Below are 57,671 nucleotides of genomic sequence, written 5' to 3'. Positions count from 1 at the left end.
ACCGGAAACCTGGACTCCCGGGCGGGCGCCGAGGTCCTCGGCTTCCTGCGCCGTTCGGTGGACGAGCTCGGCCAGACCATCGTCATGGTCACCCACGACCCGGTCGCCGCCTCCTACGCGGACCGCGTCATCTTCCTCGCCGACGGCCGGATCGTCGACGAGATGTACGGGCCCTCCGCGGACCAGGTCCTGGACCGGATGAAGGACTTCGACGCGCGCGGGCGGACGTCATGAGCAACACCGTCCTGAAGACCTCGCGGCGCAACTTCGTCGCGCACAAGGGGCGGATGGCGCTGTCCGCCGTCGCGGTCCTGCTCTCCGTCGCCTTCGTCTGCGGCACCCTGGTGTTCACCGACACCATGAACACCACCTTCGAGAAGCTGTTCGCGATCACCAGCGCCGATGTGACGGTCAGCGCGAAGCAGGCGAAGGACGGCGAGGAGATCTCGGAGCGCGGCCGGCCCGAGATGGTGGCAGGCTCGGCCGTCGAGCAGGTGCGCAAGGCCGAGGGCGTCAAGAGCGCCGAAGGCGGCGTCGTCTCGATGTCCGTCACGGTGGTCAACTCCAAGAACGAGAACATGGGCTCGACCACCGGCGCCCCGACCATCGCGGGCAACTGGAGCGACAACGAGCTCAAGTCCATGAAGATCACCTCGGGTCACGCGCCGCGCGGCCCCACCGAGGTGATGGTCGACGCCGACACCGCGGACAAGCACCACCTGAAGCTCGGCGACGAACTGCGCACCATCGCCATCACCGGCGACATCCGCGCCAAGATCAGCGGTATCGCCACCTTCACCGTGACCAACCCCGGGGCGGCCGTCGTCTACTTCGACACCGCCACCTCGCAGCAGGCCCTGCTCGGTGCCCCCGGTTCCTTCACCCACGTCAACGTCACCGCCCAGGACGGGGTGAGCGACGAGCAGCTCAAGCGGAACATCGCCACCGCCGTCGGTACGGACACGTACAAGCTGCAGACGGCCAAGGAAGCCTCTGACGCCAACCGCAAGGACGTCGGCTCCTTCCTGAACGTCATGAAGTACGTGATGCTCGGCTTCGCCGGCATCGCCTTCCTCGTCGGCATCTTCCTGATCTTCAACACCTTCTCGATGCTGGTCGCCCAGCGCACCCGCGAGATCGGCCTGATGCGCGCCATCGGCGCCGACAGCGGACAGGTTCTGAAGTCCGTGGTCGTCGAGGCCTTCCTGCTCGGTGTCGTGGGCTCGGTGCTGGGCGTCGGCGCGGGTGTGGGCCTGGCCGTCGGACTCATGGAGCTCATGGGCCAGATGGGCATGCACCTGTCGACGGACGATCTGACGGTCGCCTGGACCACCCCGGTCATCGGCGTCTTCCTCGGTGTCGTCGTCACCGTCGTCGCCGCGTTCGTCCCGGCCCGCCGGGCCGGCAAGGTCTCCCCGATGGCCGCCCTGCGCGAGAGCGGCACCCCCGGCGACAGGAAGGCCGGCGTCGTGCGCGCCGTCCTCGGCCTGGTCCTCACCGGCATCGGCGGCGCGGGGCTCTTCCTCGCCGCCGCCGCAGAGAAGGCCGGACCCGGATCGATGTGGCTGGGCCTGGGCGTCGTCTTCACCCTCATCGGCTTCATCGTGATCGGCCCGCTGCTCGCGGCGGGCGTGGTGCGGGTGCTCTCCGGTGTGGTGCTGCGGCCCTTCGGGTCGGTGGGCCGCCTCGCCGAGCGCAACGCCCTGCGCAACCCCCGCCGGACCGGCGCCACCGCCGCCGCGCTGATGATCGGCCTCGCGCTGGTCGCCTGCCTGTCGGTGGTCGGCTCCTCGATGGTGGCCTCCGCGACCGAGGAGCTCGACAAGTCGGTCGGCGCGGACTACATCGTCAACTCCCAGACCGGGCAGCCCGTGCTGCCGCAGGCCGAGCAGGCCCTGCGCGCCGCCGGGGGACTCGACCACGTCACCGCCTACCGCGAGGTGGAGGCCAAGATCACCACGCCCGGCGGCGTCACCGAAGAGGACGGCCTCGGCGCCACCGACCCGACGTACGCCAAGGACATCCGGCGCAAGATGGTGGCCGGCGAGCACGCGGCGGCCTACGGGGCGAACACCATGTCGGTCGGTTCCGCATACGCCACCCGGCACGGCGTCAAGCTCGGCGACGAGCTGACGGTCGCCTTCACCGGTGGCAGCACCGTCAAGCTGAAGGTCGCGGCGATCACCAGCGACGAGGGCAACCTCGACAAGGGCATGAAGTACATCAGCACCGCCGTCGCCCGGGCGAACGTCCCGGCCGACCGGCTGCCGCTCCCCTTCATGCTGCTGGCCAGCGCGAAGGACGGGCAGTCCGACGCCGCCGCGTACGCGTCGGTCAAGGCGGCGATGGCGGAGTACCCGCAGTACATGGTGCGCAACCAGACCGACTACAAGCAGTCCCTGAAGGACCAGGTGGGCCAGCTGCTGAACATGGTCTACGGGCTCCTGGGCCTCGCCATCATCGTCGCGGTCCTGGGCGTCGTGAACACCCTGGCCCTGTCGGTGGTCGAGCGGACCCGCGAGATCGGCCTGATGCGCGCCATCGGCCTCTCCCGCCGTCAGCTGCGCCGCATGATCCGCCTGGAGTCGGTGGTCATCGCCCTCTTCGGCGCCCTGCTGGGCCTCGGCCTGGGCATCGGCTGGGGGGCCGCCGCGCAGCAGCTGCTGGCGCTCGAGGGCCTGAAGGTGCTGGAGATCCCGTGGCCGACGATCCTCGGGGTGTTCGCCGCCTCGGCCTTCGTGGGCCTGTTCGCCGCGCTGGTCCCGGCCTTCCGGGCGGGGCGGATGAACGTCCTGAACGCGATCGCGAGCGAGTAGGCCGGCCCGCGGTCACACGGGGGAGGGCGCCGGTCCGGGACCTTGGGGTTCCGGGCCGGCGTCGTGTCATCCCCGCTGCATGAGGACGACGCCCCCGGCCTCGCCCACCACGGTGAACTGCTCGCCGGGGTGGAGCTGGCGGGCGTAGCCCGTGGGGTCCTCGCCGGCCCAGCGGGAGGAGTTGTCGATGGTGATCCAGTCGGGGACCACGCCCTTGCTGCCGCCGATCCACAGCACGCGGCAGCGGGAGGTCAGCCGGGTCAGCGGCGTGGTGTCGGCCTCCACGGTGGCGCCGTCGGGGATCCGGTCGAGGAGCCGTTCGACGGCGGTGACGCGCTCGGGCTTCTCGTACGTGCGCGCTTCCGCGAGCTTGGCTGTCGGCATGCTGGTCGCGGCCAGGGCGAGGGCGGCGGCGAGTACGGCGGTGGGCAGCTGGAGGGCGTACGCGCGCAGCCGGGGCCGTTCGCCGCGCCGGACGGTGTCGATGGCGTCGACGAGGGCGAGGAACACGACGGGCATGAGGACGGCGCTGTAGTGCCAGTCGGTGGACCAGTAGTGGTCGTCCCCGGACAGGAAGCGCCAGCCCAGGGTGGGGACGGCCACCAGCAGCAGCGGCGAGCGCAGGGCGAGCAGCCCGGAGGTGGGGATCAGCACCCAGCCCAGGGTGGTGAGCTTGGTGGCGAGGCCGCCGAGCGGGCCGTCGCCGTCGATCTTGTCCCAGTAGCCGTAGCCGGCGGTGGCGAAGGCCGGTACGACGACGGTGAAGACGAGGACGGCGAAGACGCAGGCCGCGGCGGCGGCGCCGAGCGCGGTCCAGGCGATCCGCCGGTCGGTGGGCCTGGCCCGCCAGGCCACCACCACGGCCAGGGCGGCGAGCGTGAAGCCGAGGTCCTCCTTGACCAGGATCAGCGGCAGCCCCCACAGGAGGGCGGCCCGCCAGCGGCGGGCGAGCACCGCCTCCAGGGAGAAGGCCAGCAGGGGCACGGCGAAGGCGATCTCGTGGAAGTCAAACTCGACGGCCCGCTGGATGCCCCAGGACAGCCCGTACGCGACGCCGACGGCCAGCCCGCGGGCCCGTCCGAGGAGCCGGCCGGCCGCCCGGGTGACGGGGACGGCCGACAGCGCGAACAGCGCGGCCTGCACGACCAGCAGGGTGACGGGCCCCGGGAAGACCCGGTAGACGGGGGCGACGAGCGCGATGATCGGGCTGAAGTGGTCGCCGAGGATGTTGGCGCCCGGACCCTTCAGGTCGGCGACGGGCACCTGCAGGTGCGCGTACGCGCGGATCGCCTGCTCGAAGATCCCCAGGTCCCAGGAGGCCCAGTCCATCCGCCGGAACCGTCCGACGGACAGCACGAGGTAGACCGGGAGCAGCCCGGCGGCCACCGCCCAGGGCCCCGCCCACCGGCCGGGGCGCGGCGTGGCCGGCGCCGGCGCCACCGGCGCCGGGCGCGCTATCGCATCGCTCGTCACGGACTCGTGCTCCTCGGCCGGTAGACGTCTCCCCGGCGGAAGACGACGCGGCGAGCTCGGACAGTCAGAACAGGAACATCGTAGAGCGGGGGGCGGGCTCGGGTGTGACGGCTGCGCCGTGACCCGGCGGGTGACCCGAAATCCCCCGCGCGCGGGGGAGCGCGCGGGGGAGGGGGGAGAACGGGGGCGGCGCGCAGCGTCTGCGTGAGGGGCGGCGGTCGGGAGACGGGCGGGCGTAGGGTGGAATCCCCGGCCCGTGCGACGTGTCGGGTCCTTCGCGTTGCCCTCACCCTTTGACCTTCACCGGACGGAAAGCCTCTTCATGAGCCTGCACGGACTGCTCGACGCCGTCACCCGGGACGCCGCCCTCGCCGAGGCGGTCACCGCGGCCGGGGACGGCAACCGCATGCACGTGGACCTGGTCGGCCCCGCCGCCGCGCGGCCCTTCGCGATCGCCGCGCTGGCGCGGCAGACCGAGCGGACCGTGCTGGCGGTCACCGCCACCGGGCGCGAGGCCGAGGATCTGGCCGCCGCGCTGCGCTCCCTGCTGCCGCCTGACGAGGTGGTCGACTACCCGTCCTGGGAGACGCTCCCGCACGAGCGGCTCAGCCCGCGCAGCGACACCATGGGCCGCCGGCTCGCCGTCCTGCGCCGGCTCGTGCACCCGAGCAAGGACGACCCGGCCGCGGGCCCGGTGAGCGTGATCGTCGCGCCCATCCGGTCCGTGCTCCAGCCGCAGGTCAAGGGGCTCGGGGACCTGGTCCCGGTCAGCCTGCGGCAGGGCGTCGGCGCCGACCTCGGCGAGGTGACCGCGGCACTGGCCGCCGCCGCGTACGCGCGCGTCGAGCTCGTCGAGAAGCGCGGGGAGTTCGCCGTGCGCGGCGGGATCCTCGACGTGTTCCCGCCGACTGAGGAACACCCGCTGCGCATCGAGTTCTGGGGCGACGAGGTCGAGGAGATCCGCTACTTCAAGGTCGCCGACCAGCGGTCCCTGGAGGTCGCCGAGCACGGACTGTGGGCCCCGCCCTGCCGCGAGCTGCTGCTGACCGATGAGGTACGTGAGCGCGCCGCGGCCCTCGCCGAGGCCCACCCCGAGCTCGGCGAGCTGCTGAACAAGATCGCCGAGGGGATCGCCGTCGAGGGCATGGAGTCCCTGGCGCCGGTCCTGGTGGACGACATGGAGCTGCTGATCGACGTGCTGCCGGCCGGGTCGATGGCCGTGGTGTGCGATCCCGAGCGGGTCCGGACCCGGGCCGCCGACCTCGTGGCGACGAGCCAGGAGTTCCTGATGGCGTCGTGGGCGGCCACGGCGGGCGGCGGCGAGGCCCCCATCGACGTCGGCGCGGCCTCGCTGCGCGGCATCGCCGACGTCCGCGACCGGGCCCGCGAGCTGAACATGATGTGGTGGTCGGTCTCCCCCTTCGCCGCCGACGAGACGGTGGGCGGCGACACCCTGAAACTCGGCATGCACGCCCCGGAGGCCTACCGCGGCGACACCGCCCGGGCGCTGGCCGACACCAAGGGCTGGATCGCCGACGGCTGGCACATCGTCTACCTCACCGAGGGCCACGGCCCCGCCGCCCGTACCGTCGAGGTGCTCGGCGGCGAGGGCATCGCGGCCCGGCTGGAGCCGGACCTGCGCACCCTGGAGCCGAGCCTGGTCCACGTCGCATGCGGTTCGGTCGACAACGGCTTCGTCGACCCGGTGCTGCGGCTGGCCGTCCTCACCGAGACCGACCTGACGGGCCAGCGCACCGCCACCAAGGACCTGGGGCGGATGCCGACACGGCGCCGCAAGACGATCGACCCGCTGACCCTGGAGGCCGGCGACTACATCGTCCACGAGCAGCACGGCGTGGGCCGCTACGTCGAGATGGTCCAGCGCACGGTGCAGGGCGCCACCCGCGAATACCTGCTGGTGGAGTACGCCCCGGCCAAGCGGGGGCAGCCCGGCGACCGGCTCTACATCCCCACGGACCAGCTGGAGCAGGTCACCAAGTACGTCGGCGGCGAGGCCCCGACCCTGCACCGGCTCGGCGGCGCCGACTGGACGAAGACCAAGGCGCGCGCGAAGAAGGCGGTCAAGGAGATCGCCGCCGACCTGATCAAGCTCTACAGCGCGCGCATGGCGGCCCCCGGCCACACCTTCGGTCCCGACACGCCCTGGCAGCGAGAGCTGGAGGACGCCTTCCCGTACGCGGAGACGCCCGACCAGCTGACCACCATCGCCGAGGTCAAGGAGGACATGGAGAAGTCGGTCCCGATGGACCGGCTGATCTGCGGCGACGTCGGATACGGCAAGACCGAGATCGCCGTGCGCGCCGCGTTCAAGGCGGTCCAGGACGGCAAGCAGGTCGCCGTCCTGGTGCCGACGACCCTCCTCGTGCAGCAGCACTTCGGCACCTTCTCCGAGCGCTACAGCCAGTTCCCGGTCAACGTGAAGGCGCTGTCGCGCTTCCAGAGCGAGACCGAGTCGAAGGCGACCCTGGAGGGCCTGCGCGAGGGTTCGGTGGACGTGGTCATCGGCACCCACCGGCTGTTCTCGCAGGAGACCAGGTTCAAGGACCTGGGCCTGGTCATCGTCGACGAGGAGCAGCGGTTCGGCGTGGAGCACAAGGAGCAGCTGAAGAAGCTGCGCGCCAACGTCGACGTGCTCACGATGTCGGCGACCCCGATCCCGCGCACCCTGGAGATGGCGGTGACCGGCATCCGCGAGATGTCGACGATCACCACCCCGCCGGAGGAGCGGCACCCGGTGCTCACCTTCGTCGGCCCGTACGAGGAGAAGCAGATCGGCGCGGCCATCCGCCGTGAGCTGCTGCGCGAGGGCCAGTGCTTCTACATCCACAACCGGGTCGAGTCCATCGACCGGGCGGCCGCCAAGCTGCGCGAGATCGTGCCCGAGGCGCGGATCGCGACGGCGCACGGCCAGATGTCGGAGCAGTCCCTGGAGCAGGTCGTCGTCGACTTCTGGGAGAAGAAGTTCGACGTGCTGGTGTCGACCACGATCGTCGAGTCGGGCATCGACATCTCCAACGCCAACACGCTGATCGTGGAGCGCGGCGACAACTTCGGCCTGTCCCAGCTGCACCAGCTGCGCGGCCGGGTGGGGCGCGGCCGCGAGCGAGGGTACGCGTATTTCCTGTACCCGCCGGAGAAGCCGCTGACCGAGACCGCGCACGAGCGGCTCGCGACGATCGCCCAGCACACCGAGATGGGCGCGGGCATGTACGTGGCGATGAAGGACCTGGAGATCCGCGGTGCGGGCAATCTGCTCGGCGGCGAGCAGTCGGGTCACATCGCGGGTGTCGGCTTCGACCTCTACATCCGCATGGTGGGTGAGGCCGTGGCGGACTACCGGGCCGCCGTCGAGGGCGGGGTGGAGGAGGAGCCGCTGCTGGAGGTCAAGATCGAGCTGCCGGTCGACGCGCACGTCCCGCACGACTACGCGCCCGGCGAGCGGCTGCGCCTGCAGGCGTACCGGTCCATCGCGTCGGCCAGTTCCGAGGCGGACGTCAAGGCCGTACGGGAGGAGCTCACCGACCGCTACGGCAAGCTGCCGGAGCCGGTGGAGAATCTGCTGCTGGTGGCCGGGCTGCGGATGCTCGCCCGGGCCTGCGGGGTCGGCGACATCACCCTGCAGGGCAACAACGTCCGGTTCGGTCCGGTGGAGTTGCGCGAGTCGCAGGAGCTGCGGCTCAAGCGGCTCTACCCGGGCGCGGTGCTCAAGCCCGCCACCTCGCAGGTGCTGATCCCGCGGCCGAAGGCGGGCAAGATCGGCGGCAAGCCGGTGGTCGGGCGGGAACTGCTGGCCTGGACGGGGGAGTTCCTCACCACCATCCTCGGTTCCTGACACGCCGTGGAGCCGGGCCCGCGCGGGCCCGGCTCCACCGTCGAGCCGTTTCTCAGCCGAGCTGGTCCGCGTCGATGACGTCCTTGCCGGCCGGAGCGTCGGCCTTCACCGGCTCGTTGATACCGGTGAAGGTGACCTCCGCCGGCTCCTTGCCCGTGATGCTCGCCTTCAGCAGGTACGGCTCACCCTGGGTGGCCACCAGCAGGGTCTCGGTTCCCTCGGTGGTCTTCGTGGTCAGGGTCAGCGCCTTCTGATCGCCGACCGTGGTGACCTTGCCCTTCTGGGCGCCCTTGCTCTCGTCGAACTCCTTGAGCAGCTCGTCCAGGTCGCACAGGGCGGACAGTTCCTTCGAGTCCGCGTCGGAGGCCTTCGACTTCAGCCAGTGGCCCGCGAGCTGCTTGACCGCCTGGTCGGCCTGCTCCTTGGGCAGGTCCTTCATCTGGGAGCGGTAGAAGGGCTCGTCGGCCTTGATGAACACGAACTCGGAGTTGCGGATCAGGTCGAAGGAGCCGTCCTGGCCGGAGATCGTCCCCTTGCAGTCGCCGGCCTTGCTGACCGACATGTTCAGCTGCAGGGGCTTGCCCTCGTCCCAGACCTTTCCGCTGACGGTGAGCGAGGCCGCGCCGCGCAGGGCCGTCACGGACTTGTCGGCCACCTCGGAGCCGGACAGCTCGGGGAAGGGACCTTCGGGCGCGAAGCACCCGGTGAGGCCGAGGGCGGCGGCGCAGGCGAGGGCGGTGGTGGCGGTGAGGCGGTGAACGGTGCGCATGGGGACTCTCTACGGCAGGAGACAGGGGATCGAGGAAGCGTAGGACAATCGGAATGATCTATTCCGGCGGGGTGCCGGATCGGGGTGCAGGGGGAACGGAGACGGGCCGCCGGGACGGACGGGGGCGGTACCGGACGGGCCGGAATCGGCGGAGCCGTTCCCGGATGACGCGGCGGCTTTGTGTGACGCGCTGATCCCACCACGCCCTGTGAACCGAGTCAACATGGTTCACAGGGAATTGTGAGTTCACGGTGTGAAGAGGTCTCTCGCGTGCAACGGGTATGCTCCCCGGCATGTCCGAGGAGAACGCCGCAGAGGTCACCGCGGCCGAGGTCGCACGCCTGGCCGGAGTGGGCCGCGCCGCAGTCAGCAACTGGCGCCGCCGCCACGCCGACTTCCCCCAGCCCGTCGGCGGCACCGAGACCAGCCCCTCCTTCTCCCTGGGCGAGGTGGAGCACTGGCTGCGCACCCAGGGCAAGCTCGCCGAGGTCCCGCTGCGCGAACGCGTCTGGCAGCAGATCACCGCCCACCCCGGCGGGGCCGTCAGCGCACTCGTCAAAGCCGGCAGCGCGCTGCTCGTCGTACAGGACCGGGCCGCCGACTGGCCGGAGCTGGCCGACCCCGACGACGAGCGCATGGCCGCCCGGCTGCGCCCCGTCCTCGTCCAGGTGCTCGGCGCACGCCTGGGGCCCGGCCACGCGCTCGCCGACGTCCCGCTGCGCCCCGCCACCATGCCGCTGCTGCGGGCCGCCGCCGAACTCGCCGCCGAACTCGGCGCCCGCCAGGCCTTCGAGTTCCTCCTCGGCCGCCACCTCGACGCCAACCCCCGCCAGTACACGCTCACCCCGGACGGCCTCGCCGTGCTCATGGCCGCGCTCGCCGGCCCCCCCGGTGCCGGCACCGGCTCCACCGGAGCGGCCGGCGCCGCGCCCCTCACGGTGCTCGACCCCGCGTGCGGCACCGGCACCCTGCTGCGGGCCGCCGCCGGCGCCACCGCCCTGCACGCGCAGGACTCCTCGCCCGAACTCGCCGCCCTCGCCGCGCTGCGCCTCGCCCTGCACGGGCCCGCCGAGGTCCGCGCGGCCGCCGCCGACAGCCTGCGCGCCGACGCCTTCGCACAGGACGCCGTCGACGCGGTGCTCTGCCACCCGCCGTTCAACGAACGCAACTGGGGTCACGAGGAACTGGCCTACGACCCGCGCTGGGAGTACGGCTTCCCGGCCCGCACCGAATCCGAACTCGCCTGGGTCCAGCACGCCGTGGCCCACCTGCGCGAGGGCGGCACCGCCGTGCTGCTCATGCCGCCCGCCGTCGCCGGCCGCCGCTCCGGCCGTCGCATCCGCGCCGACCTGCTGCGCCGCGGCGCACTGCGGGCCGTCGTCGCGCTCCCGGCCGGCGCCGCGCCGCCGTACGGGATCCCGCTGCACCTGTGGGTACTGCGCCGGCCCGGCGCCCAGGCGGCGCCCCCGGCCGGGCTGCTGCTCGTCGACACCGCGGCCCTCGCCGCCGACGGCCGGCTCCGGGCCGCCTGGCCCGCCGTGCACGACACGGTCGTGGGCGCCTGGAGCGCGTACGACGCCGCCGGCTCGGTGGAGGAGACCCCCGGCGTCAGCCGCGTCGTGCCCGTCATCGAGCTGCTGGACGACGACGTGGACCTCACCCCCGCCCGCCACCTGCCGCCGCCGGCCGCCGGAGGAGGACCGGCCGAGCTGACCGCCGTACGGGAACGGCTCGGCGAGACCCTCGGCCGGGCCGCCCGGCTCACCCCGCCGCCCGCCGCCGCGCCCGCGCGGGCCGTGGCCCGGCCGCCGCTGACCACCATCGGCGAACTCGCCCGCGCCGGAGCCCTGCAGCTGCACACCGGCACCGGCGGCGGGGCCGGCGCGGCCCCCGTCCTCACCGAGCACGACGTGTACGCCGGAACCGGCCCCTCCGGGACCCTGGCACCCACCGCCGACGAGCCCCTGCTCACGGCGCCCGGCGACGTCCTCGTCCCCCTCGTCGGCGGCGCCGCCATCGCCCGGGTCGTAGACGAGGCCACCGCGGGCGCCGTACCGGGCCGCGGCCTGGCCCTGCTGCGCCCCGACCCGGCCGCACTCGACCCGTGGTTCCTGGCCGGATTCCTGCGCGGCACCGCCAACAACCGCCGCGCCAGCAGCCACGCCTCCACCGCCACCCGGCTCGACGTGCGCCGGCTGCGGCTGCCCCGGCTGCCCCTCGCGGAACAGGAGCGCTACGGCGCCCGGTTCCGGGAGCTGGCCCAGTTCGAGGACGCCCTGCGGCTGGCGGGACGGCTCGGGGAGCAACTCGTACAGGGCTTCCACGACGGCCTGTCGGACGGCACCGTCACCCCGGAGTGAGCGGCTGTGCGGCGACCGTGCAACGGTTGAGCGCATCCCCTCACTCCTGGCCGGGAACGCTGTATACCCTCAGAGCCGAAACTTCTTCCGCACGGCCCGTCAGGAGCAGCGATGCACGGCCCCGGCCTTCCGCCGCAGTACGGCCCCCAGCCCTCTTCCGGGGGGGTGGTGGGTCTGCGCGTGCTGTTCACGCTGCTGCCCATCCTGAGCTGCGGCTTCCTTGCCTGGGGCTCGATGCTGCGGCTCGCACTGGTCACCCGCAAGACCCGCGACTGGGTCCTGATGGTCGTCACCTGCGTCCTGTCCGTCTTCTGGTTCGTGCTGTTCGGCCTCGACCCGACGCCCGACACCACCGGCTGGCAGAGCGACACGGGGGGCTTCGGCACGCTCCTCACCGGCCTGGCGATCTGCGTGTACTTCCTCGTCGCGGACATCAAGCACCACGAGACGGTCCGGGCGGGTGGGCCGGCGCAGTGGTACCCGTCGCAGCCCGCGCCCTACGCCCACCCGCAGCAGGCCGCGCCCGCCTACGGGTACCCGCCCGCCCAGGCCCCCACCGTGCACTCCACCCCGACGCCGGCGGCGACCCCCACCCCGGCTCCGCCGCAGGTGCCGCCGCAGGCGACCCCGCCGCCGCGCATCGGGCAGGTCCGCGCCGAACTCGACGAGCTCAGCGAACTCCTGCGCAAGCAGACCCCGCCGCCGGGCGGCCCCCGCCAGGACCCGAACCAGACCGCCTTCCAGGATCCGAATCAGTGACCGACCGGCTCATCGGCGACCGCTACCAGCTTGCGACCGTCCTCGGCCAGGGCGGCATGGGCCAGGTCTGGACCGCGTACGACCGGCGCCTCGACCGCCGGGTCGCCGTCAAACTGCTGCGCCCCGACAAGGTCGCCGGCCCCGGCACGGTCGCCGAGGAACTGCGCCGCCGCTTCGTGCGCGAGTGCCGTGTCACGGCGCAGGTGGACCACCCCGGCCTGGTCACCGTGCACGACGCCGGCAACGACGGCGACGAGCTCTACCTCGTCATGGGCTACGTCGAGGGCGCCGACCTCGCCGACCACCTCGCCGAGCACGACCCGTACCCCTGGCAGTGGGCGGTCGCGGTCGTCGCGCAGCTGTGCGCGGTGCTCTCGGCCGTGCACGCGGTGCCGATCGTGCACCGCGACCTGAAGCCCCGCAACGTGATGATCCGCCCCGACGGCACCGTCCTGGTCCTGGACCTCGGCGTGGCCTCGGTGATGGACACCGACACCACCCGCCTCACCAGCACCGGTTCACCCATCGGCAGCCCCGCGTACATGGCGCCCGAGCAGGCCATGGGCGGTGCGGTCGGCCCGTACACCGACCTCTACGCCCTCGGCGTGCTCCTGTACGAACTCCTCAGCGGCAACGTTCCCTTCGCCGGGTCCACCGCCCTCGGCGTCCTGCACCGCCACCTTTACGAGCCCCCGGTCCCGGTCCGCAAGCTGCGCCCGGAGGTCCCGCCGGAGCTGGAGAAGCTCCTGCTGCACCTCCTCGCCAAGGACCCGCAGGACCGGCCCTCCTCCGCGCAGGAGGTCTACGAGGCCCTCGCCCCGCTGCTGCCCGCCCGCGGCAGTCGTCCCCCGGCCGGCCCGCTCGACCCGACCCGGCCCTTCCTGCGCCCGCAGGCCCCCTGGCCGGACCGGGCCGCGGTCGTCCCTCCGCGGCCGAGCACCCCGCCGTCGCCCCCGAAGGCGGACGTCCCGGGCGCCGTGGACGAGGCTCGCAAGCTCCTGGACCAGGGGCGGCTCACCCAGGCCGTGGACATCCTCGGCGGGATCCTCCCGGCCGCGGCCGCCGAGCACGGGGAACACTCCCCGGTGGTGCGCTCCCTGCGCAAGCAGTACGCCGCCACGCTGATGGACGACGGCCAGTACCGCCGCGCCCTGCCCGAACTGCGCCGCCTCGCCGACGAGTTCCCGGCCGGCGACCCCCAGGCCCTGCGCTTCCGGTACGACGCGGCCCAGTGCCTGGAGCAACTCGGCGAACCGGCCGCGGCCCTGGCGGAGTACCGCGCGCTGCTCCCGCTCTTCGAGAACCACTACGCGAACCCGGACCCGGGCCTGCCCCTGGAGGTCCGCCGCCGGATCGGGCACCTGCAGCTCTCCCTCGGCGACCGGCAGGCGGCCCACGACACCCTGGCCCGCCTGCTGTTCGACGCGGAACGCCTGCACGGCCCGGCCCACCCCTTCCCGGTCGAGATACGCCGCACCCTGCACTGGCTGGCTCAGGTCCGCTGACACCACCGGCCCGGCCGGATCCGCCGGCCCTGACGCCGCCTGAGCGCCAGGCCGGCCAGGACCATGAGGGCGGCCCCCGCCGCCAGCGTGCCCGGGATGAGGCCCGGCGGGCGGAAACTGCAGGCCAGGGTGGTGGTGCGACCGTCCAGGGGGAGGGCGACCAGGCCCAGGTGGGCTCCGGCCGGGCGGCCGTTGCAGGTCCAGCCGGCGATCGCGGGGACGGACAGGACCGCCGTGCCCGTGGCCCCTTCGGGCAGGTCGGCCCGGATCCGCGAGGAGCCGACGCGCACGGAGGTCGCGGCCGAGGCTCGCAGGGCGGCGACCGCGGTGCCGAGCCGGGCGCGGTCCAGGCAGGCCAGGGTCCACCGCGGGGGCGGGGCCGCGTCGAAGACCAGGGCCGAGGTGGGCCCGCGGGAGACGCCCATCGGCTGCAGGGCCGCCCGGTTGCGGGGCGCGCTGCCGTTCAGGCGGAAGGCGGGGCCGTCCGCGAGGCGGGCCGTCGCGTTGTACTCCGGGGCCCACAGGTAGGCCTCCGTGCCCGCGCGGCAGACCCCGGGCGCGAGCGGGTCCTCGTACACCCGCGCGCCCAGCAGCAGTTCCTGGTTGGCGAAGGGGGACTCGCCGTAGGGGCCAGGGGCGCCGGGCGGGCGGGTCGTCACCAGCGGGGGGACCTCCGCGCGGCGGACCGTGCCGTCGGGCTGGAGGCGCGCGCCGACCGCGAAGAGGGCGTCCGTCACCGGGTTGTCGATGCTCTGGACGTTGCGCCCGCGTGAGGTCCAGCCTGCGCCGAGCGCGACCATCGTGTGCGTGAACACCGCCGGGGTGTGGCTGCTGTAGTACGAGCCGCCCTCCCCGCCCAGCAGCAGCGGATCGTTGCCCGTCAGGGCGGGACGGCTCGGATCGGTCCGGTACGCCGGCCAGCCCCCGGCCCCCGCCAGCGCCTCGGCGCGCGCGGTGTGGTCCGGTCCCCAGGACGGGTAGTCGTCGAGGCCGCCCAGCTTGCCCCGGTGCCCGTAGGCGGTGGTCGCCGCCGCCTGGGCCACCAGCACCGCCGCCAGCAGCCCGGCCGCCGGGAGTGCCGCCCGGCGGTGGCGCACCGCCCACCAGCCCGCGCCCGCCAGCACCAGCCCGCCGCCGAACAGCACGCAACCCTGGGCCGTCACCAGCGTGCTCCCGCGCGCCCACAGCGCGGCGGCCGCCAGAAGGCCCGCCCCCGCCGCCAGCGCCGGCGGCCGTGGCGGGCCCGCCGCCAGCCCGGTCCAGGCGGCGATCACGGCGATCCCGGCCAGGACGAAGGTCTGCCGGTAGGGGCTTCCGTTCGGGGTCGCGAAGAGGTGCCAGGCCAGGTGGGTCGGAGCCCACTGGAGGGAGAGGGCCACGGCCGCCGTCAGCCCCGCCCACCACAGCCGGGTGCGCACCGGCGCCGCCCGGTGGAAGGGCAGCGCGGCCACCAGCAGCAGCGTCCCGGTGCCCACGAAGACGGCGGGGGAGGAGAAGGAGTACGTCCCCGGCAGCAGCCGCGCGAAGAAGTCCGCCCACGACACCGGCCGGAACTCCTTGACCCACCCCGGGTACGCCTGCCCCGAGCTGAGGAACAGCGGAACCAGCACGGGCGCCGCGAGCGCGATCCCCGGCAGGGTGGTCCCCGCCGCCCGCACGAGCACCGCCGCCCGGGCCCGGACCCCCTCCCGGGTCAGCACCACCCGGACCAGCAGCACCAGCGCCGCACCCAGCGTGGCCATGTAGGCGGTGTAGAAGTTCGCCGTCCAGCACACGGCGACGACCAGCGGGGCGAGCAGCATCCGCCGCCCGCGCAGGGCCCATTCGCCGGTCAGGCACAGCAGGGGGAAGGCGATCAGTCCGTCCAGCCACATCGGGTTGTACGAGGCCTCGATCACCGACCATCCGCACAGCGCGTACGAGGCTCCGAGGAGCCCGGCAGCCCACCAGGGCCCGCGGCGCTGCGTGCGCAGCAGCCAGGCCGTCGCGGCCGCCGCGGCCGCCGTCTTGAGCACCGTGACGACGTACACCGCGAGGTCGATGTCCGCGCGTGGGAAGAGCCCGACGAGCACCGCGAAGGGGCTGGCCAGGTAGGTGCCCAGGTCGGGCAGGAAGCTCGTGCCGTACCCGGACCGCCAGTTGAACAGCAGGCCGCCCTCCGCCCGGCCGTGCAGCAGGTCCCACAGGTGCGCGTGGAAGGGCACGAACTGATTGCCGAGGTCGTTGACGCCGCGGTGGCGCGATCCGTACGGGAAGACGCGGGCGGCAGCGTCGCCGGCGCACACGGCCACCGCCGTGAGCAGGGCGGCGAGGGCCGAGCCCCGCAGGCTCCGGCGGCGCGGCGATCGCTGTCTTGCGCTGCGGGGCGAGGGACGGGGTGCGCTGCGCGGCGATCGGTGCGGTGTGCTGCGCGGCGAGGTGCGCGGTGCGCGGTGCGGTGTCGGCATGGTGGGCCGACCCTGGCACCACCGGGTGACCGGAGGGTGGCCTGCGCATGACCGTCCGCCGGTCCGGTCGGCGCCCGGGCCACCGGGTCCCCAGTACGGGTGACGGGTGGCGCGGCGGGCACGCCGGGACGGGGGCACTCGCCTATGAACGGGCGTGTTCAGTCCGCGCGCGAATCGTTGGTCGAACCGGTGGCTCGCATCCCCCCGACTGCATACCATCGATCACCGCACGGCCCCTTTGTGCACCGACGCACAATCTCCCGGCCCTGGAGGCTCCTTTGCACCGTCGCACAGCGCTCTCCGTCTCCACCGCCCTGCTCCTGGCGGCGCCCCTGCTGTCCGCCTGCTCGGGCGAGGCACGTCCCGGCACCGCGGCCGTCGTCGGCGGCGAACGGATCACCACCTCCGCGCTCCAGGCCCAGGTGAACGACGTCCGCGCCGCACAGAACCGTGCCGGCCAGGCCGCCGCCGAACTCATCGCGAGCACCCCCAACCTGGAGCGTCAGAAGCTCGACTCGATCCTCCAGAGCCGGATCATCGACGAGATGGCCGAGACCGCCGGGCTCACCGCCTCCCAGAAGGACATCGAGGTCGAGCGCAAGGCGTACGTCGACGAGAACGGCGGAGCCGAGCAGTTCGAGGCGCTGCTCCTGCACAAGGGCGCGATGGCCCCCGGCCAGGTCGACCGTTTCCTGCGGGACCGGGTGCTCCTGACCAAGCTGTCCGCCAAGTACGGCAACGGGAAGCTCGAGGAGCCCGCCCGGGCCGCCGTGCAGGCCCTGCACATCGAGGTCAACCCGCGCTACGGAGCCTGGGACGCCAAGCAGATCAAGCTCGGCGTCGGGGAGACCCCCTGGATCACCCAGCGGACCCGTCCCGAGCAGGCCCCCGCCGGAGCCTGACACCGCCGGCCGGAGGTAGGTTCGGAGGGTGACCGACCACTCCGAGCCCACCGCCGCCGAGCCCACGGGCCGCATCGTCCTGCTGACCACCAGCCACCGGGTGGCCCCCGGCGTGCTGTCCTGGCCGGCGTGGCAGACCCTCCACGCCGCGGACCGGGTGCTGTGCGCCGATCCCGGCCACCCGCAGCTGCCGTACCTGCGGGAGGCGGGCATCGAGGTCACGCACGGGAGCCCGGACGCGCACGAGCTGGTCGAGGCCTGCGCGGGCGGCCGCACGGTGGTGGTGCTCCCGGGCGGCGAGGGCGACCAGCGGCTCACCGACGGGCTGGCCCGCCTGGCCGGCTCCGGCCGGGTCTCCATGCCCGACCTGGAACTGCTGCCCGGCTCCTACGACCTGCCGGGCGCGCGCCTGCTCGACCTGGTCCAGGTGATGGACCGGGTCCGGCGCGAGTGCCCGTGGACCTCGCAGCAGACCCACGAGGGTCTGGCCAAGTACGCGATCGAGGAGGCGTACGAGCTGGTCGAGGCCATCGAGAACGGGGACCGGGACGAGCTGCGCGAGGAGCTCGGCGACGTGCTGCTGCAGGTGGTCTTCCACGCGCGGATCGCCGAGGAGGCCGGCGGGGACGGTGAGGACGGCCAGGACGGCGACGAGGCGTTCTCCATCGACGACGTGGCCGGGGCCCTGGTCGAGAAGCTGATCCACCGGCACCCGCACGTCTTCGGCGACGCGAAGGCCGAGACCCCGGAGGACGTCCACGCGCACTGGCAGCGCACCAAGGCGGTCGAGAAGCAGCGGGAGTCGGTCACCGACGGGGTCCCGGTGGGCCAGCCCGGTCTGGCGCTCGCGGCCAAGCTCGCGGGCCGGGTCCGTACGGGCGGTGTGGACGTCGAGCTGCCCCGCGGGGAGGGCGTCGGATACGAGCTGCTGGAACTGGCGGCGCGCGCCGAGGCGGCGGGGATCGACCCCGAGACCGCGCTGCGCGCGGCGGCCCGCGTCTACCGGGACGCGATCCGGGCCGCGGAGGGCGTCGGCGGTCCGGGGAAGTAGGCCCCCGGCCCCAGCAGCGGGTGTGCGGGTTACTTCTCCCAGTCCTGCCTCGGCGCGCGGGCCGACGGGTCGTACCAGTGCGGCGACGGCCGGTCCAGGAACCACTCGCCGAAGCCCAGCGGCCGGCCTGCGGGTCCGTGGCCGGTCCCGCTGCCCGGTACGGAGTCGTGGAAGAGGCGGCCGGGGCGGGCGCCCAGTTCCGCCAGGAGGGCGGCGGTCTCGTCGATGAACTGCGGCGGCCCGCTGAGGTAGACGTCCTGGTCCGGCCACATGCCGCGGTGGCCGAGCGCGGTCGCGAGCCGGTCGGTGGCCTGGTTGCGGTGCCGCCCGGGGGCGGGCGTGATGTAGGTGACGCCGAGCCAGCCGCAGGAGGCGGCGTACGCGTCGATGAGCGGCCGGTCGTACAGGTGCGCCCCGTCCCGGGCCACCACGAAGAGGCGTACGTCCTGGTCGGGAGGGTGCTCCGCGAGGTCCTCCAGCATGGCCCGGATCGGCGCCCAGCCGGTGCCGGCCGCGATGAGGCTGGCCGGGCGGTCCTCGCGACGGAAGGTCAGCTGCCCGCCGGCCGCGCCGAGTCGCAGGACGTCGCCCGGCCGTGTCTCGCGGACCAGGGTGGTGCTGAGCCGCCCCCGCTCGATCCGGCTGACGTGGAGGTCGAGGGAGCCGTCGGCGCGCGGGGCGTTGCCGATGGAGTAGGTGCGCCAGGTCCTCGGGACCCGCTCGCTGCTCACGCTCGCGTACTGGCCGGGGACATAGGGGAAGGGGATGCGGGGACGCAGGGTCAGGACGGCGATGTCCTGTCCGTACTGGAGGTGGCGTACGACCTCCGCGTCCCACCACGGCGGGTCCTTGCTCGCGTCGGCGCCGGCCGTCATCGCGTCGGCGATCACCTGGTAGGCCTCCGTCCAGGCCTTCTCCACCCGCGGGGTCCAGGCCGCGCCCGAGGTCTCGGCGAGCGCGGCGAGCAGGCTGGCACCCACGGCGGCGTAGTGATCGGGGCCGACCAGGAACTTGCGGTGGTCTCGCCCCAGGTCACGCAGATAGGGGCCGGCTGTCCCGTCGTCCAGATGGGCGATCACGTGGGTGAGCGCGGCGAAGAGCCGGTCCCGTTGGCGCTCCATGTCCTCGTGGGAGGCCGGGAAGAGGTCGCGCATTCTGGGGTTGTGCCAGAAGAGGTGGGAGTAGAAGAACTTGACCGCGTGCTCGGCCCGTCTCTCCACCACCGCGAAACTGCTTCTCAAGATCCTCACATCCACAAGACCGAAAGTAGGAATGTCGGAGAAGGTGAGGTCAAGGGATGGCCGATCTGCGGACAGCCGCGACGAAAGGGTCATAGGGGATGGCGGTTCGGCGCCGGGATACGGTCTTCGGGTGCATGAGCAGACCCCCGCAACCCCCGCCGACACTCCTTCCACCGAGGGCCCGACCCTCTTCGACTGGGAGTTCGCGACCGACCCGTACCCGGCCTACGCATGGCTGCGCGAGCACTCCCCGGTGCACCGCACCAGGCTCCCCAGCGGGGTCGAGGCCTGGCTGGTCACCCGCTACGCCGACGCCCGCCAGGCCCTCGCCGACCAGCGGCTCAGCAAGAATCCGGCGCACCACGCGGAGCCCGCGCACGCCAAGGGCAAGACCGGGATCCCGGGGGAGCGCAAGGCGGAGCTGATGACGCATCTGCTCAACATCGACCCGCCGGACCACACCCGGCTGCGGCGGCTGGTGTCCAAGGCGTTCACCCCGCGCCGCGTCGCCGAGTTCGCCCCGCGTGTGCAGGCGCTCACCGACCACCTGATCGACAAGATCGTCGAAAAGCCGGGGATCGCCGGGAAGGGAGAGGCGGACCTCATCCACGAGTTCGCCTTCCCGCTCCCCATCTACGCCATCTGCGAGATGCTCGGCGTACCGCGTGAGGACCAGGACGACTTCCGCGACTGGGCCGGCATGATGATCCGCCACGGCGGCGGTCCACGCGGCGGGGTCGCCCGGTCGGTCAAGCAGATGCGCACCTACCTCGGCGAGCTCATCCACCGCAAAAGGGATGATCTGGGCGACGACCTGATTTCCGATCTGATCCGGGCGAGCGACCACGGCGACCACCTGACGGAGGCCGAGGCCACTGCCATGGCTTTCATCCTGCTTTTCGCCGGTTTCGAAACCACCGTGAACCTCATCGGCAACGGGGTCCACTCCCTCTTCATGAACCCGGACCAGCGCGAGCGCCTCCAGCGCTCCCTCGCCGCAGGCGAGAGCGGACTGCTGGCCACCGGCGTCGAGGAACTGCTGCGCTACGACGGCCCCGTGGAGCTGGCGACCTGGCGGTTCGCCACCGAGCCGCTGACCCTCGGCGGCCGGCGGATCGAGGCCGGCGACCCGGTCCTGGTCGTCCTCGCGGCCGCCGACCGGGACCCCGAGCGGTTCGCCGAGCCGGACACCCTCGACCTCTCCAGGACCGACAACCAGCACCTCGGGTACGGGCACGGCATCCACTACTGCCTGGGCGCCCCGCTCGCACGACTTGAGGGGCAGACCGCGCTCGCGACTTTGCTGACGCGTCTGCCAGATCTGGAACTTGCCGTTCCACCCGAAGACCTGCGCTGGCGCGGCGGGTTGATCATGCGTGGCCTGCGCACCCTTCCCGTGCGCTTCACAGCTTGAAACATTTCAGGGCCTCCTGATTAGCAGTCAGTTTCCGGTCGAACTTGTGACAATCGTTCGAAGGCCGCTAGGTTCTGCCGTTACCCCGCTGTTATGCGAAAGGTGCACCTTCATGCGTTCCGGGAACGGCCGCCACAGACGCCCCCGCCAGGTCCCCGCGCTGGTAGTCGCAGCCGGAGTCACTGGCTCCGCGCTGGCATTGCCCCTGCTAGCCGCCACCAATGCCACCGCCGCCGACACCTCCACGTGGGACAAGGTCGCCGAGTGCGAGAGCGGCGGCTCCTGGAGTGCCAACTTCGGCAGTGGCGCGTACGGCGGGCTCCAGTTCACCCAGGAGCAGTGGCAGAGCGCCGGCGGTCTCGACTTCGCCGAGCGGCCCGACCTGGCGAGCCGGTCCCAGCAGATCGCCGTCGCCGAGCGGGTGCTGGCCTCGCAGGGGCCGCAGGCGTGGCCGCTGTGTGCGGCCGCGGCCGGTCTGGACCGGCAGGGCCCCGCCGCACAGGTGGACCCCGGCCTGCCCGGTGGAACGACCGCGATCGGCCCCACGCCGTCGCGCCCCGACGACCATGTGCCGTCCACCGGCGGCGGCAAGCCGTCCACGGACTACGGGTCTCCCACCCCGGCGGCCCCGAGGCCCTCCGACACCCCCTACCTGATCCCCGACGCCCCGTCGGTCGGCCTGCCCGTCATGCCCGCCCCGGACGTCCCCACGACGCCGCCCGCCGTCCCGACCCTCCCGGGCGACCCGGGCACGACCCCGGTGACCCCCGGCGACCCGACGACTCCGACCCTCCCGGCGGACCCGACCGGGCCCACGGCGCCGCCCGCGACCCCGGGGCTGCCCCCGGTCGACCCGACGGCCCCTGCGGACCCGGCAGCCACTCCCGCCGAGGGCAGCGGCAAGCACCGCGGTGCTCCCGCCCCCGAGGCGCTCGGCGTAACTGATGGCGCGTCGGACCCCACGTACACGGTCAAGGAGGGCGACAGCCTGGCCACCATCGCGTCTGCCAAGGGCGTCAAGGGCGGCTGGAACGGGCTCTACCAGGCCAACGAGCAGGTCATCGGCGAGGATGCCGATCTGATCAAGCCCGGTCAGAATCTGGATCTAACCGTGTAACAAGGACACTTCGGGCATCCGGAAAGGGCTGATTGTCGGATTTCCGTAAGTGAGACATGTGTCTCTTCCGGTCAACTGGCGTGTCCTGCCCCGGGGCTTCCGCAAACCCCGTCCTCACCTGCGCAAACACCCTTGAGGGGAGCGCAAGTAGGGGCCGTTTCTCCCCGATGTTCCTCGTTGAACATCGGGGAGGGACCTGTCTACCTTCTGAATCGCCCGCCACCGCGGGCTCCTTCGACCGCATCGCCGAATCCTGCCGGCGGCCGGAGGGAACAGTCGTCGCGTCAAGCGCCGAAGGCAGGAGCGGGGGAACCAAGGTAGGCGCCGGGAGCGGCCGTTGAGAGACGGTCACGCCACCGGCTAGGGGTTAAGACGTGCGCTAGGTCGCACGGCCGGGCAACTCACTCGCCCGAACCCGACAGCTCACCTCGTAGGCGTCGGTGAGGAGAATCTCCATGCTGCTTTCCGGCAAGGGCAAGCACCGCCGCGGTTCCAAGGCCGTTCGCATCGTCACGCTCGCCGGTGTCGCCGGTGTGGCGGTCGCTGCCCCCCTGATGGCCGCGGGCACCGCCAGCGCCGCCACCGCGTCCGAGTGGGACAAGGTCGCCCAGTGCGAGTCCGGTGGCAACTGGGCCATCAACACGGGCAACGGCTACTACGGCGGCCTGCAGTTCTCGTCCTCCACGTGGGCTGCGTTCGGTGGCAAGTCCTACGCCCCGCAGGCCAACCAGGCCTCGAAGTCCCAGCAGATAGCCGTCGCGGAGAAGGTCCTCAAGGGCCAGGGCAAGGGTGCCTGGCCGCACTGCGGCAAGGGCCTGTCGAACTCCTCGTACACCGGTGGCGGCGCCGACACCACGACGCCGACCAAGCCGAAGAAGACCGAGCCGAAGAAGACCGAGACCAAGGTCGCGCCGAAGAAGGAGACCAAGCGCCCCGAGGCTCCGGTCACCCGCTCCGAGCGCACCGAGGCCCCGGTCGCGCCGAAGACCGGCAACGGCTCGTACGAGGTCAAGTCCGGTGACACCCTGGGCACCATCGCCGAGGCCAACGGCGTCAAGGGCGGCTGGGAGAAGCTCTTCGAGCTGAACAAGGACATCGTCTCCGACGCCGACCTGATCTACCCGGGTCAGAAGCTGAAGCTCAGCTGACCACTGCGGCCATAGCCGCAGAAACATGTACAACACACAGCATTCCCACCGCCCGGCGCGTCGTCCCCTCACGCGCCGGGCGGTGGTGTGTGCACCGGCCGAGAGTCGGTGATCAAGGGATCTATGTCCCGGAAGAGGGGTATTCGGTCCCTTTTTCGTCCCAGGGGCCGGGCGGTCGGCCGGTCGAGTGCCCGGATCCGGTTAGGCTCTAGGCGGCAAGGCCATCCCACGGCCTGACACGCCACCGCACACCCAGCGTCACATCCCAGAAGGAGATGCTCGTGCCGTCCATCGACGTCGTCGTAGCCCGGGAAATCCTGGACTCCCGAGGCAACCCCACGGTCGAGGTCGAGGTGGGCCTCGACGATGGCAGCACCGGCCGTGCTGCAGTTCCGTCCGGCGCCTCCACCGGTGCATTCGAGGCCATCGAGCTCCGTGACGGTGACCCCAACCGTTACTTCGGCAAGGGTGTCGAGAAGGCCGTCCTCGCCGTCATCGAGCAGATCGGGCCGGAGCTCGTCGGCTACGACGCCACCGAGCAGCGCCTGATCGACCAGGCCATGTTCGACCTGGACGCCACCGACAACAAGGGCTCGCTCGGCGCCAACGCCATCCTCGGCGTTTCCCTCGCCGTCGCGCACGCCGCGTCCGAGGCCTCGGACCTTCCGCTCTTCCGCTACCTCGGCGGTCCGAACGCGCACCTGCTGCCCGTTCCGATGATGAACATCCTCAACGGTGGGTCGCACGCCGACTCCAACGTGGACATCCAGGAGTTCATGATCGCCCCGATCGGCGCGGAGTCCTTCTCCGAGGCGCTGCGTTGGGGTGCCGAGGTCTACCACACCCTCAAGAAGGTCCTGCACACCAAGGGCCTCTCCACCGGGCTGGGCGACGAGGGCGGCTTCGCCCCGAACCTGGAGTCCAACCGCGCCGCGCTCGACCTCATCGTCGAGGCCATCAAGCAGGCCGGCTACACCCCGGGCAAGGACATCGCGCTCGCGCTGGACGTCGCCGCGTCCGAGTTCTACAAGGACGGCAAGTACGAGTTCGAGGGCCAGTCCCGCTCGGCCGCCGAGATGACCGAGTACTACGAGGAGCTCGTCTCCGCGTACCCGATGGTCTCCATCGAGGACCCGCTGTACGAGGACGACTGGGCCGGCTGGAAGACCCTCACCGACAAGCTGGGCTCCAAGGTCCAGATCGTCGGCGACGACCTCTTCGTCACCAACCCGGAGCGTCTGGCCCGCGGTATCGAGGAGGGCTCCGCGAACGCCCTGCTCGTGAAGGTGAACCAGATCGGTTCGCTGACCGAGACGCTGGACGCCGTCGAGATGGCCCAGCGCAACGGCTTCAAGTGCATGATGTCGCACCGTTCCGGTGAGACCGAGGACGTCACCATCGCCGACCTCGCCGTCGCCGTGAACTGCGGTCAGATCAAGACCGGCGCCCCGGCCCGTTCGGACCGCGTCGCCAAGTACAACCAGCTGCTGCGCATCGAGGAGATCCTCGACGACGCCGCGGTGTACGCGGGCCGCTCCGCCTTCCCGCGCTTCAAGGGCTGATCACCCTCGGGCCGAGCCGTGCCTGACGGCTGCGCCTAGCCTCCGTACGTCCCCGCACTCGGTCCCGTACCGTGTGCGGGGACGTATTGCGTAGTGCGTACATAGGGGAGGCGGATCAATGGCCGGAAACCGGGATCGGTTCTCCACCTTCTCCACCGCGACCAGGCTCAAGCAGCTCGGCGAGCGGACCGCCGCCCACGTCTACCGCTCGCAGTCGCGGCGCCAGGTCCGCCGCAGCCGGCTCACGGGCCGGGCGGCGCTGCTGGTGCTCGTCCTCTGTACCCTGGTCGTCGCCCTCGCGTATCCGATGCGCCAGTACGTCTCCCAGCGCTCGGAGATCGCGGAGCAGCAGCGGGCCGCAGCGGCCGCGCGGGACCGCCTGGAGCGGCTTCGCGACGAGAAGGCCCGCTGGCAGGACGACGCGTACGCGGAGCAGCAGGCGCGCAAGCACCTGCACTTCCTGCGACCGGGGGAGATCGGCTACATCATGGGCGACGCGGGGTCCCGCCCCCCGGAACCGCACCGGACCGGCCAGGCCGGCTCCGACCGGCCCTGGTACTCCAACGTCTGGGACGGCGTCGACAAGGCCGACCGTCCCGGCGACTGAACCCCACACCGCAGTACCCATCCACGAGAACGAAGAGACTTCCTCCAGGCATGCAGACGCCCCCGCCCCAGACCGACCGGACCGAGCCGACCGACGCGGACATCGAGGCGTTCGAGCAGCAGCTCGGCCGCCCGCCGCGCGGGCTGCGCGCCATCGCGCACCGCTGCCCCTGCGGGCAGCCGGACGTGGTGGAGACCGCCCCGCGGCTCCCCGACGGCACCCCCTTCCCCACGCTGTACTACCTGACGTGTCCGCGCGCGGCCTCCGCGATCGGCACGCTGGAGGCCAACGGCGTGATGAAGGAGATGCAGGCCCGGCTCGCCGAGGACCCTGAACTCGCCGCGGCCTACCAGGCCGCGCACGAGGACTACATCCGGCGCCGCGACGCCATCGAGGTGCTCCAGGGCTTCCCGAGCGCCGGCGGCATGCCGGACCGGGTGAAGTGCCTGCACGTGCTGGTCGGCCACTCCCTGGCCGCCGGCCCCGGCGTGAACCCGTTCGGCGACGAGGCGCTGGCGATGCTGCCGGAGTGGTGGGCCAAGGGTGCCTGCGTCACCCCGTGCGGGACGAAGACGGACGACGAGGAGCCGGAGGCGTGACCCGGGTCGCGGCCATCGACTGCGGTACGAACTCCATCCGGCTCCTTGTGGCGGACTGCGATCCTGCCACGGGCGAGCTGACCGACCTGGACCGCCGGATGATCATCGTCCGGCTGGGCCAGGGCGTGGACAAGACGGGGCGCCTGGCCCCGGAGGCGCTGGAGCGCACCTTCGCCGCCTGCCGCGAGTACGCGGCGGTCATCGAGGAGCACGGCGCGCAGCGGGTGCGCTTCGTGGCGACCTCCGCCTCCCGGGACGCCGAGAACCGGGAGGACTTCGTCCGGGGTGTGCTGGAGATCCTGGGCGTCGAGCCCGAGGTGATCTCCGGTGACCTGGAGGCGGAGTTCTCCTTCACCGGCGCCACCAAGGAGCTCACGGCGCACGAACACCTGGAGCGGCCGTTCCTGGTGGTGGACATCGGCGGCGGCTCGACCGAGTTCGTCGTCGGCGAGGAGCACGCACGGGCCGCACGCTCCGTGGACGTGGGCTGCGTCCGCATGACCGAGCGTCACCTGGTGGTCGACGGGGTCGTCACCGACCCGCCGACGCAGGCGCAGATCGCCGCGATACGGGCCGACGTCGAGGCGGCGCTGGATCTTGCCGCCGAGACCGTGCCGCTGGCCGAGGCGCGGACGCTGGTGGGCCTGGCGGGCTCGGTGACCACGGTCGCCGCGATCGCGCTCGGGCTGACGGAGTACGACTGGTCCGCCATCCACCACGCCCGGATCTCCTACGAGCAGGTCCGCGCGATCAGCGAGCGGATGCTGACGGCGACGCACGCCGAGCGTGCGGCTATCCCCGTGATGCACCCGGGCCGGGTGGACGTGATCGGCGCCGGCGCACTGGTGCTGCTGGCGATCATGGAACGCATCGGGGCGTCGGAGGTCGTCGTCTCGGAGCACGACATCCTGGACGGCATCGCGATCAGGACCGCAGAAGAGGTCGAGGCCGACAAGAGGCGGGTTTGACCTGCCGGATCGCTCAACGACGGTGCTCCGGTCGGCTGACCGGAGCACCGTCGTCGTGCCGGACTCAGGACGTCGAGGCGGACCAGGGCAGGACCTGACCTGCGGACACGCTGACCGACGGCTCCCCCGGTGATCATGTGCGGGGGCGCCGCCGTTCTCAGTCCTCCAGCCGGACGGGCATCAGCAGCGAGAAGGCGTCGTCGTCCTCGGGCCGGCGGATCGCCAGGGGCGCCGTGGGGGCGCCGAGCTCCAGGATCAGCCGGTCCCGGGCTCCGGCCGCGAGGGCCTGTAGCAGAAACGCACGATTCACGGCGATGTCGCCCCGGCCACCGACTCCGGCTCCGGCTCCGGCTGGGGGTGCGGCGCCGATCCCGTCGCGGATCTCATCCCCGGCCCGGCCTGCGTCCCCGCAGACGGACAGCGTGCCGTCGTCCGTCACCCTGAGCACGCTGACCTCGCAGGCCACACCCTCCGGCCCGCGCTCGTCGGTGCGGACCGGTCCCGTCTCCACGGCCTTCCGGAAGGCCGGCACATCGACGAGGACGCGGCGTCCCGCCGGCAGGCCGACGAGGCGGCGGTAATCGGGGAACGCGTGGTCGAGGCACGGACCGGCCGCCTGGCGGTCCCCCGCGTCGAGCCTCACGCGGGCCCCGTCCAGGGTGAGCGCGACGGAGATGTCCTCACACAGCAGTGCCCGCATCGCGTCGGCGAGCGGTGCGGGCACGACGGCCTGCACCCGGGGCCCGGCATAGGCGCCGGTGCGGGCCTGTGCGACGGCCAACCGGTACCGGTCCGTGGCCACGACGCGCAGTGCCCCGCCCTCGACGTCGAACAGGACACCGCCGAGCATCGGGAGTTCCGGGTCGGTGCTGACGGCGAACCGGACCGCGTCCAGCGAGGCGGCCAACTCCGGCGCGGACACGGTGAGGCGGGCGGTGGCGGTGCGGGCCGCAGGCATGGGGTTCTCCCGGTGTTCGAGTAGGGCTCGGACCGTGGAGAACTCGCTGCGGGCGTCGGACAGCCCCCGTTCGAGACGGCGCAGATGCGCCTGGAGCAGGGTGCGGACCAGGTCGGTGTCCGCGCCGGACCAGCCGGCCAGCACCAGCCGGATGTCCGCCAGCGGCATGCCGGCCCGGCGCAACCGAGCCAGCAGCCGGGACTCGGCGACCTGGTCGGGGCCGTACCAGCGATAGCCGGTCAGCGGATCCACCCGTACCGGGACCAGCACGCCGGCGCCGTCGTAGAACCGCAGGGCACTCACACTCAGTCCGCTGTCGCGGGCCATCTCACCGATACTGCGCATCTCGCTCTCCACACCCGAACCCTGTGCCCTCCACCAGGTCGAGGGTCAACCCGGGCCGTTTTCGGCGCCGGGCCGCCCCTCGGTCAGGACCGTCTCCACCCTCTGAATCGTTCGCGTACGAGCAGGACTTCAGAGGAAATGCGGGACGGAACCGTCCCGTCTACACCGGAAAGGCCGTCGAGAGGGCTCCGTGGGGAGTCTCCGGGACGGTGATCCACACGAACTTCGTGAAGTTCTTCACAAGGAAAAAGAGCCCAGCGGGTCAAGGAAGTGGCTCTTTGAGCCTCTCCGGGGTCCCCGAGGTCCGTCTCGGTGCCCGTTCGTGCGATCGGCGGACGCCGCCGACTCGCTCTCGGAGGTAGGGACGAAAGCCTGTGGTCCAGTCCGCTTGAGGCCTTGCAGGCCAGTTCAGGACGGGTGCACAACGACTCCCGTTACACCCTGGTTCCCGTTCGGCGCCATGACGTCCGTCACGTGGGCGGCGGAGTGTAGCAGAGGGGCTCCGACTCCTTGTGAAGGGGCTCACGAGCGACACCCCTTTGGGTGCTGGATACTCGTTCCATGAGCACCACGGAGCGTCCCAGGATCCTCGTTGTAGGAGGTGGGTACGTAGGCCTGTACGCAGCCAAGCGCATCATGAAGAAGATGCGTTACGGCGAGGCGACCGTCACGGTCGTCGACCCGCGCTCGTACATGACCTACCAGCCCTTCCTCCCTGAAGTGGCCGCAGGCAGCATCTCGCCTCGGCACGTCGTCGTCCCGCTGCGACGCGTGCTGCCCAAGGCAGAGGTTCTCACCGGCCGGGTCACCAGCATCGACCAGGACCGCAAGGTCGCCGTCGTCACGCCGCTGGTCGGCGAGGCGTACGAGCTGCCCTTCGACTACCTGGTGATCGCGCTCGGCGCCGTCTCCCGCACCTTCCCGATCCCCGGCCTCGCCGAACAGGGCATCGGTATGAAGGGCGTCGAAGAGGGCATCGGCCTGCGCAACCACGTCCTCGAGCAGCTCGACAAGGCCGAGTCCACGACGGACGAGGACGTCCGCCGCAAGGCCCTCACCTTCGTCTTCGTCGGCGGCGGCTTCGCCGGTGCGGAGACCATCGGCGAGGTCGAGGACATGGCCCGCGACGCCGCGAAGTACTACTCCACGATCAAGCGCGAGGACATGCGCTTCATCCTGGTCGACGCGGCCGACAAGATCCTTCCCGAGGTCGGGCCCAAGCTCGGCACCTGGGGCAAGGAGCACCTCGAGTCCCGCGGCATCGAGATCTACCTCAACACCTCCATGGACTCCTGCGTGGACGGCCACGTGGTGCTGAAGAACGGCCTCGAGGTCGACTCCAACACCATCGTGTGGACCGCCGGCGTCAAGCCCAACCCGGTGCTGGCCCGCTACGGCCTGCCGCTGGGCCCGCGCGGCCACGTCGACGCCGAGCCGACCCTCCAGGTGAGGGGCACGGACTACATCTGGACCGCGGGCGACAACGCCCAGGTTCCCGACATGGCCGCCCGCAAGGCCGGCGTCGAGAACGCCTGGTGCCCGCCGAACGCCCAGCACGCGCTGCGCCAGGCCAAGGTCCTCGGCGACAACGTCATCTCGGGCATGCGGGGCTTCCCGCAGCACGAGTACTCGCACTCCAACAAGGGTGCGGTGGCGGGCCTCGGCCTCCACAAGGGCGTCGCGATGATCGTCATGGGCAAGATGAAGATCAAGCTCAAGGGCCGGCTCGCCTGGTACATGCACCGTGGCTACCACGGCATGGCCATGCCGACCTGGAACCGCAAGATCCGCGTCTTCGCCGACTGGACCCTCGGTATGTTCCTCAAGCGCGAGGTCGTCTCCCTCGGTGCTCTGGAGACCCCCCGCGAGGAGTTCTACGAGGCCGCCAAGCCGGCGCCGGCTCCGGCCGCCGCCGCTGCCCCGGCCGAGAAGGCCAAGGCGTCCTGACCCGGTGTGACCGGGCCGGCTGCTGAAGCCGGCCGGCACCACTGCACGACCTGTACGACCCCGAAGGGGCCGCCCGCCATCCGTGGTGCGGGCGGCCCCTTCGGCGTACCCGGCGCCCGGGATGGGTAGACCGATGGGTCGGAGCTTTTGGGAGGTGCGCCATGACGGACGCCGCGCCGCGGCTGGCCGCTGTTGCCGAGACACTGCTGGGTGCCCCGCTGCCCGTGCGCGTCCGGGCCTGGGACGGCACCGAGGCGGGCCCGCCCACCGGTCCCGTGCTCGTGATCCAGGACCGCCGCGCCGTGCGGCGGATGCTGTGGAAGCCCGGCGAGCTGGGGCTGGCCCGCGCGTGGGTGGCGGGGGAACTGACCGTCGAGGGCGACCTGTTCGCCCTGCTGGAGCAGGTGGCGGGCCTGCTGTGGGAACGGCCCGCGCGGAGCGGGCCGCTGCCGCCCGCCGGCCGGCCCGGGCCGCTCGGGGCCCTGGGCGGCCTGGCGCGCCGCGCCAAGCAGGTCCGCCCGCCCGCGCTGCCGGAGGCCGCTCGGCTGCTCCGGGAGCCCGGACACCGGGCCGCCGTACGCGAGCTGATCGCCCTCGCCGGGCCCCTGCCGCCGCCCGCGCCGCCCGCCGAGGAGGTGGCCCTGAGGGACGGTCAGCGGCACAGCAAGGGCCGCGACCGGCAGGCCGTCAGTCATCACTACGACGTCGGCAACGACTTCTACGAACTCGTGCTGGGGCCCTCGATGGTGTACTCCTGCGCCTACTGGAGCCCCGGCGCCACCCTGGAGCACGCCCAGCGCGACAAGCTCGACCTGGTCTGCCGCAAACTCGCCCTGCGGCCCGGAGACCGCCTCCTGGACGTCGGCTGCGGCTGGGGTTCCATGGCGCTGCACGCCGCCCGTGAGTACGGCGTCCGGGTCACCGGCATCACCCTCTCGGGGGAGCAGGCCGCATACGGCCGCAAACGGGTCGCCGAAGCGGGCCTGGCCGACCTCGTCGAGCTGAGGATCCAGGACTACCGGGACGTCAAGGACGGCCCCTACGACGCCATTTCCTCCATCGGGATGGCCGAACACGTCGGAGCCGACCGCTACCGGGACTACGCCCGCACCCTGCACGCCCTGCTGCGCCCCGGCGGACGGCTGCTGAACCATCAGATCGCGCGTCCTCCGGAGCCGGACGAAGAGGCCTACCGGGTGGACGAGTTCATCGACGCCTACGTCTTCCCCGACGGCGAACTGTCCCCGCTCGGCAGCACCGTCGGCGAGCTGGAGCGGGCCGGCTTCGAGGTCCGCGACGTGGAGGTGCTGCGCGAGCACTACGGGCTGACCCTGCGGGCCTGGGTGGCGCGGCTGGAGGAGCACTGGGCCGAGGCGGTCCGGCTGACCTCCCCCGGCAGGGCCCGGGTCTGGCGGCTTTACATGGCCGCCTCCGCGCTCGGCTTCGAGCGGGGCCGGCTCGGGGTCAACCAGGTCCTCGCGGTGAAGCCGGGGGCGGCCGGCGACTCGGGACTGCCGCTGCGGCTGCGCACCTGGGGCGCGTAGCGCACACGTATGCGCACAACGCGCAGGGCCCCGGGGCGTGTCGCCCCGGGGCCCTGCCGTGTCCCTGCCCGGCCCGTGGGGGCCGCTGCCGACTACTCCGTCTTGATGGCCGTCAGCATGTTCAGGCGGGCGGCGCTGCGGGCCGGCCACATGGCGGCCAGTACGCCGACCACCGCGGCCAGCAGGAGGAAGATGCCGATCCGGTCGTACGGCAGGACCAGCTCGTAGTCCGGCATGGCCTTCGCCATGGTGGTGCCGACGGCCCAGGCGAGGAAGACGCCGATGACGATGCCCAGGACCGCGCCGAAGAGCGAGATCACCACGGCCTCCAGGCGGATCATGTTCTTGACCCGGCTCCGGTCGAGACCGATCGCCCGCAGCATGCCGATCTCCTGGGTCCGCTCGAAGACGGACATCGCCAGGGTGTTGACCACGCCGAGCACCGAGATGATCAGAGCCATGCCGAGCAGGCCGTACATGACGTTCAGCATCGTGTTGATCATGCCGCCCATCTCGTTGCGCATGTCCTGCTGGGTGGCGACGGTGATGGCCGGGTTCTTGCCCAGGGCGTCGACGACCTTCTGGTGGCCGGCCTTGGACGCCCCGCCGTCGACGTTGACGTACACCTCGCGGATGTACTGCTCCTCGCTGTGCGCGCTGAGGATCTTGTCGTCGATGACGTAGGGGGAGAGCAGGCCCTCCATGTCCTTGTAGACCGCGCCGACCTTCAGGGAGCCCTTCTCCCCGTCGTCGTACTGGACCTGGAGCGTGGATCCCACGGTGAGGTTCTGCTTCTCGGCCGTCTTCTCGGCGACCGCGAGCTCGCCCTTGCCGAGGCTGTCGAGCGAACCGCTGAGGACCTCCACGTTGAGCAGCTGTCCGAGGGTGGCGGGGTTGACGCCGGAGGCCGAGCGGAAGTTCTCGCCGACCATGAAGTAGCCGGCCGTCTGCGGGGAGACGGCCCTGATGCCCGGAGTCTTGGCCAGGGTCTCGGCCACCGACTTGTCCAGGCCGCCCATGTCGCCGGCCATGGAGACCCTGTAGTCCGCCTTGAGCTTCTCGGTGCTCATGCGGTCGACGACCTTGCCCACGGTGATGCCGAGCACCGACAGGGTGGTGACCAGGGTGAGGCCGATCGCCAGCGAGGCGGCGGTGACGGCGGTGCGGCGCGGGTTGCGGACGGCGTTCTGGGCGGCCAGCTTGCCGGGGACCCCGAACACCTTCTGCAGCGCGGGGCGGACGGCCGCGATGACCGGCCTGGAGAGCATCGGCAGCAGCACGATCATGCCGATGAGCATGAAGAACGCACCCGCGCCGATGGTCATGCGGCCGGTGTCGCCGCCCGTGGACACGCCCAGCAGGACGAGGCCGATGCCGAGGACGCTGATGATGGAGCCGAGGACGTTGCGCACGACCAGGGACTTCGCGCTGGCCGGAAGGTGAGCGCTGCCCATGGCGGCGACCGGTGCGATCCGGCCGGTGCGCCAGGCCGGCAGCAGCGCGGCGAGGGTGGTGACGAGGACGCCGATGACCAGGGCGGCGACGATGGTGCCCGGGGCGATCACGAGGTCGCCGCCCGGCAGCTTGGCGCCCATGGAACCGATCACGGAGCGCATGCCGGCCGCCAGGCCGACACCGCAGATCAGGCCGATGGCGGCGGACACTGCGCCGACGACCAGAGCCTCGGCGAGGACCGAGCGCATGACCTGACCGCGGTTGGCGCCGACGGCGCGCAGCAGGGCCAGCTCCTTGGTGCGCTGGGTGACCAGCATGGTGAAGGTGTTGTAGATCAGGAAGACGCCGACGAAGAGCGAGATGCCGGCGAAGACGAGCAGCATGGTGCCCATCTGCCCGAGGCCCCTCTCGATCTCCTTCGCCTGCTCCTTGGCGAGCGCCGCACCGGTCTGCGCCTTGGTGTGCTTCTCGTCGAGCAGCGGCTTGATCTCGGCGAGCAGCTGGTCGGCGGAGACGCCGGCCTTCGCGCCGACCGACAGCTCCTGGAAGTAACCGGGCTTGAGGTAGAGCTCCTGGGCGACCGTGGTCTCGAAGAGCACCAGGCTGCCGCCGGCCTGGACGGCGCCGTCCTCGGTGGTGAAGACACCGACGAGGGAGTACTCCTTGACCGGGCCGTTGGTGGCGACGCGGACCTTGTCGCCGACCTTGTACGCGCCCGCGTCCGCGGTGGCCTTGTCGAGGGCGACCTCGTCGGCCTTGGCCGGGCCGGCCCCCTGGATGAAGGCGTAGCGCGGGTCCTTGCCGTCCTTGACGGGCGTGTGGTTCGCGCCCTGGTTGGACCAGCCGGAGCCGATCAGCTTGCCCTTCTCGTCACCCACGCCGGCGAAGCCGGAGACGCGGCCGGAGACGGAGTCGACGCCCTGGAGCGCCTTGACCTTGTCGAGGGTCTGCCGGCTGAGGCCGGGCTCGCCCTCCTTCTGTCCGTTCTCGTCGCGGCCCTGACCCCACGAGGTGACGGAGACGGCCACGCCCTCGTAGCTCTTGGCGGACTGGCCGGACAGGGACTTCTTGAGGGTGTCGGTGAAGACGAGGGTGCCGGAGACGAAGGCGACGCCGAGGGTGACGGCGAGGACCGTCATCAGCAGCCGGGCCTTGTGCGCGAGGACGTTGCGCAGGGCGGTACGGAACATGGGGGTCTCAGTCCTGGGGCTGGAAGTCTGGAGGAGGGCTTCGGGGGAGACCCCGGGTCAGCTGGTGCGGCCCTTGGCGTCGAACGCCTTCATGCGGTCGAGGACGCCGTCGGCGGTGGGGCTGAGCATCTCGTCGACGATCCGGCCGTCGGCGAGGAAGATGACGCGGTCCGCGTACGAGGCGGCGACCGGGTCGTGGGTGACCATCACGACGGTCTGGCCGAGCTCGCGCACCGAGTTGCGCAGGAAGCCGAGGACCTCGGCGCCGGAGCGGGAGTCGAGGTTTCCGGTGGGCTCGTCACCGAAGATGATCTCGGGGCGGGAGGCCAGGGCGCGGGCCACGGCCACGCGCTGCTGCTGGCCGCCGGAGAGCTGGGTGGGGCGGTGGGAGAGGCGCTCGGAGAGGCCGACCATGCTGATCACGTTGTCCAGCCACTGCTTGTCGGGCTTGCGGCCGGCGATGTCCATGGGGAGCGTGATGTTCTCCAGGGCCGTCAGGGTCGGCAGCAGGTTGAAGGCCTGGAAGATGAAGCCGATCTTGTCCCGGCGCAGCTGGGTGAGCTGCTTGTCCTTCAGGGAGCCGAGCTCGGTGTCGCCGAGGCGGACGGAGCCCTCGGAGAAGGTGTCCAGGCCCGCGACGCAGTGCATCAGGGTGGACTTGCCGGAGCCCGAGGGGCCCATGATCGCGGTGAACTGCCCCTGGGCGAAGTCCACGGAGACCTTGTCCAGGGCGACCACCTGGGTCTCGCCCTGTCCGTACACCTTGGAGAGGCCGGTGGCGCGGGCGGCCACGGCCTGGGCGGTGTGCGGGGCGTAGTTCATGGTGGTCACGGGACGGCTCCTCGGTCTGCGGTGCGGGGACGTTTCCATCCTCGCCGCGGCCACCCGCCCTCCGGATCAGCCGCCGTGCCTGTTCACCGGCCCACTGGAGTCTGACGGCGGGGCCGTGGGCCTCCTCCTCTGGTATGACAGGAGCCCTGGTCGAGGGGCGTAGGCCCGGGGTGGTGGGGAGGGTGGCGCGGGGGTGGCGCAGGCCATCGAAATCCCGTCATTCCCCTACAGGTGGTGATCGGCGTCCAGAACGGGCCGACCGTGCGTTCTGGGGCCTGACGGACCCTCAAGCGCCAATAAAATCAGACAACATCGGATTGACGGCCGATCGGCGGCCAGGGCGTTCCGGATAGGCTCGGCGCAGCGTTCAAGGCTTTTTTCCACGGGGGCCGCCACGCCCTGCCCGGATGGTGGAATGCAGACACGGCGAGCTTAAACCTCGCTGGCCTTCGGGCCGTGCCGGTTCAAGTCCGGCTCCGGGCACTCCGCAGTTCTCGCGAGGCTCCCGCTTTATCTTCTGCGCTTCGCCATGCCTTCTCCTAAGATCCTCCTCCAGCAGTAGGGTGCTTTCTTTGCGAGCGCATTACTCTTGATGCAAGGCCGCGCTCGGTGGCCACGGAGGAGTGAGATGAGGAGCAGTAACCCGGTCTTCTCGCGACGGGGGTTCAGCCGCGACAACGGTGGCTACGCGGGCTTTGACGCGCAGCAGCACCAGCAGGCCGGGACCAACCCGTACGCGACGAACCCGTACGCGACCGACCCGGCGACGGGTATGCCGCAGGCACCGGCGCGCGCCGACGCGATGACCATCGACGACGTCGTGAGCCGTACGGCCATGACGCTCGGCACGCTCATCGTGACGGCGACCCTTTCCTGGGTGCTGCTGCCGGTCGACCCGGCCAACCTCGGCAAGTCCTACGGCATCGCCATCGGCGCGGCCATCGTGGCGTTCGTCTTCGCGATCATCCAGTCGTTCAAGCAGAAGGCCTCCCCGGGCCTGATCCTGGCCTACGCGGCGTTCGAGGGCGTGTTCCTCGGCGTCATCAGCGCGGCCACCAGCACGTACTTCGGCGCCGGCGTGGTCATCCAGGCCGTGATGGGCACGATGTCCGTCTTCGCCGCCGTGCTCTTCTCGTACAAGATGGGCTGGATCCGCGTCACCCGCCGCTTCTACGGCTTCGTGATGGCGGCGGCTCTGGGCTTCATCCTGCTCATGCTCGCGAACACGCTGTTCGCGGTCTTCGGCGGCGGTGACGGCCTCGGCTTCCGCAGCGGCGGCCTCGGCCTGCTGTTCGGTGCCATCGGTGTCATCCTCGGCGCCTGCTTCCTCGCTCTCGACTTCAAGCAGGTCGAGGACGGCGTCACGTACGGCGCCCCGCGCGAGGAGGCCTGGCTGGCGGCCTTCGGCCTGACCATGACCCTGGTGTGGATCTACATCGAGATGCTGCGCATCTTCCAGATCCTCTCGGGCGACGACTAGCAGGACCCGCACGCCGCCCGGCCTGCGCACAGCACGGGGAAGGCCCCGCGAGCACACTGCTCGCGGGGCCTTCCCGCATCCGAGGTCGGGAGGGGGCTCAGCCGAACCGGCGTGCGGCTCTGCGCAGGTCGTGCTCGTGGATGATCGCCTTGGCCTGGCCGTACGACAGCTCGTGCGCGCCGCGCAGCCAGCTGACCTTCTCCTCGAACCGGACGAGTGAGGGGCCTTCGTCGACGGCGCGGAGCCAGTCGGTGAGCTCACGACCGGTGGTCTGGGGGATTCTGTCGATCATGTTGCGGTGTGTCTGCTCGGAGAACTCTACGGACATGGGCGCCTCCGGAGGTATCGCCGTGCTGTTCTCTTCACGCCACCGTGCCGGAGACTTCGCCCGTTGGCAATGGGGCCCGGGCGGCGCGTAAGGTCGGCCGGGTGCTTGATACTTCGCCCCTGACCGCCGTCGTGGAACGTTTCGCCGACCGACTGCGGGCCGCGCCGCAGAGCCGCCTGCAGCAGGGAGCCGCCGCCGTGGCGCTGGAGCTGGCCCGCGAGCTGTCCGTACGGGCGCAGCGGCTGGAGGCGCCCGGGGAGGCACCGCGCGAGGTGCCGGACGCGGGTCTGTTCGTCGTCGGGGACCAGGTGGCGGTGGCCGGGCTGGACCTCGCCGAGGCGCTGCGCGCCGCGGCCCTCGCCCCGGAGAGCGTCCCGCAGGGCGCCCCGGACAGCGCGAAGGCCCCGTCCGGGATGCTGGACGAGGCCGTGCGGCTGGTGGAGCAGGCAGAGGTCAGAGCGATGCGATGACGCGGTCCGCGAGGATGTAGACGTTGCTGTCGGGGTCCTCGGAGTCACCGCAGGAGAAGGTCAGCGCGTAGGCGCCGGAGATGCCCGAGCCGCCCAGCAGGACCGGCGCGGTGCCCGAGCGCAGGGCCTCGGCGAGGCGCTCCGCGGTCTCCCGGTGTCCGGGGGTCATGCACAGCGTCGTGCCGTCGGTGAAGACGTACACGTCGAGCGTGCCCAGGGGGCCGGGCCGGACGTCCGCGAGGGCCGTACGGGCCTCCGCCAGCTCCTCCAGACGGCTCACCGTGCGCTCGTGGTCGGCGCCGGGGTGCGAGGCCTGGACCGGTACGAAGTCGGGGTGCGAGGGGTGGCGCCGGCGGGCGGCGGCCAGCTCGGCCGAATCCTCGGGATAGCCGGGAAGCTCGTCGAGGGAGTCCTCGCCGAGGACCGGCTCCAGACCCACCATGTCGGCCTGCCGGGGCAGGAAGACGGGGGCGTCCTCGCCGAGCCCGGGCAGGCCGCCCAGCAGCGAGGGGGCGTCTGCGGCGTCGCGGGCCTCCTGCGCTGCCCAGAAGGCGCGCGCCTCGGCCAGCTCGCGCTCGCGCTCCTCGGCGAGGGCTTCGGCCACGGCGGCTCGTATCTCGGCGGCGGGGGACTCCACGGCGCTGCGGGCGTGCGGGACGGTCGCACCACGGGGGTGGACCGGCACCGACAGGTCGCTGCGCAGGGCGGCGACCTGCTTGCGCAGACCGTGGACGGCGTGCAGCGCAGCAGCGCCCACGGCCGTGGCAGCGGCCGTGGTCAGCAGCAGGGCAAGAGACATGGCGCTCACTGACTAACTCCTGAGGTGATTCGATCCCCCGACTTCCTACATCAGAGTGTCCCGACCTGGGAATGGCGTGCAGTGCATTACGTCACGAAATGGACAGGGCTTTCGTCACATACGTACCCCCTGTATCGGCTGTGACCTGCACAAACACCGATCCCCCAGGAGATAGGTCACATCCTGGGGGAGATTCGGTCACAGGTCGGCCGCGATGCGATTAGAAGCGGTGTCAGTACGCCGCAGGGGATCCGGCCGGATCCCTTGCGGCGCCTGGCTCCCGCTCTTGATCAGGTCGTATTCGATCAGCTCAGGCGCTCGATGACCATGGCCATGCCCTGCCCGCCGCCGACGCACATGGTCTCGAGACCAAACTGCTTGTCGTGGAACTGCAGGCTGTTGATCAGGGTGCCGGTGATGCGGGCACCGGTCATCCCGAAGGGGTGACCGACGGCGATGGCCCCGCCGTTGACGTTCAGCTTCTCCAGCGGGATCTCCAGGTCCCGGTACGACGGGATGACCTGGGCCGCGAAGGCCTCGTTGATCTCGAACAGGTCGATGTCGCCGACCGTCAGGCCGGCCCGCTTCAGCGCCTGCTTCGACGCCTCGACCGGGCCCAGGCCCATGATCTCGGGGGAGAGGCCGGTGACGCCGGTGGAGACGATCCGGGCCAGCGGGGTCAGGCCCAGGTCGCGGGCCTTGGTGTCGCTCATGATGACGAGCGCGGCGGCGCCGTCGTTGAGCGGGCAGCAGTTGGCGGCGGTGACGAGCCCGTCGGGGCGGAAGACGGGCTTGAGGCCCTGCACGCCCTCCAGGGTCACGCCGGCGCGCGGGCCGTCGTCGGTGGAGACGACCGTGCCGTCCGGGGTGGTGACCGGGGTGATCTCCCGGGCCCAGAAGCCGTTCTTGATCGCCTCTTCGGCGAGGTTCTGCGAGCGGACCCCGAACTCGTCCATGTCCTGGCGGGTCACGCCCTTGAGGCGGGCCAGGTTCTCGGCGGTCTGGCCCATCGAGATGTACGCGTCGGGGATCAGGCCGTCCTCGCGCGGGTCGTGCCAGGACGCGCCCTCGCTCTGCGAGACGGCGGCCGTGCGGGCCTCCGCATCGGCGAAGAGCGGGTTGTGGGTGTCCGGCATGCCGTCGGAGGAGCCCTTCACGGACCGGGAGACCATCTCGACGCCCGCGGAGATGAAGACGTCGCCCTCGCCCGCCTTGATGGCGTGCAGGGCCATGCGGGAGGTCTGGAGCGAGGAGGAGCAGTAGCGGGTGATCGTGGCGCCGGGCAGGTAGTCCATGCCCATCTGCACGGCCACGATGCGGGCGAGGTTGTGGCCCTGCTCGCCGCCGGGGAGGCCGCAGCCGAGCATCAGGTCGTCGATCTCGCGCGGGTCCAGCCCGGGGACCTTGGCGAGGGCGGCCTGGATGATCGTCGCCGTCAGGTCGTCCGGGCGGACGTCCTTGAGGGATCCCTTGAAGGCGCGCCCGATGGGTGAGCGGGCGGTGGAAACGATGACGGCTTCGGGCATCGGGACTCCAGGGTGTGTTGCGGCTCTAAGCGGGACCGCATGCGAAGTTACCGCTCCGTACGGTCCAGGTCACCGGCCGTGCGGTGTGATGCCGGTCGCTCCTGCGGTCCACGGGGCGGCGCGCCCGGCGGGGGCCTCGGCACGGACGAACCGCGGGCCACCACCGTTCCAGTCTGCTCCCGGCCCGGACGTCTGGGCCGGGGCCGGGCCGCAGTGGGTCCGGGCCGCCTCCGCCGTACGGCCGCCAGGCGTCACCCCGCGTCGGGCGGGGCGGACGTGTTCCCCGCCGGGGCGGCGGCCGAGGGGTGGGCCGGATCGCTGGCCGGCACCCGCCGGCGGCGGCGGTGCTTGAGGAGGACCCAGGGGCCGCGGACCGCCGTGACCTCGGTACCCGCCTCGCCCGCGGCGGCGGACGCGGCTTTCGCCACCGGAAGCATGTCCTCGTCCCGGGAGACGTCCAGCCGGTCGGACTCCGGCCACAGGGAGAGCGCCGCGCAGACGGTCGGCAGCATCGCCATGGCGGCGGTCGCGTACCCCTCCGCCGACGGGTGATAGAAGTCCGGGCCGAACATCTCGCGCGGGTTGGCGGCGAACTCCGGGCCCAGCAGGTCTCCCATGGAGACCGTACGGGCGCCCAGGGCGACCACTCCTATGGTCTGCGCGGCGGCCAGCTGGCGCGAGACACGGCGCGCCATCCAGCGCAGCGGCTGGTAGACCGGCTCGATGGTGCCCAGGTCCGGGCAGGTGCCCACGACGACCTCGCAGCCCGCCATCCGCAGTCGCCGCACGGCCGAGGTGAGGCAGCGCACCGAATGGGTGGGCGGCATCCGGCGCGTCACGTCGTTCGCACCGATCATGATCACGCACACGTCCGGGCTGGGTGCGTCGGTGTTCAGCAGCAGGCCGACCTGCCGGTCCAGATCATCGGACATGGCCCCCGACAGGGCCACGTTGCGCAGCTCCACCGGGCGCTCGGCCACCGCGGCCAGCCCGGAGGCCAGGAGGGCCGCCGGAGTCTGCCGGGCCCGCCGCACGCCGAGCCCGGCGGCCGTGGAATCGCCCAGCATGCCCAGGCGCAGCGGGCCCGGGCTCTGCTCCGGTCCGCCGAACTCGCTCCCGTACAGCCCGTCGGCGCGCGGCGGATCCGGCAGCCCGGACCCCACCGTGCGTTTGGCGAACTGCACCTCCGCCAGTACCAGCCCCACCGCGGCGGCCCCGACCAGTCCGAGTCCGCCCCCGCCGTACGCTGCCCCCGCCGCGATCCGGCGGGCCGTTCTCGCCCTGGACACTCTTCAGGCCACCTCCTCGGTCCTCATTGACCCCTACCTGCCCCGTACGCACGGTCGGCCAATCCCTTTCGGCATACCCTGGCCGGACCTCCCGGAGAACCCGTGGAGTCCCCTCCTTGGAGAACATGGTGCAATTCCACGACTCGATGATCAGCCTCGTCGGCAACACCCCGCTGGTGAAGCTCAACCGTGTGACCGAAGGCCTGCAGGCCACCGTCCTTGCGAAGGTCGAGTACTTCAATCCCGGTGGATCCGTGAAGGACCGGATCGCCGTACGGATGATCGAGGCCGCCGAGCAGAGCGGAGCCCTCAGGCCCGGTGGCACCATCGTGGAGCCGACCAGCGGCAACACGGGTGTAGGACTCGCCATCGTGGCCCAGCAGAAGGGCTACAAGTGCATCTTCGTCTGCCCTGACAAGGTGTCCATGGACAAGATCAACGTGCTGCGCGCGTACGGCGCCGACGTCGTGGTCTGCCCGACCGCCGTCGACCCCGAGCACCCGGACTCGTACTACAACGTGTCCGACCGCCTCGTGCGCGAGACGCCGGGCGCCTGGAAGCCCGACCAGTACAGCAACCCGAACAACCCCCGTTCGCACTACGAGACCACCGGCCCCGAGCTGTGGGAGCAGACGGACGGGAAGATCACTCATTTCGTCGCGGGCGTCGGCACGGGCGGCACGATCTCCGGCACCGGCAACTACCTCAAGGAGGTCAGCGGCGGAAAGGTCAAGGTCATCGGCGCCGACCCCGAGGGCTCGGTCTACTCCGGCGGCTCCGGCCGCCCGTACCTCGTCGAGGGCGTCGGCGAGGACTTCTGGCCGACCGCCTACGACCCGAACGTCACCGACGAGATCATCGCGGTGTCCGACAAGGACTCCTTCCAGATGACGCGCCGGCTGGCGAAGGAGGAGGGCCTCCTCGTCGGCGGCTCCTGCGGCATGGCGGTCGTCGCCGCGCTGAAGGCGGCCGAGGGCCTCGGTCCGGACGACGTCGTCGTCGTCCTGCTGCCGGACAGCGGCCGCGGCTACATGAGCAAGATCTTCAGCGACGAGTGGATGGCGGGCCACGGCTTCCTGGAGGAGGCCGGACCGTCCGCGCGCATCGGCGACGTGCTGGACGACAAGGAGGGTGGCATCCCCTCCCTCGTCCACATGCACCCCGAGGAGACCGTCGGCGAGGCGATCGAGGTCCTGCGCGAGTACGGCGTCTCGCAGATGCCGATCGTCAAGCCGGGCGCCGGTCACCCGGACGTGATGGCCGCCGAGGTCATCGGCTCCGTGGTCGAGAAGGAGCTGCTGGCGGCGCTGTTCGCCCAGCGGGCCTCCCTGACCGACCCGCTGGAGAAGCACATGAGCTCGCCGCTGCCGCAGGTCGGCTCCGGCGAGCCGGTGTCCGAGCTGATGTCGGTGCTGGGCGAGGCGGACGCGGCGATCGTGCTGGTCGAGGGCAAGCCCACCGGCGTGGTGAGCCGTCAGGACCTGCTGGCGTTCCTGGCGAAGACCGCCAAGTAGCCCTTACGGCCGCGCGCGGCCAGGCAGTCCCCACGGGGCCGCGCGCGGCCTTCGCGCAATCGGTACGGGCCCGACACGTGACGGCAGCACCCGCTTAACAAGGCTCCGGCACAGTGGTGGTCGTCGGCAGGGAGATCCGGGAGACCGGAACCCGGCCGGCGCCACCGAACGGCGTCTGCGCACCTCCGGAGCGGCTCCCGGACCGCGCGGCCGCCATGGACGCGGACGGTCCTGACCCGGCCGTGTCCTTCGCGGGGACCGCCGTCGTCCCGCCCCCGGGCAACCGGGGTGCGGCGGTCCCCGCGCACACTCCGGCCCGCCTGGTCCCGCCTCGCCCGCGTTGAGGCGCGGGGTCCGGGGCGGACCCCCGATCGTCCCGCCCGTCGACGTCGAGCGCGGGGGTTCGCGGGGCAGCGCCCCGCAGCGGCGCCGGCACCCGGCTCCCGTCTACTCGGCGGGCCCCCGCCGCAGGCGCTTGGCCGCATGGATGAAGTTCACGCCCACGATCCCCGCCCAGGCCACCAGCAGCCCTTCCAGGTCCGCGTGCGCGGCGGCGATGGCAGACAAAGGGATCGCCAGGACCAGGGTGATGATCGCGAAGCCGAAGCGTTCGCCGAAGTTCCCGTCCACCCCCGGGGCGGCAGGGCTCCGGCCGTCGCCGCGGGCCGCGGACAGGCGTTCCTCCGCGAGCCGGCGCCGGACCTGCGTGTCGACCTTCTCGACGAACGAGTCCACCAGCGCGGACTCGTACTCCGGACCCAGCTCCCGCCGGGCGTCCAGCGTCGCGTCGAGTTCCTTCTTCAGCTCTTGGGCGTGCGCGTCCATGTCCCCACCGTAGAAACGGCCGCCCGCCCCGGCACTGGGGCTAGCCCCCGTATCCGGATCGCAGGCGCGGCTTGCCCCGTTGCATAACCGCATGCAGAGTGCTCCGTGACTGAATATCTCACCGGGACGGAGGGGACGGCATGAGTGACAGCCCGGCCGCGCGGCTGCAGAAGCTGTTCGAGGGGCACCGGCTGACGCCGACCCAGCGGCGGATCGCGCACTGCATGGTGCGGGGGGCGGCGGAGGTGCCGTTCCTGTCGAGTGTCGAACTCGCCGAACTGGCCGGAGTCAGCCAGCCGTCGGTGACCCGGTTCGCCGTGGCGCTCGGCTTCGACGGGTATCCCGCGCTGCGCCGCCACCTGCGCGAGGTGGCCCCCGCCGAGCGGGCCGAGGCCGTGCAGGAGGACGCGTACAACGAGTACCAGCAGGCCGTCCTCGGCGAGATCGAGAACCTGCGGCAGCTCGCGGAGATGCTCGCCGACCCCGCACCGGTCCAGGAGGCGGGGCGGCTGCTCGCCGCCTCCACCCCGCTGCCGGTGCTGGGGCTGCGGGCCGCGTCCTCGCAGGCGCGCGGGTTCGCGTACTTCGCCGCCAAGGTGCACCCGGACGTACGCCTGCTCGACGAGGGCGGCTCGATGATGGAGGACCGGATCGACGCGGCTCTCTACGAGGGGGCGACCGCGCTGCTCTGCTTCGCACTGCCCCGCCATCCCCGGGAGGTCGTGGACACGCTGGAACGCGCGCGCCGGGCCGGACTGACCGTGGTGACGGTCGCGGACTCGGCCTTCGCCCCGGTGGCCCGCCACTCGGACCTGCTGATTCCGGCGCCGGTCGGGACGGGGCTGGCCTTCGACACGGCGTGTGCGCCGATGCTGTTGGGGCGGGTGCTGCTGGAGGCGATGGCGGACGCGCTGCCGGACGCACAGGCCCGGCTGGAGGCCTTCGACGCGCGTGCCGCAGCGCGCGGCCTCTTCGTGGAGTAGCGGACTTTTCGTGGAGTACGTGGACTGACCGCGCCCTCAGCGGTAGTCGAGCTCCGCCAGCTCGGCGGCCAGCCGGCCGCGGAGCGCCGGGACGCGCAGGAGGAGCGGGAGCAGGGCGTTGCGCACGGCGCGGACGGCCCGGTTCCGGGTGGTGGCGACCCGGGTCATCCGGTCGGTGAGGGCCACCACCCGCAGGGCGACCGGGCGGCGGCGGGCCTCGTAGCCGTCGAGGGCGCCGGGATCCTGTGAGGCCAGCGCGCGGCCGAGGGCGTAGCCGTCCTGGATGCCGGTGTTCATGCCCTGACCGCCGGCCGGGCTGTGCACGTGGGCCGCGTCCCCGGCGAGCAGCAGCCGCCCGGCGCGGTAGCGGTCGGCGACCCGGTGGTGGATCCGGAAGCGGGAGGACCAGACGAGTTCCCGGACGCCGGCCTGGCCGGGGAGACGCTCGTCCAGCAGGTCCCGGACGAAGGCGAGGTCCGGCTGTGCGGGGGCTTCGGCGACGGTGGCCACGATCCGGTAGTGCCCTGCGGGCAGCGGCGCGACGACGGTGAGTCCTGCGGCGCTGAAGGCGAGCGAGACCTCGCGCGGGCCCGGGGCCCAGTCCATGACCACGTCGGCGAGGACGAAGGACTCCTCGTAGGCGCTGCCCGTGAAGGCGATCCCGGCGGCCTCGCGAACCGCGCTGTGCATTCCGTCGGCGCCGACGGCGTGGGCGGCGCGCAGGGTCTCGCCGGTCGCGGTGGTGAGGGTGACCCCGTCCGCGTCCTGGACGACGGAGGTGACCTCGTGCGGGCGGTGGACATCGCCGCCGAGGGCGCGCAGGCGGCGCAGGAGGACGGCCTCGGTCTCGTACTGGGGGACCATCAGCGCGTACGGGTGAGCCGTGGGCAGGCCGTCGAAGTCGACGGCGGCCAGGGGGCGGGCGCCGTCGCGGATCCGGAACCGGGTCACGGGGACGCCGCGGCCGATCAGGTCGGCGGAGAGTGCCCCCGACGGGTCGAGTTCGTCGAGGACCTCCAGGGTGCGGGCGTGCACGACGGCGGCGCGGGAGGTGTTGGCGCCCTCGGTCTGCTTGTCGAGGAGGACGAAGTCGACGCCGGCCTCCGCCAGGGTCACGGCGAGGGCGAGGCCGGTGGGTCCGGCTCCGACGACGGCCACGTCCGTACGGGCGGGGAGCGGGAGAGCGGCGGTGCCGGTCATGAAAGCCTCCTCCGGAGGGCCAACGGTTGTTGGCCAACGGTTGTTGACATAAGGGTGCGCCTGCCTCGGCTGGTATGTCAACGGTTGTTGGCCTACGGTTGTTGGCATGACGGCGCGACGCACCTCCGACACGACCAAGACGGCGATCCTGCGGGCCGCCCGGGACCGCTTCGCCGCGCACGGGTACGAGCGCACCACCATCCGCGCGGTGGCGGCGGACGCCGGGATCGACCCGTCGATGGTGATGCGGTACTTCGGCAGCAAGGAGAAGCTCTTCGACGCGGCGCTGACGGTCGACCTGCGTCTGCCCGACCTGGCTGCCGTACCGGCGGCCGAACTCCCGGCAGCCCTCGTACGGCACTTCGTGGAGCGGTGGGAGGGCGATCCGGCCGATGACGCCCTGCTGGTGCTGTTGCGCTCGGCGGTGACGAACGAGCAGGCGGCGGAGCGGATGCGGGAGGTGTTCGCCGCCCAGGTCGCTCCCGCGCTGGCGGCGGCCCTGGGCCCCGAACGGGCCGCCCGCACGGCCGGACTGGTCTCCGCCCAGCTGCTGGGCCTGGCCCTGACCCGCTACCTGCTGCGCCTGCCGGGGGTGACCTCGCTGGCCCCGGAGGAGCTCGTCGCGGGCCTGGCTCCGGCGCTGGCGGCCACCCTGTCGCCCCGCTGAGGCCGCCGCGGATCGCCGTGTTCCAGCCCTGCCGGTGTTCGGGGGCGGGGCCGGGGCGGAGCCCCGGGTCATCGAGCCGCGCCGAGCGGCCGGCGTCAGCCGCAGCCGGCCTCGCCTGCGTTCGGGGCGCGGGTCGGGGCGGAGCCCGGGGAGACTCCGCCCAGCGGCGGGAGCAGGGCGTCGCCGAGTGCGCCGCCCGCCTCCGCGACGATCGCCGTCAGATCCTGCGCCGGCCTGGCCAGGCTGAAGCGGACCTCGCCCGCCGCGGTGAGCGTGAAGCCGTGGACCGCCGGGCGGGGCAGGCTGTTGTAGCCGTAGTGGGCCGTGAAGAAGTACGCGCCGGTGTCCGGGACGCCGATCAGGTCGCCGGGGGAGAGGCGCGGCAGCTCGCGAGCCGAGGCCAGCAGGTCCCCCGCGAAGCAGGCCGGGCCCGCGACGTCCTGGGCCACCGGGTCGCCGGTCTTCGGCGCGCCCTTCGCGTCGTACGGCAGGATCCGCACCGGCCAGGCCGCCGGGGCGTACGCGGTGCGGGTCGCCACCTGCACCCCGGCGTGGGTGAGCGCGATCGGCCGCGACCCGCTGGTCTTGGTGTACTCGACCCGGGCCAGGACCAGGCCGTGTTTGGCCAGCAGGGACCGGCCGAACTCGGTGACCAGGCCGTACGAGCCGTCGAAGAGGGCGGGGACCGCCTTGCGCAGGGCGGCCACGTACTGCGCGTACGTGGGCGTCTGCTCGTCCGAGGTGAAGTCGACCGGCAGGCCGCCGCCGATGTCGAGGGTGTCGACCTGACGGCGTCCGGCCGCCGCGTTGATCTCCTCGGCGAGCGCGTGCAGTTCCCGTACGCCCTCGGCGATCAGGGCGAGGGGGACGCCCTGCGAGCCCGAGTGGATGTGCAGGCGGGTGAGCCACGGCCGGTCCAGGAAGGCCCCTACGACCCAGGCGCGCGCGCCCGGATCGCGCAGGGCGACCCCGAACTTCGAGGTCGCCGTCGCGGTGGACAGCGCGTCGATGGCCCCCGCGCCGGTCTGCGGGTTGATCCGCAGGCCGATCGGGGCCGTGGTGGGCGCCGCGGCGATCAGCGCGTCGAGGCGTTCCAGCTCCTGCGGGTTGTCGGCATTGACGGCGATGCCCAGCGCCAGGGCCTCGCGCAGTTCTGCGGCCGTCTTGACGGGGGAGTCCAATACGGTCCGCCCGGCGGGGACCCCCGCCGCCCGGGCCAGGGCCAGCTCGCCGGGGCTGGCCACCTCGCAGCCGAGCCCGGCGTCGGCGAGCAGCCGCAATACCGGCACGAGCGGAGCGGCCTTCACCGCGAAGGCGTGCAGGACGGGGGTGCCGGGCGCCAGTGCGGTGGCGAAGGCGCTGGTCAGAGCGGCGGCGGAGGCCCGGATCCCGTCGGTGTCCAGGAGGCAGGCCAGGGGCTGCGCGGCGTTGGCCCCGCCCACGAGGCCCTGCTCGACGGCGGCCCGTACGGCCCGGTCCCGGCGCGCCGTGGCGTCCTCGCCCACGCGGGTGTGTGCAGCCATGTGCGCCATCCCATCATCCGACGGGGTCGCCCGCAGCTGTTGACTGAATCTATTCAGGACGGGAGGATGTGAATGGATTGACCAACATCGGAGGAGGCACCCGCCATGTCAGGACCCCGCCCCGTACGTGCCGCGCGAGGCACCGAGCTCAGCACCCTGGGATGGCAGCAGGAGGCCGCGCTGCGGATGCTCCAGAACAACCTCGACCCGGAGGTCGCCGAGCACCCCGACAAGCTGGTCGTCTACGGCGGCACCGGCAAGGCCGCCCGCGACTGGCGCTCGTACGACGCGATGGTCCGCACGCTGCAGACCCTCAAGCAGGACGAGACGATGCTCGTCCAGTCCGGACGCCCGGTCGGCGTGATGCAGACCCACGAGTGGGCGCCGCGCGTTCTGCTCGCCAACTCCAACCTCGTCGGCGACTGGGCCAACTGGGAGGAGTTCCGCCGCCTGGAGCAGCTGGGCCTGACCATGTACGGGCAGATGACCGCCGGTTCGTGGATCTACATCGGCACGCAGGGCATCCTGCAGGGCACCTACGAGACCTTCGCGGCCGTCGCCGCCAAGCTGCATTCAATGGGTAAGGGAGGGGCCGACGGCACGCTCGCCGGCACCATCACCCTGACCGCCGGCCTCGGCGGCATGGGCGGCGCCCAGCCGCTGGCCGTGACGATGAACGACGGCGTCGCGATCTGCATCGACGTCGACCCGCGCGCCATCGAGCGCCGCATCGAGCACCGCTACCTGGACGTGAAGGCCGACAGCCTCCAGCACGCGCTGCAGCTGGCCGTCGAGGCCCGTGACGCCCGCAAGCCGCTCTCCATCGGCCTGCTCGGCAACGCCGCCGACCTGCTCCCGCAGATGCTGGCGGAGGGCGCCCCCATCGACATCGTCACCGACCAGACGAGCGCCCACGACCCGCTGGCCTACCTGCCGACCGGCGTCGACTTCGACGACATGGCCGCCTACGCCGCCAAGGACCCGGCCGGCTTCACCACCCGGGCCCGCGAGTCCATGGCCCGCCACGTCGAGGCCATGGTCGGCTTCATGGACGCGGGCGCCGAGGTCTTCGACTACGGCAACTCCATCCGCGGCGAGGCCCAGCTGGCCGGCTACGACCGCGCCTTCGCCTTCCCCGGCTTCGTCCCCGCCTACATCCGGCCGCTGTTCTGCGAGGGCAAGGGCCCCTTCCGCTGGGCCGCCCTGTCCGGCGAGGCGTCCGACATCCACAAGACCGACAAGGCGATGCTCGACCTCTTCCCGGAGAACGAGTCCCTGCACCGCTGGATCAAGATGGCGGGCGAGCGCGTCCACTTCCAGGGCCTGCCCGCCCGCATCTGTTGGCTCGGCTACGGCGAGCGCGACAAGGCCGGCGAGCGCTTCAACGACATGGTCGCCTCCGGCGAGCTGGCCGCCCCGCTGGTCATCGGCCGCGACCACCTCGACTGCGGCTCGGTGGCCTCCCCGTACCGCGAGACCGAGGCCATGCTCGACGGCTCCGACGCCATCGCCGACTGGCCGCTGCTCAACGCCATGGTCAACGTCGCCTCCGGTGCCTCCTGGGTCTCCCTGCACCACGGCGGCGGCGTCGGCATGGGCCGCTCCATCCACGCGGGCCAGGTCACCGTCGCCGACGGCACCCCCCTCGCGGGCGAGAAGATCCGCCGCGTCCTCACCAACGACCCGGGCATGGGCGTCATCCGCCACGTCGACGCCGGCTACGACATCGCCGAGTCCGTCGCCGACGAGCGCGGCGTCCGCGTCCCGATGCGCGAGGGCGACGACGCGTGACCTTCCACGAGATGTGGGCCGAGCTCGCACCCGTCGGCAGGAACGCCGACACCGGCGGGTACCGCCGGTACGCCTGGAGCGGGGCCGACGCCGACTGCCGGACCTGGTTCCAGGAGCAGGCGCAGGCGCGCGGGCTGACGTACGAGACGGACCGCAACGGCAACCAGTGGGCCTGGCTCGGCGACCCCCTCGCGGGGGACGCCGTGGTCACCGGCTCGCACCTGGACTCCGTCCCCGACGGCGGGGCCTTCGACGGCCCCCTCGGGGTGGTGTCCTCCTTCGCGGCCCTGGACGAACTCCGCAGGAGGGGCGCGGAGTTCTCCAGGCCACTTGCCATCACCAACTTCGGCGACGAGGAAGGGGCCCGCTTCGGGCTCGCCTGCGTCGGCTCCCGGCTCACCGCCGGGCAGCTGACCAAGGAGAAGGCGTACGAGCTCCGCGACGCCGACGGCATCGGCCTGCCCCAGGCCATGGAGGCCGCCGGCTACGACCCCGAGGCCATCGGGGCCGACCCCGACCGCCTCGGCCGCATCGGCGCCTTCGTCGAACTGCACGTGGAACAGGGCCGCGCCCTGGACCTGAGCGGCGACCGCGTCGGCATCGCCTCCGCGATCTGGCCGCACGGCCGCTGGCGGTTCGACTTCCGCGGCGAGGCCAACCACGCCGGCACCACCCGGCTGGTCGACCGCCGCGACCCGATGCTCACGTACGCGGCGACCGTCCTCGCGGCCCGCACCGAGGCGGCCCTCGCCGGGGCCGTGGCCACCTTCGGGAAAATCTCGGTCGAGCCCAACGGGGTCAACGCCATCCCGTCCCTCGTGCGCGGCTGGCTCGACTCCCGGGCCGCCGACCAGGCCACCCTCGACACGGTCGTCACCGCCATCGAGAAGGCCGCCCGCGAGCGCGCCGACCAGGACGGCGTCGACCTCGGCATCGTCCGGGAGTCCTTCACCCCGGTCGTCGAGTTCGAGCACGCCCTGCGCGACGAGATGAACCGGATCCTGGGCGGGGCCGTGCCCGTCCTCGGCACCGGGGCGGGACACGACGCCGGGATCCTCTCCGCCGCCGTCCCGACCGCGATGCTGTTCGTACGGAACCCGACCGGCGTCTCCCACTCCCCGCGGGAGTTCGCCGCCGAGGACGACTGCGTGGCCGGAGTCCTCGCCCTCGCCGACGTACTGGAAGGACTCGCATGCAGTTGAAGGGGCACGCGGTGACCGCGGAGAAGACGTACTGGCTGGAACACGCCTGGCTCGGCACCCACGTCGAGCCGGGCGTGGCCCTGGACGTGTCGGCGGACGGCCGGATCGCGGCCCTGCGCACCGGCGTGGACACCCCGCCCCCCGGCGCGGAGCCGCTGCGCGGCCTGACGGTCCCGGGCCTCGCCAACGCGCACAGCCACGCCTTCCACCGGGCGCTGCGCTCCACCGTCCAGGTCGGCTCCGGCACCTTCTGGACCTGGCGCGACCTCATGTACAAGGTCGCCCAGAACCTCACCCCCGACAGCTACTTCGCGCTGGCCCGCGCCGTGTACGCCGAGATGGCCCTGGCCGGCATCACCAACGTCGGCGAGTTCCACTACGTCCACCACGCACCCGGGGGCGTCCCGTACGCCGATCCGAACGCCATGGGCGAGGCCCTGATCGAGGCGGCCGCCGCGGCGGGCATCCGCATCACCCTCCTCGACACCGCCTACCTCTCGTCCGGGTTCGGAGAGGCCCCGAATCCGCACCAGCGGCGCTTTTCCGACGGCACGGCCGACGCCTGGGCGGAGCGCGCCGGTGAGCTGAAGCCCCGCGAGCACGCCCTGATCGGCGCCGCGATCCACTCGGTCCGCGCCGTGCCCGCCGACCAGCTGGCCACCGTCGCCCGCTGGGCCGAGGAGCGCCGGGCGCCCCTGCACGTCCACCTCTCCGAACAGACCGCCGAGAACGACGCGTGCCTCGCCGCCCACGGCCGCACCCCGACCCGGCTCCTCGCCGACCACGGCGTGCTGGGCCCGCGCACCACCGGCGTCCACAACACGCACCTCACCGACGCGGACATCGCCCTCCTCGGCGGCACCTCCACCGGCACCTGCATGTGCCCCACCACCGAACGCGACCTCGCGGACGGCATCGGCCCGGCGGTACGCCTCCAGCACGCGGGCAGCCCGCTCTCCCTCGGCAGCGACAGCCACGCCGTGATCGACCTGCTGGAAGAGGCCCGCGCGATGGAGCTCGACGAGCGCCTGAGGAGCCGCACCCGCGGCCACTGGACGGCGAACGCCCTGCTGACCGCGGCGACCGCCGACGGCCACGCGGCCCTGGGCCGGCCCGACGCGGGCCGCCTGGAGCCGGGCGCGCTCGCGGACTTCACCACCATCGCCCTGGACTCCGTCAGGACGGCGGGCCCGCCGGCCCGGCTCGGGGCGGAGACGGCGGTCTTCGCCGCGACGGCCGCCGATGTCCGGCACACGGTGGTGGGGGGCCGCCACGTGGTCCGCGACGGTGCCCACACCCTCGTCGAGGACGTTCCGTCCGCCCTCGCCACCACCATCGCCGCCCTCCGCTCCTGACCGTGCCGCCTGCGGCGGGCCTTCTCCCCCACCCCGCCCTTTCACCGTTTCCCGGGCTCTGCCCGGACCCGGTCCTCAAAACTCCCCCAGCTACCGCTGGGAGGTGCCCCCTGGACGGGCTGAAAGATTCAGCCCCGCCGGCGTGTGAGGCGCGGGCTCTGGGGCGGAGCCCAGTTCCGGGAAGGGGCGGGGTGGGGGACAAGCAAGCCTTGAGAGGAACCCATGACCACCACGGCCATCACCAACATCGGCAGCCTCGTCACCAACGACCCCACCCTGGGGGCAGGCCCCCTCGGCCTGGTCGAGAACGCGACGGTCCTCATCGAGGACGACAAGATCGCCTGGGTCGGCCCCGCCGACAAGGCGCCGGCCGCCGACACCGCCTACGACGCGACCGGCCGCACCGTCATCCCCGGCTTCGTCGACTCCCACTCCCACCTCGTCTTCGCCGGCGACCGCACCGCCGAGTTCAACGCCCGCATGTCCGGCCGCAGCTACTCCGCCGGCGGCATCCGCACCACCGTCGCCGCCACCCGCGCGGCCACCGACGACGAGCTGGAGGCCAACCTGCTGCGCCACCTCCACGAGGCCCGCCGCCAGGGCACCACCACCTTCGAGACCAAGTCGGGCTACGGCCTGACCGTCGCCGACGAGGCCCGCGCGCTGCGCATCGCCGCCGCGCACACCGAGGAGGTGACCTACCTCGGCGCGCACATCGTCTCCCCGGACTACGCCGAGGACCCGGCCGGCTACGTCGACCTCGTCACCGGCGAGATGCTGGCGGCCTGCGCCCCGTACGCCCGGTGGGTGGACGTCTTCTGCGAGAAGGGCGCCTTCGACGGCGACCAGGCCCGCACGATCCTCACCGCCGGCGCCGCCGCCGGCCTGATCCCGCGCGTCCACGCCAACCAGCTCTCCTACGGTCCCGGCGTCCAGCTCGCCGTCGAGCTCGAAGCGGCCTCGGCCGACCACTGCACGCACCTCACCGACGCCGATGTGGACGCCCTGGCGCAGGCCGCCGCGACCACGGTCGCCACTCTGCTGCCCGGCGCCGAGTTCTCGACCCGCGCCCAGTGGCCCGACGCCCGTCGCCTGATCGACGCCGGTGCGACCGTCGCCCTGTCCACGGACTGCAACCCCGGCTCCTCCTACACGAGTTCCATGCCCTTCTGCATCGCGCTCGCCGTCCGCGACATGGGGATGACCCCCGACGAGGCGCTCTGGTCGGCCACCGCCGGCGGAGCCCGCGCCCTGCGCCGCGACGACATCGGTGTCCTGACCCCCGGGGCCCGCGCAGACCTGGCCCTGCTGGACGCCCCGAGCCACGTCCACCTGGCCTACCGCCCGGGCGTTCCGCTCGTTTCCGCCGTCTGGCAGCGGGGCCGCCGGGTGCACTGACGAACAGTCGATCCGGGGCCGTCCTTTGTCTTCCCTCCGTAAGACCCCGGGCGTACCTTGAGCCACCCATCTGATGTGTCGTCAGTTATTCGTGGCCCGAGGGGAAGACGAAGGTGTCCGACCGCAAACGCTCCACCGCGCTCGCGCTGGCCTCCGCGCTGGCCGGATCGGCGGTCCTGCTGGCCGCCCCCGCCGCCCACGCCGCCGTCGTCGACGTGGCCTACGACTGCAAGACCCCCATCGGGGACAAGTCGGCGGTATCGCCCATCGACATCAAGGCCGTCAAGGACGGTGACGCCTACAAGCTGACGATGTCCTTCCAGAAGGGCGTCTCGTCCAGCCCCATCGAACTGGGCAAGGGCGCGATGAGCCCCAGCGCCGTCATCCTGGTCGGCGGCGCCGAGAAGGTGTCCGTACCGGTCTCCGGTCCGCCCAACCCCGAGGCGGCGCCCGCCGACACACCCATCAAGATCACCGACCTCTCGGGCACCTACACGCCCAGGAAGAGCGGCAAGGTCACCTTCACCGCCGGGGTGCTCACCATCAAGGCCATGGGCACCACGACCACCTGCACCCCCGGCAACAGCCCGGGACCCTCGCTGGAACTGGACGTGACGGCCCCCGGCGGCGCGAGTGCGCAGTCCGGCGCCGACGCCACGGACGGCACCCTCCCGCAGACCGGACCGAACGACTCCGCCCTCGCCCTCGGCACCCTCGGCGCCACCGTGCTGCTCTCCGGCGCCGCCGGCGTGCTCTGGCTGACCCGGCGCGGCCGGCAGGCCCGGTCCTGAACGGAGCACCCCCGGCCATGCCCGTGCTCCACACCCTCCACCGCGCCGGTGTGCTCCTGCTCGCCGCCGCGCTGTACGCGACTTCTGCGCCCGCCGCGGCCGCCGACGAACCGGGCTGGACCGCCGAGCCCGCCGCCGGAACGGCCACCGCTGCGCCCGGCTCCGGCCGCCCGTCCTCCCCGCGCCCGTACTTCTACCTGGAGGGCGCCCCCGGCACCGTGCTGGAGGACCGCCTCGCCCTGTCCAACACCGGCGACCGGGAGCGCACCGTCACCCTCCGCGGGGCCGACGCCTACAACACCCCCGACGGCGCCTTCGCGGTCCGCCCGGGAACGCCCGCGGGAGGAGGCGGCCCGCTCGAAGCCGGCACCGGCGCGGGCGCCTGGATCAGCTTCGGCGCCGGCGCGACCGTGAAGATCCCGCCCCGCACCCGCGCGGTGGTCCCCTTCACCGTCACCGTGCCGCCCGCGACCCCGCCCGGCGATCACCCCGCCGTCGTGGTCGCCACCGAGGCCGGCCGCGAGGCCTGGGGGTCCCCCCGGACGGAGTCTGGGGGAGTACGGGTCCACCTGCGGGTCAGCGGCCCCACCCTGGCCGCCCTCACCGTGGAGGACGTCGCCGTACGCGGCGAGGGCGCGGCCGCGGTGGTCGCGTACACCCTGGTCAACCGCGGCAACGTCGCCCTCGCCCCCGAGCTGGAGATCCGCGCCGAGGGCCGCTTCGGCGAGGTCCCGGGCCGCGGTTCCCGCGCCCTGCCGGTCGAACTGCTCCCGGGCCGGCGCGTCGAGCTGACCGAACCCTGGCCCGGGGCCCCGGTTCTCGACCGGGTCCGCGTCACGGTCACCGTCACCGCCCCCGGCGGCGCCCGGGCCACGGGGAGCGCCTCCGCCTGGTTCGTGCCGTGGCGGGCGGCCGGCTGGACGGGCCTCGGCCTGCTCGCCCTCGGCGGGACCACCCTGGCCGCGCTGTTCCTCGTCCGCGGGCGCCGCATCCGGCCGGACGCGTCGACGGCATCGGATGCACCGGACGCACCGGACGCACCGGACGCACAGAACGCACCGGACGCACCGGACGGTGCGGTGCCCGGCGGAGCATCCGAGAAGCGCGGTCCGGCCCCTGCACCGGAACACGAACTGACAGGAGTCCCCAGGTGAGCGCCCAGGTGAGCGCCGAGGTAGGCGGCAAGGCCGGCGGCGCGTTCGGCGACAGGTTCGGCGGCGCGCTCGGTGGCGCGGTCCGGTGCCTCCTGGCGGGCCTCGCGGCGTGCGCCCTCGCACTGTTCCCGACGGCCCCCGCCACCGCCGACGAGGGCGGGCCGACCGTGGCGCTCTCGCTCCAGGAGGCCGCCAAGGGCACCGAGATCACCGTCACCGGCACCGGCTGGCGGGCCAAGACGCTGGTGATGCTGCTGGTCTGCGGCCAGAACATGATCGGCGGCACCAACAGCTGCGCCAACGCCGACGGCGCCGCCGTCTCGGTCGGCGACGACGGGCGCTTCGCCGCCCAGCTGTCCGTGGTGGCACCGCCCAAGCCCTGCCCCTGCATCGTCCACGTCACCTCCGTCAACGGCGACCAGTCCACCGTCGCGTCCCCCCTGAAGATCACCGACCACCCGGTGGCCGAACTGCCCGCGGAATCGGGCACGGCCCGCCTGGCGATGCTCACGGGGGTCCGGCTGGAGGGCGGGGACGGGGTGCTGACCTGGTTCGGCGCGCCGCCCGCCCGGAGGTTCAAGGTCACCGTGGGCAACCTCGGTTCGGCCCCCGTCAAGGACCCGGTCTTCCAGCTCGGCACCGCCCACGGGGTGTTCGCCCCCCTGTGGGAGGAGGTCCGGTGGAAAGGCGTCATCCCGCCGGGCGGCAAGGCGGAGATCGCCCTCGACGTCGCCCTCGCCGCGGGCGCCCACGGCGACTACACGATCTCGCTCAAGTACGGCGAGACCGTCGTGGCCACGCAGCCCTGGGGCGTGGACCGCCCGTACGGGGTCCTCCTCTTCTGGGGCCTGCTCCTGGTGGTAATCCCGGCCGCGGTCTTCCGTATCGGCATGGCCGTCGTCGACCGGGTCCGGCCGCGCGCCGCGCCGGCCGCAGGCCGCCACCGCGGCGTCCGGCCCTCCGAAGCCGCCTTGGCCGTGACGGCCCGCCTCCCCCGGCTGCCTGCCCTGCGGGGAGCCCCGCCCGCCCGCTCCGAACAGCCGGCGGAGCACCCTCGGACCACCACGGCGGTCCTGCCGTGGTTCACCCCGGACAGCGCGCCGGAGACAGCACCACAGACGTCCGCACCGTCTGAGAACCGTTCGACGACGAAGGGACCATCGTGAAGAACCGACGGAGGGTGAGCGCGGCCGTGGTCGCGCTGCTGCTCGGCGGCGCGGGCATTGCCACAGCGGCTTCTCCCGCTCAGGCCGCCGAGGCCACGTTCAAGGTCAAGTGCGTGCCGCCGGCCGGCGGCGGCGCCCCGGTGGAAGGTGAGACCACCGCCAAGATCACCGCCCCGGCCACGGCCAAGGTCGGTGACGAGGTCGACGTGTCCTGGGAGACGGTCAAGCCGGCTTCGAACAACACGGACCTCATGGACATCCCGCAGGACGCGGTCCAGCCCACCGGCTGGATCACGGTGGGCGGCGGGGGCGGGGAGCTCAAGGTCGTCGGGGAGAAGAAGAACCCGCCGATCCCCAAGAAGGCCCCCATGCAGATGTCCACCATGAAGGGCAAGCTGAAACTGACCAAGGCCGGCAAGATCAGCCTGACCCCCGGCAAGTACGACGTCGCCGTCACCTTCTCCTTCGGCACCTTCGTCACCAAGTGCGCGCCGATCGGGGAGGTCAAGGGCGGGGCCAGCATCGACGTGTCCGCCGGGTCCAGCGGCGGTACGACCACCGGCGGCTCCACGACCACCACGGGCAGCTCCACCACCGGCGGCTCCACCACCTCGGGCGGCTCCACCTCCGGCTCCGGCGGCAGCGGCGGCGGAGGCGGCCAGACCGACTTCCCGGGCAAGCCGGTCGAGGTGGCCTTCGACTGCGGGCCGGTCGTCCCGGGAGGCATCAAGACCCCGGTCACGATCAACGCCAAGAAGAACGGCGGCAGCTACAACCTGACGGTCAAGACCGCCAAGGGCGCCATGGCGGCGCCGATGGCCCTGCCCGCCGGAGCCCTCAAGCCCTCGATGAACGTGAAGCTCGGCGGGGCGGACAGCGGCACGGTGAAGGTCTCCGGCCCGGCCAACGCGGAGCCCATCCCGGACAAGGCCCCGGTCAGCCTCAACGACATGACCGGCACCTACAAGCCCGGCAAGAGCGGCAAGGTGACGCTGAGCCCGGACCAGCTGACGATCGACGTCACGATGGCACCGGGCTCCACGCCGATCAACGTTCCCTGCAAGGCGGCCAGCAGCGGCGTCTCGCTGGAACTGGACACCGCCGCCCAGCCGGGCGGCTCCGGCTCCTCCACCACCACGACCGGCGGCAGCACCACCTCGGGGGGCCTCGCCGAGACCGGCGCGGAGGACGAGGGCGGCATCAAGGCCCTGGCCCTGGTCGCCGGCACGGTGATCCTGCTCGGCGGGGCGGTGTTCACCTTCACCCCGTGGCGCCGCCTGCGCGGCACCCGCTAGCACCCGCCGGCACCCGGTCACGGCAAAGGGAACGGCCCGGCACACCTTCCGGTG

General features: G+C 72.4%; 44 protein-coding genes, 1 tRNA gene and 1 riboswitch (1 of these 46 running past the window's edge). Of the genes, 31 read left to right on the top strand and 14 right to left on the bottom strand.

Annotation, left to right across the window (positions count from 1 at the left end; all coding sequences use genetic code 11):
* Together ACWGIF_RS15815 and ACWGIF_RS15810 are read left to right on the top strand one after the other, a co-directional pair.
* Positions 1-234 carry the 3' portion of an ABC transporter ATP-binding protein gene (locus ACWGIF_RS15815; RefSeq protein WP_453496909.1) on the top strand. The gene continues 543 nt to the left of window position 1, outside the view, so the window shows 234 of its 777 coding nt (coding positions 544-777); its start codon lies off the left edge, out of view; its stop codon occupies positions 232-234.
* Positions 231-2,816, top strand: a complete 2,586-nt coding sequence (locus ACWGIF_RS15810; RefSeq protein ID WP_453496906.1) for an ABC transporter permease — start codon at positions 231-233, stop codon at positions 2,814-2,816. Before ACWGIF_RS15815 ends, ACWGIF_RS15810 begins: the two co-directional genes overlap by 4 nt.
* A 66-nt stretch (positions 2,817-2,882) precedes the next feature.
* On the opposite strand, the gene ACWGIF_RS15805 is transcribed toward ACWGIF_RS15810, so the two are convergent.
* A complete protein-coding gene (locus ACWGIF_RS15805; protein ID WP_453496976.1) occupies positions 2,883-4,145 on the bottom strand; it encodes a DUF2079 domain-containing protein in 1,263 nt (420 codons plus the stop codon).
* Positions 4,146-4,611: 466 nt separating this feature from the next.
* Between ACWGIF_RS15805 and mfd the strand changes: the two genes are divergently transcribed.
* Positions 4,612-8,142, top strand: a complete 3,531-nt coding sequence (gene mfd / locus ACWGIF_RS15800) for a transcription-repair coupling factor (RefSeq protein ID WP_453496903.1) — start codon at positions 4,612-4,614, stop codon at positions 8,140-8,142.
* A gap of 52 nt (positions 8,143-8,194) precedes the next feature.
* Here mfd and ACWGIF_RS15795 read toward each other — a convergent pair whose 3' ends face one another.
* The gene (locus ACWGIF_RS15795; protein ID WP_453496900.1) at positions 8,195-8,911 is read right to left on the bottom strand and encodes a hypothetical protein; all 717 of its coding nucleotides are present in this window, start codon (positions 8,909-8,911) and stop codon (positions 8,195-8,197) included.
* 293 nt (positions 8,912-9,204) lie between these two features.
* Here ACWGIF_RS15795 and ACWGIF_RS15790 point away from each other — a divergent pair, with 293 nt between their 5' ends.
* From ACWGIF_RS15790 to ACWGIF_RS15780, 3 genes are all read left to right on the top strand, one after another.
* Entirely contained in the window at positions 9,205-11,271 is a 2,067-nt protein-coding gene (locus ACWGIF_RS15790) for an HsdM family class I SAM-dependent methyltransferase (RefSeq protein ID WP_453496897.1), read from the top strand.
* A 111-nt stretch (positions 11,272-11,382) separates the two neighbouring features.
* Entirely contained in the window at positions 11,383-12,030 is a 648-nt protein-coding gene (locus ACWGIF_RS15785; protein ID WP_453496894.1) for a hypothetical protein, read from the top strand.
* Positions 12,027-13,535 carry a protein kinase domain-containing protein gene (locus tag ACWGIF_RS15780; RefSeq protein WP_453496891.1) on the top strand — a complete coding sequence of 503 codons (1,509 nt, stop codon included), beginning with the start codon at positions 12,027-12,029 and terminating at the stop codon, positions 13,533-13,535. Before ACWGIF_RS15785 ends, ACWGIF_RS15780 begins: the two co-directional genes overlap by 4 nt.
* On the opposite strand, the gene ACWGIF_RS15775 is transcribed toward ACWGIF_RS15780, so the two are convergent.
* On the bottom strand, positions 13,523-15,982 hold the full coding sequence (locus tag ACWGIF_RS15775) for a YfhO family protein (RefSeq protein WP_453496888.1): 2,460 nt from the start codon (positions 15,980-15,982) through the stop codon (positions 13,523-13,525). The genes ACWGIF_RS15780 and ACWGIF_RS15775 overlap by 13 nt on opposite strands.
* Positions 15,983-16,260: 278 nt before the next feature.
* Here ACWGIF_RS15775 and ACWGIF_RS15770 point away from each other — a divergent pair, with 278 nt between their 5' ends.
* Positions 16,261-16,884 (top strand): SurA N-terminal domain-containing protein, encoded by a 624-nt coding sequence (locus ACWGIF_RS15770; RefSeq protein ID WP_453496885.1) that lies wholly within the window; start codon positions 16,261-16,263, stop codon positions 16,882-16,884.
* A gap of 28 nt (positions 16,885-16,912) precedes the next feature.
* Positions 16,913-17,935 carry a nucleoside triphosphate pyrophosphohydrolase gene (locus tag ACWGIF_RS15765; RefSeq protein WP_453496882.1) on the top strand — a complete coding sequence of 341 codons (1,023 nt, stop codon included), beginning with the start codon at positions 16,913-16,915 and terminating at the stop codon, positions 17,933-17,935.
* A 29-nt stretch (positions 17,936-17,964) separates the two neighbouring features.
* Here ACWGIF_RS15765 and ACWGIF_RS15760 read toward each other — a convergent pair whose 3' ends face one another.
* Complete coding sequence (locus ACWGIF_RS15760; protein WP_453496880.1) at positions 17,965-19,158, bottom strand: globin domain-containing protein; 1,194 nt, start codon at positions 19,156-19,158, stop codon at positions 17,965-17,967.
* Between the two features lie 148 nt (positions 19,159-19,306).
* Here ACWGIF_RS15760 and ACWGIF_RS15755 point away from each other — a divergent pair, with 148 nt between their 5' ends.
* The 7 genes from ACWGIF_RS15755 (at position 19,307) to ACWGIF_RS15725 (ending at position 26,591) form a co-directional block, all read left to right on the top strand.
* On the top strand, positions 19,307-20,590 hold the full coding sequence (locus tag ACWGIF_RS15755) for a cytochrome P450 family protein (RefSeq protein ID WP_453496877.1): 1,284 nt from the start codon (positions 19,307-19,309) through the stop codon (positions 20,588-20,590).
* Between the two features lie 112 nt (positions 20,591-20,702).
* Entirely contained in the window at positions 20,703-21,707 is a 1,005-nt protein-coding gene (locus ACWGIF_RS15750) for a transglycosylase family protein (protein WP_453496874.1), read from the top strand.
* Between the two features lie 279 nt (positions 21,708-21,986).
* Positions 21,987-22,159, top strand: a riboswitch (cyclic di-AMP (ydaO/yuaA leader).
* 3 nt (positions 22,160-22,162) lie between these two features.
* A complete protein-coding gene (locus tag ACWGIF_RS15745) occupies positions 22,163-22,855 on the top strand; it encodes a transglycosylase family protein (RefSeq protein ID WP_453496871.1) in 693 nt (230 codons plus the stop codon).
* Between the two features lie 275 nt (positions 22,856-23,130).
* Positions 23,131-24,417, top strand: coding sequence for a phosphopyruvate hydratase (gene eno / locus ACWGIF_RS15740; protein ID WP_073919099.1), 1,287 nt, complete (start codon positions 23,131-23,133; stop codon positions 24,415-24,417).
* Positions 24,418-24,535: 118 nt separating this feature from the next.
* Positions 24,536-25,024 carry an FtsB family cell division protein gene (locus tag ACWGIF_RS15735; RefSeq protein WP_453496867.1) on the top strand — a complete coding sequence of 163 codons (489 nt, stop codon included), beginning with the start codon at positions 24,536-24,538 and terminating at the stop codon, positions 25,022-25,024.
* Positions 25,025-25,074: 50 nt separating this feature from the next.
* On the top strand, positions 25,075-25,623 hold the full coding sequence (locus ACWGIF_RS15730) for a DUF501 domain-containing protein (protein ID WP_453496864.1): 549 nt from the start codon (positions 25,075-25,077) through the stop codon (positions 25,621-25,623).
* Entirely contained in the window at positions 25,620-26,591 is a 972-nt protein-coding gene (locus ACWGIF_RS15725; protein WP_453496862.1) for a Ppx/GppA phosphatase family protein, read from the top strand. Before ACWGIF_RS15730 ends, ACWGIF_RS15725 begins: the two co-directional genes overlap by 4 nt.
* Before the next feature lie 157 nt (positions 26,592-26,748).
* On the opposite strand, the gene ACWGIF_RS15720 is transcribed toward ACWGIF_RS15725, so the two are convergent.
* The gene (locus ACWGIF_RS15720) at positions 26,749-27,894 is read right to left on the bottom strand and encodes a DNA polymerase III subunit beta family protein (protein WP_453496859.1); all 1,146 of its coding nucleotides are present in this window, start codon (positions 27,892-27,894) and stop codon (positions 26,749-26,751) included.
* 561 nt (positions 27,895-28,455) lie between these two features.
* Here ACWGIF_RS15720 and ACWGIF_RS15715 point away from each other — a divergent pair.
* On the top strand, positions 28,456-29,841 hold the full coding sequence (locus ACWGIF_RS15715; protein WP_453496856.1) for an NAD(P)/FAD-dependent oxidoreductase: 1,386 nt from the start codon (positions 28,456-28,458) through the stop codon (positions 29,839-29,841).
* A 161-nt stretch (positions 29,842-30,002) separates the two neighbouring features.
* A complete protein-coding gene (locus tag ACWGIF_RS15710) occupies positions 30,003-31,385 on the top strand; it encodes a class I SAM-dependent methyltransferase (protein ID WP_453496853.1) in 1,383 nt (460 codons plus the stop codon).
* Positions 31,386-31,477: 92 nt separating this feature from the next.
* Here the strand turns inward: ACWGIF_RS15710 and ACWGIF_RS15705 are convergent, their stop codons facing one another.
* Both ACWGIF_RS15705 and ACWGIF_RS15700 read right to left on the bottom strand, forming a co-directional pair.
* A complete protein-coding gene (locus ACWGIF_RS15705) occupies positions 31,478-34,030 on the bottom strand; it encodes an ABC transporter permease (protein WP_453496850.1) in 2,553 nt (850 codons plus the stop codon).
* A gap of 57 nt (positions 34,031-34,087) precedes the next feature.
* On the bottom strand, positions 34,088-34,852 hold the full coding sequence (locus tag ACWGIF_RS15700; RefSeq protein ID WP_453496973.1) for an ABC transporter ATP-binding protein: 765 nt from the start codon (positions 34,850-34,852) through the stop codon (positions 34,088-34,090).
* Positions 34,853-35,262: 410 nt separating this feature from the next.
* Between ACWGIF_RS15700 and ACWGIF_RS15695 the strand changes: the two genes are divergently transcribed.
* Positions 35,263-35,344 (top strand) — tRNA-Leu (locus ACWGIF_RS15695).
* 145 nt (positions 35,345-35,489) lie between these two features.
* Entirely contained in the window at positions 35,490-36,341 is an 852-nt protein-coding gene (locus tag ACWGIF_RS15690) for a Bax inhibitor-1/YccA family protein (protein ID WP_453496847.1), read from the top strand.
* Between the two features lie 97 nt (positions 36,342-36,438).
* Here ACWGIF_RS15690 and ACWGIF_RS15685 read toward each other — a convergent pair whose 3' ends face one another.
* Complete coding sequence (locus ACWGIF_RS15685; protein WP_453496844.1) at positions 36,439-36,669, bottom strand: DUF4287 domain-containing protein; 231 nt, start codon at positions 36,667-36,669, stop codon at positions 36,439-36,441.
* Between the two features lie 101 nt (positions 36,670-36,770).
* Here ACWGIF_RS15685 and ACWGIF_RS15680 point away from each other — a divergent pair, with 101 nt between their 5' ends.
* The gene (locus ACWGIF_RS15680; RefSeq protein ID WP_453496841.1) at positions 36,771-37,139 is read left to right on the top strand and encodes a hypothetical protein; all 369 of its coding nucleotides are present in this window, start codon (positions 36,771-36,773) and stop codon (positions 37,137-37,139) included.
* Here the strand turns inward: ACWGIF_RS15680 and ACWGIF_RS15675 are convergent.
* The 3 genes from ACWGIF_RS15675 to ACWGIF_RS15665 all read right to left on the bottom strand — a co-directional run bounded on the left by ACWGIF_RS15675 (position 37,123) and on the right by ACWGIF_RS15665 (position 40,753).
* Positions 37,123-37,938, bottom strand: coding sequence for a hypothetical protein (locus tag ACWGIF_RS15675; protein WP_453496969.1), 816 nt, complete (start codon positions 37,936-37,938; stop codon positions 37,123-37,125). The genes ACWGIF_RS15680 and ACWGIF_RS15675 overlap by 17 nt on opposite strands.
* 305 nt (positions 37,939-38,243) lie before the next feature.
* Entirely contained in the window at positions 38,244-39,464 is a 1,221-nt protein-coding gene (locus ACWGIF_RS15670; protein ID WP_453496839.1) for an acetyl-CoA C-acetyltransferase, read from the bottom strand.
* Positions 39,465-39,715: 251 nt separating this feature from the next.
* A complete protein-coding gene (locus ACWGIF_RS15665) occupies positions 39,716-40,753 on the bottom strand; it encodes an SGNH/GDSL hydrolase family protein (protein ID WP_453496836.1) in 1,038 nt (345 codons plus the stop codon).
* A 128-nt stretch (positions 40,754-40,881) separates the two neighbouring features.
* On the opposite strand from ACWGIF_RS15665, the gene ACWGIF_RS15660 reads away from it, so the two are divergent.
* Positions 40,882-42,267 carry a cystathionine beta-synthase gene (locus ACWGIF_RS15660; protein ID WP_453496966.1) on the top strand — a complete coding sequence of 462 codons (1,386 nt, stop codon included), beginning with the start codon at positions 40,882-40,884 and terminating at the stop codon, positions 42,265-42,267.
* 447 nt (positions 42,268-42,714) lie between these two features.
* Here ACWGIF_RS15660 and ACWGIF_RS15655 read toward each other — a convergent pair whose 3' ends face one another.
* Positions 42,715-43,092 (bottom strand): hypothetical protein, encoded by a 378-nt coding sequence (locus tag ACWGIF_RS15655; protein WP_453496833.1) that lies wholly within the window; start codon positions 43,090-43,092, stop codon positions 42,715-42,717.
* Between the two features lie 140 nt (positions 43,093-43,232).
* Here ACWGIF_RS15655 and ACWGIF_RS15650 point away from each other — a divergent pair, with 140 nt between their 5' ends.
* The gene (locus tag ACWGIF_RS15650; RefSeq protein WP_453496830.1) at positions 43,233-44,075 is read left to right on the top strand and encodes a MurR/RpiR family transcriptional regulator; all 843 of its coding nucleotides are present in this window, start codon (positions 43,233-43,235) and stop codon (positions 44,073-44,075) included.
* 36 nt (positions 44,076-44,111) lie between these two features.
* Here ACWGIF_RS15650 and ACWGIF_RS15645 read toward each other — a convergent pair whose 3' ends face one another.
* The gene (locus ACWGIF_RS15645; protein WP_453496827.1) at positions 44,112-45,275 is read right to left on the bottom strand and encodes an FAD-dependent oxidoreductase; all 1,164 of its coding nucleotides are present in this window, start codon (positions 45,273-45,275) and stop codon (positions 44,112-44,114) included.
* Positions 45,276-45,381: 106 nt separating this feature from the next.
* Here ACWGIF_RS15645 and ACWGIF_RS15640 point away from each other — a divergent pair, with 106 nt between their 5' ends.
* The gene (locus ACWGIF_RS15640) at positions 45,382-45,942 is read left to right on the top strand and encodes a TetR/AcrR family transcriptional regulator (protein ID WP_453496824.1); all 561 of its coding nucleotides are present in this window, start codon (positions 45,382-45,384) and stop codon (positions 45,940-45,942) included.
* A 95-nt stretch (positions 45,943-46,037) separates the two neighbouring features.
* On the opposite strand, the gene ACWGIF_RS15635 is transcribed toward ACWGIF_RS15640, so the two are convergent.
* Positions 46,038-47,465: a diaminopimelate decarboxylase gene (locus tag ACWGIF_RS15635; RefSeq protein WP_453496821.1), complete on the bottom strand. Its 1,428-nt coding sequence runs from the start codon at positions 47,463-47,465 to the stop codon at positions 46,038-46,040.
* 105 nt (positions 47,466-47,570) lie between these two features.
* Between ACWGIF_RS15635 and hutU the strand changes: the two genes are divergently transcribed.
* The 8 genes from hutU to ACWGIF_RS15595 all read left to right on the top strand — a co-directional run bounded on the left by hutU (position 47,571) and on the right by ACWGIF_RS15595 (position 57,617).
* Positions 47,571-49,256 carry a urocanate hydratase gene (gene hutU, locus ACWGIF_RS15630; protein ID WP_453496818.1) on the top strand — a complete coding sequence of 562 codons (1,686 nt, stop codon included), beginning with the start codon at positions 47,571-47,573 and terminating at the stop codon, positions 49,254-49,256.
* An 11-nt stretch (positions 49,257-49,267) separates the two neighbouring features.
* Positions 49,268-50,458, top strand: coding sequence for an allantoate amidohydrolase (locus ACWGIF_RS15625; RefSeq protein WP_453496963.1), 1,191 nt, complete (start codon positions 49,268-49,270; stop codon positions 50,456-50,458).
* Positions 50,449-51,813 carry a formimidoylglutamate deiminase gene (locus ACWGIF_RS15620; RefSeq protein ID WP_453496815.1) on the top strand — a complete coding sequence of 455 codons (1,365 nt, stop codon included), beginning with the start codon at positions 50,449-50,451 and terminating at the stop codon, positions 51,811-51,813. The genes ACWGIF_RS15625 and ACWGIF_RS15620 overlap by 10 nt, the downstream gene beginning before the upstream one ends.
* Positions 51,814-52,035: 222 nt before the next feature.
* The gene (hutI, locus tag ACWGIF_RS15615; protein WP_453496812.1) at positions 52,036-53,211 is read left to right on the top strand and encodes an imidazolonepropionase; all 1,176 of its coding nucleotides are present in this window, start codon (positions 52,036-52,038) and stop codon (positions 53,209-53,211) included.
* A gap of 113 nt (positions 53,212-53,324) precedes the next feature.
* The gene (locus tag ACWGIF_RS15610) at positions 53,325-54,002 is read left to right on the top strand and encodes an LPXTG cell wall anchor domain-containing protein (protein WP_453496809.1); all 678 of its coding nucleotides are present in this window, start codon (positions 53,325-53,327) and stop codon (positions 54,000-54,002) included.
* Positions 54,003-54,019: 17 nt separating this feature from the next.
* Complete coding sequence (locus ACWGIF_RS15605; protein ID WP_453496806.1) at positions 54,020-55,156, top strand: COG1470 family protein; 1,137 nt, start codon at positions 54,020-54,022, stop codon at positions 55,154-55,156.
* The gene (locus ACWGIF_RS15600) at positions 55,153-56,322 is read left to right on the top strand and encodes a hypothetical protein (protein ID WP_453496804.1); all 1,170 of its coding nucleotides are present in this window, start codon (positions 55,153-55,155) and stop codon (positions 56,320-56,322) included. Before ACWGIF_RS15605 ends, ACWGIF_RS15600 begins: the two co-directional genes overlap by 4 nt.
* Positions 56,319-57,617: a hypothetical protein gene (locus ACWGIF_RS15595; RefSeq protein WP_453496801.1), complete on the top strand. Its 1,299-nt coding sequence runs from the start codon at positions 56,319-56,321 to the stop codon at positions 57,615-57,617. Before ACWGIF_RS15600 ends, ACWGIF_RS15595 begins: the two co-directional genes overlap by 4 nt.
* The last annotated feature ends 54 nt before the right edge of the window (positions 57,618-57,671 follow it).

It is taken from the genome of Streptomyces sp. NPDC054849 (assembly GCF_053610945.1).
The sequence above is the reverse complement of the archived record's forward strand: the minus strand, read 5'-3'. Positions and strand labels throughout refer to the sequence as shown.

Bases quoted from the DNA above. Each gene is read 5' to 3' on its own strand.
- ACWGIF_RS15810 (WP_453496906.1), top strand. From the start codon at position 231: ATGAGCAACACCGTCCTGAAGACCTCGCGGCGCAACTTCGTCGCGCAC.
- ACWGIF_RS15805 (WP_453496976.1), bottom strand. From the start codon at position 4,145: ATGGACTGGGCCTCCTGGGACCTGGGGATCTTCGAGCAGGCGATCCGC.
- mfd (WP_453496903.1), top strand. From the start codon at position 4,612: ATGAGCCTGCACGGACTGCTCGACGCCGTCACCCGGGACGCCGCCCTC.
- ACWGIF_RS15795 (WP_453496900.1), bottom strand. From the start codon at position 8,911: ATGCGCACCGTTCACCGCCTCACCGCCACCACCGCCCTCGCCTGCGCC.
- ACWGIF_RS15790 (WP_453496897.1), top strand. From the start codon at position 9,205: ATGTCCGAGGAGAACGCCGCAGAGGTCACCGCGGCCGAGGTCGCACGC.
- ACWGIF_RS15785 (WP_453496894.1), top strand. From the start codon at position 11,383: ATGCACGGCCCCGGCCTTCCGCCGCAGTACGGCCCCCAGCCCTCTTCC.
- ACWGIF_RS15775 (WP_453496888.1), bottom strand. From the start codon at position 15,982: ATGCCGACACCGCACCGCGCACCGCGCACCTCGCCGCGCAGCACACCG.
- ACWGIF_RS15750 (WP_453496874.1), top strand. From the start codon at position 20,703: ATGCGTTCCGGGAACGGCCGCCACAGACGCCCCCGCCAGGTCCCCGCG.
- ACWGIF_RS15745 (WP_453496871.1), top strand. From the start codon at position 22,163: ATGCTGCTTTCCGGCAAGGGCAAGCACCGCCGCGGTTCCAAGGCCGTT.
- eno (WP_073919099.1), top strand. From the start codon at position 23,131: ATGCTCGTGCCGTCCATCGACGTCGTCGTAGCCCGGGAAATCCTGGAC.
- ACWGIF_RS15735 (WP_453496867.1), top strand. From the start codon at position 24,536: ATGGCCGGAAACCGGGATCGGTTCTCCACCTTCTCCACCGCGACCAGG.
- ACWGIF_RS15730 (WP_453496864.1), top strand. From the start codon at position 25,075: ATGCAGACGCCCCCGCCCCAGACCGACCGGACCGAGCCGACCGACGCG.
- ACWGIF_RS15720 (WP_453496859.1), bottom strand. From the start codon at position 27,894: ATGCGCAGTATCGGTGAGATGGCCCGCGACAGCGGACTGAGTGTGAGT.
- ACWGIF_RS15715 (WP_453496856.1), top strand. From the start codon at position 28,456: ATGAGCACCACGGAGCGTCCCAGGATCCTCGTTGTAGGAGGTGGGTAC.
- ACWGIF_RS15710 (WP_453496853.1), top strand. From the start codon at position 30,003: ATGACGGACGCCGCGCCGCGGCTGGCCGCTGTTGCCGAGACACTGCTG.
- ACWGIF_RS15705 (WP_453496850.1), bottom strand. From the start codon at position 34,030: ATGTTCCGTACCGCCCTGCGCAACGTCCTCGCGCACAAGGCCCGGCTG.
- ACWGIF_RS15700 (WP_453496973.1), bottom strand. From the start codon at position 34,852: ATGAACTACGCCCCGCACACCGCCCAGGCCGTGGCCGCCCGCGCCACC.
- ACWGIF_RS15690 (WP_453496847.1), top strand. From the start codon at position 35,490: ATGAGGAGCAGTAACCCGGTCTTCTCGCGACGGGGGTTCAGCCGCGAC.
- ACWGIF_RS15685 (WP_453496844.1), bottom strand. From the start codon at position 36,669: ATGTCCGTAGAGTTCTCCGAGCAGACACACCGCAACATGATCGACAGA.
- ACWGIF_RS15675 (WP_453496969.1), bottom strand. From the start codon at position 37,938: ATGTCTCTTGCCCTGCTGCTGACCACGGCCGCTGCCACGGCCGTGGGC.
- ACWGIF_RS15670 (WP_453496839.1), bottom strand. From the start codon at position 39,464: ATGCCCGAAGCCGTCATCGTTTCCACCGCCCGCTCACCCATCGGGCGC.
- ACWGIF_RS15655 (WP_453496833.1), bottom strand. From the start codon at position 43,092: ATGGACGCGCACGCCCAAGAGCTGAAGAAGGAACTCGACGCGACGCTG.
- ACWGIF_RS15650 (WP_453496830.1), top strand. From the start codon at position 43,233: ATGAGTGACAGCCCGGCCGCGCGGCTGCAGAAGCTGTTCGAGGGGCAC.
- ACWGIF_RS15645 (WP_453496827.1), bottom strand. From the start codon at position 45,275: ATGACCGGCACCGCCGCTCTCCCGCTCCCCGCCCGTACGGACGTGGCC.
- ACWGIF_RS15640 (WP_453496824.1), top strand. From the start codon at position 45,382: ATGACGGCGCGACGCACCTCCGACACGACCAAGACGGCGATCCTGCGG.
- ACWGIF_RS15635 (WP_453496821.1), bottom strand. From the start codon at position 47,465: ATGGCTGCACACACCCGCGTGGGCGAGGACGCCACGGCGCGCCGGGAC.
- hutU (WP_453496818.1), top strand. From the start codon at position 47,571: ATGTCAGGACCCCGCCCCGTACGTGCCGCGCGAGGCACCGAGCTCAGC.
- ACWGIF_RS15625 (WP_453496963.1), top strand. From the start codon at position 49,268: ATGTGGGCCGAGCTCGCACCCGTCGGCAGGAACGCCGACACCGGCGGG.
- ACWGIF_RS15620 (WP_453496815.1), top strand. From the start codon at position 50,449: ATGCAGTTGAAGGGGCACGCGGTGACCGCGGAGAAGACGTACTGGCTG.
- hutI (WP_453496812.1), top strand. From the start codon at position 52,036: ATGACCACCACGGCCATCACCAACATCGGCAGCCTCGTCACCAACGAC.
- ACWGIF_RS15605 (WP_453496806.1), top strand. From the start codon at position 54,020: ATGCCCGTGCTCCACACCCTCCACCGCGCCGGTGTGCTCCTGCTCGCC.